Genomic DNA, 54,838 nt, shown 5'->3' with positions numbered 1-54,838 from the left:
ACAGGGTCATGAACTGGCTTACGTAGCGGACCACTTCGGCCACCGGGAAGATCTGCTGGGCGGTGGTCCCGTCCTGCTTCAGCTCGCCGTTGACCCAGAGCTTCAGGGACAGCGCCTGCGGGTCGGGGACCTCGTCCGTCGTCACCAGCCACGGGCCCAGCGGGTTGAACGTCTCGCAGTTCTTGCCCTTGTCCCAGGTGCCGCCGCGCTCGATCTGGAACTCGCGCTCCGAGACGTCGTGCGAGACGGCGTACCCGGCGACGTGCGCGAGCGCCTCCTCGTCGGACTCCAGGTAGCGCGCGGTGTGCCCGATGACGATCGCGAGCTCGACCTCCCAGTCGGTCTTGACCGACTTGCGCGGCACGAGGACGGTGTCGTCGGGCCCGACCACCGTGTCCGCGGCCTTGAAGAAGATGACGGGTTCGGCGGGCGGCGTGGCCCCGGTCTCGGCCGCGTGGTCGTGGTAGTTGAGCCCGATGCACACGACCTTGCCGATCCGGCCCACCGGCGGCCCGACCCGCAGCCCCTGCGCGTCGAGCACGGGCAGCTCGCCCGACTCAGCGGCGGCCCGGACCCGGCCGAGGGCGGCCGTGTCGGCGAGCAGCGCCCCGTCGATGTCCGTGACGATCCCGGACAGGTCGCGCAGAGCGCCTTCGGCGTCGAGCAGCGCCGGGCGCTCGGCCCCCGCCGTACCCACTCGCAGCAGCTTCATGGTCAATCTCCCTTGGTCGAGCGCGGCCGGTCTGCTGTGACCGCCCGCGTGGCCAGGCCGATGGGTTGCGGCCATCGGAGGTTTGGAAGATCCTCCAAGGTCACCGTCCATCCCGCAAGACCCTGTTCACGGACCGGACCATTACCCGGCAGTAGCCAGCGCCCCGGCGCCGTACGGCACGTCGCGGTAGAGGAAGGCCCGCTCGACCGCGCTCCAGGTCGTGCTGGTGACGACGTACAGCGCGGCGGCGAGCGGCACGAAGGCGACGGTGAACAGCGTCATGAACGACATGAACGGCATGACCTTGGTCATCGTGCTCATGGCGCCCATGCCGGGCATCTGCTGGGCGTCGCCGCCACCGATCGCGGGCGCCGCCATGGCCATCTGCGCCTTCGTACGCCGGAAGTTGAAGGTCGCGACGCCGGCCACGATCGCGAAGAGCGCGAGATAGACGAGCCCCTGCGCCCCGAAGACCCCGCCGTCACCGAGCGCGTCGGCCCACCGCCCGCCGAGGGGTGCCTCGAAGAGCTTGTGCTTGAGCAGCGCGTTGGCTTCGCCGCCGATGCTGGAGCTGGAGAACAGGTGGTAGAGCAGGAAGAACGCCGGAAGCTGGAACAGGCTGGGCAGGCACCCGGAGAGCGGCGAGACCTTCTCCGCCGCGTGCAGCTCAAGCACCGCCTTCTGCAGCTTCTCGGGGTTCTTGGCGTGCTTCTTGCGCAGCTCGGCGATCTGCGGCGAGAGCTTGGCGCGCGCCTTCTGGCCGCGGGCCGAGGCTCGCGACAAGGGGTGGACGAGGAGTCGTACGCACGCGGTGAAGAGCACGATGGCGGCGGCCGTCGCGGAGGCGTGGAAGAGAGGTTCGAGCAGGTCGGCGAGGGAGCCGACCAGGTCAGCGAACAGGGATACGAAGCCGGACAGAAAACCGGACATGGAGGAGCCCTCCGGGGGTCTCGTCGTGCCGAGGAAAAGGGGCAGATGCTCTTTTCGGCGTGACGGCCCACGAAGGGAGGAGTCGGGTTCCCGTGCTCCCTACGCGGCCGTCATGACGAGACGGCCCGGTGCTCGGGGCCGCCTGCGCCCGGAGGCGTCGGGATCGCGCTGCGGCAGGAACGCCGTGCGCTTCTCGCGGTCGCGGATGGCGGTACGCACCCGGGTGCGGGGCACGGGGAGAGCGCAACGCGCGGCGATGAGCGAGCAGACGGCGAGCGCGGAGCCCGCGGCGGCGGTCGCGGCGAGCGCGACGGCGGCGGTGAGGCTGCTCGCGTCGAGGAGAACGACCTCGACGAGGAGGAAGAGGAGAAGACCGGTGGGGCGAAGGGCGGCTTTCCCCTTACGGATCGCGTCCTGCATCGCTACCTGGCCCTCCTCTCCTGCTGCTGGCTCCAGCTGCTCCTGCCGCCGCTGTATCGCGTACTGCCGTTATACAGGATGGGTCCGGACGACCGTAGGGGTCGCCCTACCGGGGCCGCATGGACTGCAGCTTCCCCCACACGACGAGCCGGTACTTGGAGGTGTACTCGGGGGTGCAGGTGGTGAGGGTGATGTAGTAGCCGGGAGCGCTGTACCCGCGCCCGGCCCTGACTTGGCTGCGGGGCACGGGGGCGATGACCTGGCTGTCGTGGGCGGAGGTCTGGGCCAGGGTCTTGCCGACGACGTACGTATACGTGGCCTCTTCCGTCTCGACGATGAGCTCGTCCCCGCCCCGCAGCCGATCGATGCGGCGGAAGGGCTCGCCGTGGGTGTTGCGATGCCCGGCGAGAGCGAAGTTCCCGGCCCGACCGGGCTGGGCGGTACGCGGATAATGCCCGACGTATCCCTTATTGAGTACGCCGTTCTTGCTCACCCCCTCGGCGACGGGCACGCGGATTCCGATGCGGGGTATACGGAGGACGGCGTAGGCCTGGTCCCAGCGTGGGGTGGGGGCGTGGGCGGTCTGCCGGCGGCGGTCGGAGAGCTGCGAGGAGGGTTTGTCACCCCCTGAGGCGGCGGGCGACTCGCGGCCGGAGCCAGGGTCAGAGCCGGACTCGGACTCGGCAGCGGCGCCCGGGGGGCTGGAAGTACGGGTCGCGGAAGGGCTCCCCCACTCCCGCTCAAGGGCCTGGACCTGACGCTCGGCGCCTTCGCGGGCCTGGCGGTTGGTCCACCAGAGCTGATGGGCGACGAGAAGCAACAACACAAGCCCGCAGGTGACGGCGGCTTCGGCGCCACCCCACACCGCACGCACGAGGGGACTCTTCCGCGTCCTTCGCCCAGTCCTTCGCCCAGTCCTGCCCCCAGCACTTCGCCCCTGCACGACAACAGGAACCCGTTCCCGCACGGCTACCACCCCTCTCCCGGCAGCCCGCACGATAAAGCCGACCCGGCGAAGTAACCATGGCAAGGCGCCAACGCAGTACCCACGGCGTCTCCGCACCCACCGCGTCTCCGCGTATCCGTGCCTCCGCATATCCGCATATCGCCTATCGGCACGACAACCCTGCTGTAACGCCCCCTGTCGGCAGTACGGTGTCCCGTATGCGCCCCGACACGCCTGCCGACCACATCGCCGAAGCCGAGCGCCTGGAGCGGACCGCCGGCTTGTATCCCGAGGACACCGAGCACCTGCTGCTCCAGGCCGCGGCCCACCTGGAGCTGGCGGGCGAACGCGACCGCGCGACCACGCTCTACGACCGCCTGCTCACGCCGGACGCCCCTCACCCGGCGTCGGCCCCGACCCTCATCCGAGCCTTGAAGGCGTCGAACCTCTGGGAGTACGGCCACGAGGCGGAAGCAAGGGCGATCATCGACGGAGTCCGGGCGGCGGCGCCCCGCGACCCGGCCCCCTGGGTGATCGTGGCGGAGTCGCTGGAGGCCCACGACGAGCTGGCGCAGGCGCAGGAAACCTTCACAGAGGCACTGGACCTCCTGCTCCCGCCCGGCGGCTCCGGTGGCGCTCCGTCGTACGAGCAACGCCCACTGCTGTTCGGCCGCCACAGGGTGCGGCGCCTGCTGGGCGCGGAGCACGACGCGTGGGACGCGCTGGCGGACGAGGTCTCGTCATCCCCCGTCCCCCTGGACGAACTGCACGACCCCAAACGACTCTGGTCCCTGGGCTCGGACAACCCGGCGGAACTCCGCGCGGAGATCTCCCGAATCCAGGCGGAGCTGGGCTCGTACAGGGAGGCCCTGTCGCGCCCGTTCCCGGTGGCGGTCCTGCACTGGCCGACAACGGAACTGACGGAACTCCTGACGGCGTACCCGGCCCTGGAATCGGAATACCCGTCCCACGAGGCCCACTTGTCGACCATAGAGTCCTCCCTGAGGGAACTCTCAGCCTCCGGCACCCCCAACCTGGGCATCGTCACAGGCACGGTCCCGTCGTACGAGGCCTTCGCGGCCTCGGAGGGCACGCAGCCGACGGACGTGTCGCTGCTACCGCAGTACGCGACGACGCTGGCGGCGCGAGGGCGGGCTGTGGGGTGGCCGCCGGAGGCGGGGGCGGGGTGTTGGTGTGGGTCGGGGCGGAGCTATGGGGAGTGCCACGGGAGTGGAACTCCTTAACCATGCCGGGGCCTGCCAGGAGACAGCCCAGGTAGGCCCCAACGACGGGCTAGCTAATACTTGCTCCCGTTACGCCACCACTTGCGGTGATAGCGGACATAGTCGAGGTGCACCCGATGCTCCCTCTTCACAGTCAGTTTCGGGAGCACGCTCGCTCCTTCCCCTCCGCTGCGCACGACGATCGACCAGTCGTCCTCTATGAGGATGCTGCCGAGATCAAGACGAACATGGCAGTTAGGGCAGAGGCAGAGGATGTTTCGCTCGACATCTGGCCCTCCATGCGGATTACCAAGTGGCTTTATGTGAGCGCCTTCGCTGTAAGGCTTGCCATCCGGGCCCACCAGACGAACGTTGCATGCCTGACAACGACCGTCATAGAGATCCTTTATGCGCCGCGCCGCTGCCGCATCGCGCACCAGACGCTGCACCTGCGTGGTGCGGGTCTCTGGAATCTTCTCGACATCGTCGCCGTCAAGCTCCCCTTGCTCCAAAAGCTCGGCGATCCGCTTCTCCACCTGAGTTACCTGCTGCTGCGAATCAGGGAGCCGGTGCAGGTCGAACTGACAGATCAGGATGTCGGTGCCGTCAGGCGCAGGTGATTTGGACGTGGCCGTACGCACTACGGCGATCTCATACAAGCCGTCGTATCTGTAGTGATCGCGCAGGGAGTATCGCTCATCCCCCTTGTAGCCACGGACGATCCGAACGGGATGCTTGCGCTCGTGGCTCAGTTTGAGGGCCGCATTGTCGGCATATGACCACGACTGACTCCGTAGGAGCTTCTTCGTCAGCGTGTCGCGGTCCTTGTCAGGTGAAGCACCCGTGTAGCGCACCCAAGTCCAGTGGTCCTCGTCGTCTTCGTAACCACCATTCAGGACAATGGCGTCAGCAACCCTGCTGCCGTCCGGATCCCGCAGCGTGGAGATCCCTCGCTGTTGGTCACCGTGCAGTTTCGCTCGCAAGACGTCTGCACGGCGATGAAAAATCGCTCCAGGTGCGACACCGGCTATATGACCTATCCCTCGTTCACTTTCCACTCAGCCATCGTGGAACGCGAGCGGTCGTCTCCGATGCTGTCACGTCGAAAGTTGACCGATTCTTCACCATGAGGTGATCGATCTGACTGAACGTCACCGTTGGTCTCGCACAGCCGTGTTCGCCTCACCGCCCGCAGCCAGCTCACACCACGTAACCTTCGAGTCTGCCTCGGGCAGGACCCCCCACCGCTCGGCCACCTCATTGACGATGGCCATTCCTCGTCCGCCTTCCGCATCCCGCTCCGCGGCGACAAGAGCGGGCAAGGCCCGCGGATCCGGATCTCGGAGCTCGATGCGCACATGGCTTCCGCGCATCGAGAGGCCAAGAACCGTCGGCGTGCCGACTCCCACGTGGTCGATCACATTCGTGACGAGCTCGCTCACACACAGTTGCGCATTATCGACCACGTGAGGCAGCCCCCACTGGACGAGGTGCAGTCGAATGATGCGACGCAGAGCCGCCACCCCCTCAGGCTCCGCAACACACTTCAACTCCCATGCGGTGCGCGGCGCTTCACTGACCAGTCCGTCCATGGGCCTGCAGCTCCCTTCTGACCTTCGAGCGTCGCCTTATGCATCCGCTCCATCACTCAGAGTTGCAGTGGAAGTTCCAAAATGGAACTCTCAGAACGGATTTCGAGGCAGCTTCGAGGAGCACGGGGCTGGGCCGCACGCCCCCGGCGCACGCGACCTTGCCCAGGTCCCGCCACGCGGGCACGCTCGTTCCGATCAATACGGAGGGCCGAATCATGCCAGTTGGACCAACTACGCGCCGTCGCCAACTCGGCGCGGACCTTCGCCGTCTCCGCGAGCGCAAGGGGCTGACTCTCGAAGAGGCAGGCGCGCGGGTCGGCATCTCCAAGGCGACACTCAGCCGCTACGAGACCAAGGAAGGAACCGTCAAGTGGCCTGCGGTCGACGCCCTATGCCGTGAGTACGGCACAACCGATGATGAGCGCAAAGCTCTGGTCGAGCTCGCCAAAGGTGCCAAGATCCAAGGGTGGTGGCGGTCCCTGGCCGACCCTGTTCCCGAGTCCATGAACCTGATGCTCACCCTGGAGGACGAGGTGATCCGAGAGGATCACTACGCCTGCATGTACGTCCCCGGTCTACTCCAGACCCGCGCATACGCCGAAGCCGTACACCGTGCCTCCGAAATGCGCTGCGAGGAGCGGGAGGTGCAGCACATGGTGGACATCCGCATGAAACGGCAAGAACTCCTAACCCGTGATGAGCCACCTCATATTTGGGCCATCGTCGACGAGGCCGTTGTTCGTCGTTGTGTCGGCGGCAAGGACGTGATGCGGGAGCAGCTTCGACAATTGCTGGATATGGCGGGGTCTCCCCATGTGACCTTGCAGATACTGCCGTTCGCGGCAGGTGCCCACGCGGCAGCCGTAGGTAGCTTCGTCGTACTGCGCGGCCCGGCGCCGGAGTTGGACGTGGTGTACGTGGACATCCTGGGCGGCGGACTCTTCATGGAGAAGCAGCCGGAGCTTGATCGCTACACCGTAGCGTTCGATTATCTCCGCGCCCAAGCCCTGGATCTGGCAGCATCCACAGAGACCATCCGTCGAACACTGAGGGAACTCTGATGGGTCACGAGCAGCGGCTCGACTGGTTCAAGTCCTCCTACAGCGGGGGAAGCGGCACCGAGTGCGTCGAGGCAGCGTTCACTTCCGGCTCTACTCGGGTACGTGACTCCAAGAACCCCGAACTCCCCCACCTGGCCGTAAGCCCGTCCACGTGGTCCCGTTTCATCGAGGCGTTGCGGACGCAGGGCCTGCATTGACGAAGGGGGCCCGCTGCTGGCGGGCCCCCTTCGGGATGGTGCTCTGTGTTCAGTTCGCACCTGTGCACCCTTCGGGGGCAGCGGGCGGATTCAGCCCCAGCCACCCCCGAACGGCCCCGCGCCCGAGACGCCTGGCCGTGGAGGGGTGCCGTCAGTAGTTGGTGCTGGCGAACTAGTCGTCGCCGTTGTCGTCGTGGCCGTTGTCGTCGTGGCCGTTGTCGTCGTTGCCCTCGCAGTAACCGGTGGCCTTGGTGATCCCGTCGTGGCCACCGAGGTTCTCGTAGGTGAAGCCGCCCCGCAGGTCGTCGTCATGGCCGTTGTCGTAGCCGTTGTCGTGGCCGTTGTCGTCGCTCTCGAAGTGACCGGCGGCACCGGTGATTCCGTCGTGGCCACCGAGGTTCTCGTAGGCGAAGCCGCCCCGCAGGTCGTCGTCGTTGTCGGCGAGGGCGGTGCCGCTGGCGCCCAATACTGCAGCGGCGGTGAGGGCGGTGACAGCGAAGGCGGTACGAATACGCATGGGTTCCCTTTCAGGTACGTGGTCACGGGTGCGCATGGCGTGGCGCGGTCGTGATCATGGGGTGTGTCCAGTTCTCCCCGATACCCCGACTCCACAGACCTGCCCCGCCGCAATTCACCCGGACAGCCGCCGCCCGCCCTTGGGAGCCCGTGACTGCCGAGTGACCCGTCTACTCGACCCGCTCGTCCCAGTCGATCCGGTGCTCGAACTGCCACGCTCCCCACACGGCGCCCCCGCCCCCGCCCACCTTCGTCGCCACCGGCAGCACCGCGTCCCGCAGTACCCGGCTCAGCGGCCCCGCCGGCTTGGGCGTGGCCGTGCGGGCCGCTGCCGAGGTGGCCGTCGTCGTGGCCGTCGTGTGTTTCAGGATGCGGTCCACCCTGGGGCGGCGCAGGGACTCGTACGCCTTGAAGGCCTTGCCCGGGGGCAAGTCCCGCAGGCAGCGGGCCAGTTCCACCGCGCTCTCCGTGGCCAGCGACGCTCCCTGGCCCGATGTCGCCGGCGTTGCGTGGGCCGCGTCGCCGATCAGGATCATTCGGCCCCTGCTCCAGGCGGGGACGGGAGGCATCGTTTCCGTGGGGCCCGTGATCAGCAGGTCCGCCGGGCCCGTGTCCGCCAAGAGGTCCGGTGCCGCCGTCCGGTCGTCCGCGAACGCCTCGCCCAGGCGTTGCAGCCACTGCCCCTCGCCCACCGCCCGCGCCTCCGCCGTCGTCATCGGCTCGCGGTGCGGCAGGTTCGCGGACCAGGCCGCCGTCCCGTCGTCGAAGATCTGGTAGCCGAAGTACGCCCTCTTGCCGAAGCACATGTACATCACCCCCTGCGTCGAAGGGAGTTCCGTCTTCTGTACGTGAGCCGTGAACGTGAGCACTCCCGCGTAGTGCGGCTTCGGCGTGGACGGATCGATCAGCTTCCGCACGGTCGAATGCAAGCCGTCCGCGCCGATCAGGACGTCCGCCCTCGCCAGTGAACCGTCCGAGAAGCGCGCCGTCACTCCCGTGCCTGTGTCGGTCGCGTCCAGCAGGCGTTTGCCCCTGTGCGAGACGACTCCGCGACGCGCCGCTTCCTTCGCGATCGCCTCGTGCAGCTCCGCGCGCCAGACGAAGCGCGTGGTGGGGAGGTCGGCGGGCGGGGCGAGTTGGGCCAGGTCTCTTCCCGTCCAGCTGCGCAGGCTCAGCGCCGTCACCGGGGTGCCGATGGCGCTCACCGTCCGCGCCGCGTCGATCGCCTCCAGCGCCTGCTGGCCGTTCGGGGCGATCGTCATTCCCTCGCCGCGTCCCGAACCCCCGCGTCCAGAACCCCCGAGTCCAGAACCCCCGCTCCTCGGCGTGGAGTCGTACGCCTCGTACACCGTCGCCTCGATGCCCGCCTTGTGCAGGGCCATCGCCGCGACCGGGCCCGCTATGCCGCCCCCGATGACCAGGGCGGTTCGGATGCGGTCGGTGCGGTCTGTGCTATGGGTGCGATGGTCAGGAGTGGGTCGCGCGGTCATCTTTACTATCGGTCCCTCGTCGGTGCGCCTTCGATCGCGCCGCTCGGACGCAGCGCGCACCCTCACCAACCTACGCGGGGCAGACCCCCTCGCCGCAAGGCTTCCTGGCGGCGCGTTAGCCTCGGCCACGGACATGTCGAGGGACGTACGGACATGTCGATGGTCGTATTCGTATTCGTATTCGTATTCGGCTGGAAGCCGTGGAAGCGAGGCAGGTATGGCGAAGGTACCGGCAGCAGCAGTGGCCGCCAGTGGGCTCGTCGGCGGGTACGCCGTCGCTCGCTGGACCAAGAAGCGGCCCCTCGGTGGCCTCGTCCTCGCCGCCGCGGGTGCCGCCGCCGCTCAGCAGTGGCGTGCCGCAGCGGGCGGCAGGACCGCCGCCGCGCTCAGTGCCACGTACGTCGCCGCCTTCGCCGGGTCCCATCCGCTCGCCAAGAAGGTCGGGGCCTGGCCCGCGGTCTTCGGGGTCGCGGGGGGTGTGGGGCTCGCCTCGTGGATGCTCGCCGATCGCAAGCGGCAGACGGTCGGCTGACACCGCGGAGGCGGCCATTCGACCCCACCCAGGCCGCCCGGCCGTACTCAGTTCTCGCTGCCCCTGAACAAGCGCGCGAACCCCGCCACCGCGAGCACCCCGGCCCCCATGACCAGCACGAAGAACCCCCACGCCAGCGGCCACGGCGCCGCGTCCGGCGCCGGGTGGCTGTCGAAGGAGACGAACATCAGCACCGCCGGCGGGGCCGCCACAAGCAGCAGCGCCCACCCGAGGCGGTCCCGGAAGCCGAAGTAGCCCGCCAGGGACAGCATCGACACGGTCAGGGCAGTGACGCCGAGCGCCGTCACCGGTGACGTCTCGTTGATCGCGCCGGGTGTCTCGGGGCGGTTGCGCAGGTCCCAGGGCAGACAGACGAGGTACGCCGCTGCCGCGAGGGCCGCGCCCAGCGCGCGCGTCGTCCAGCGCCGCAGGGGCGGGCTGCCGGGCAGGGACGTCAACAGGTTCCGCGGGTTCATGGGGCCCAGGTCGTGGCGCGGGCCCACGCGCCGACCTGTGTCACGCGGACTCATGTGCATCAACTTCATCGACTTTGCCGTCATGGGTACGAGCCTGCCGACCTCCCCACGGGTGCGACAGAGTACGCGTACTCAGACCGGGCCCCGTGCGACTGAGGACCACCCCCCGGAGCGTCACCCGGCACGTCCTCGGAGGGTCATCCGGCACGCCCCCTGAACGTCATCCTGTACGCCCCCGGCGACACCCCCAACCCCGCCTGGAAGTGCTGCCTCAGCGACGCGCCCGTGCCGAAGCCCGCCTCCGCCGCGATGCGGTCGACCGTGTGGTCCGTCTCCTCCAGGAGCTCGCGCGCCCGGTCCACGCGGCGCTGGGTCAGCCACTGCATCGGCGTCAGGCCCGTCTCCTCGCGGAAGCGGCGGCTGAAGGTGCGCACGCTCATGGACTCCTGCTCGGCCAGCTCCGCCAGCGTCAGATGTTCGGCGAGGCGCGTCTGGGCCCACTCCCTCGCCCGGCCCGTCGACGTCAGCCGCGGCTCCGCCACCGGGCGGCGGATGTACTGGGCCTGGCCGCCCTCGCGGTGCGGGGGTACGACGGTGCGGCGGGCCACGTCCGCCGCCACCGCCGCGCCGTGGTCGCCCCGGATCATGTGCAGGCAGAGGTCGATGCCCGCCGCCTCGCCCGCGGAGCTGAGGACCGGGCCCTCGTCCACGTACAGCACCTCCGGGTCCACCTTCACCGTCGGGAACGTGCGGGCGAAGAGGTCCGCCGAAAGCCAGTGCGTCGTCGCCCTGCGGCCGTCCAGGAGGCCCGCTGCCGCGAGGACGAAGGCACCGGTGCAGATGGAGGCGGTACGGGCGCCGGTGGCGGACTCGAGCGTCTTCGCCAGGGCGGGTGGGAGTCCGCCCGGCCTCAGCGACTCGTCCTGCTCGTGCGACGCCGGGATGATCACCGTGTCCGCGGCGGCCACCGCTTCGGGGCCGTGCTCGGCGTGGACGGGGAAGTCGGCGTCCGTGCGGATCCTGCCGGGTGTCAGGGCGCAGGTCTTCAGTTCGTAGAGGCGTGCGCCCCGCGGCGAGCGTGCGTTGCCGAACAGCTGGTGGACCAGGCCGAGTTCCATGGGCAGTACGCCGTCCCTGATGAGGACCGCCACCCGGTGCGGGCCCTCCGGCTCGTCCTCAACTCCCTCTCCGCTCATGCCCGGATCCTCCCATCCGGCTCCAACTGCGCCTCCGCCATCGCCTACCCCTCCGCCTTCACCTCCGACAGCGGGCTCGCGATGTCCTCCAGGGACCGCCGCTCCGCCTTCACCGCGAGCACCGCCGCGACAAGCCCCGCCGCGCACATCAGGCCCGCGCCGATCTGGAAGGCGAGGACCGTGTCGCCGACGACGCCCGACTCGGTCAGCTTGGCGAAGATCAGCGGGCCGCTGATGCCGCCGGCCGCCGTACCGATGGCGTAGAAGAACGCGATCGCCATGGCCCTGGTCTCCATGGGGAAGATCTCGGACACCGTGAGGTAGGCGCTGCTCGCACCCGCCGACGCGAAGAACAGCACCACGCACCAGCACGCCGTGAGCGTCGCCGCGCTGAGCGAACCACGGTCGAAGAGCCAGGCGGTGCCGAAGAGCAGGACGCCCGAGACGATGTACGTCGACGAGATCATGATCCGGCGGCCCACCGTGTCGAAGAGCTTGCCGAGGAAGAGCGGGCCCAGGAAGTTGCCCGCGGCGATGACGGCGAAGTAGTACCCCGTGCTGCCCGACGGGACGTCGAAGAACTTGGTGAGGATCGCGCCGAAGCCGAAGGTGATCGCGTTGTAGAGGAACGCCTGGCCGATGAAGAGGGAGAGGCCCAGGACCGCGCGCCTGGGATAGTCGCGAAAGACGGTCTTGGCGATGAGGCCGAAGCCGATGCTCTTGCGCTGGTGGATGGTGATCTCGCGCTCGGGCGGCGGCAGGCGCTCGCCCTTCTCCTCCTCGATCTCCCGCTCCACCGACGTGACGAGGGCCTCCGCCTTCTCGCCGCGGCCGTGGATCAACTGCCAGCGCGGGCTCTCCGGCACATGGCGGCGCACGAGCAGGATCACCAGGCCGAGGACGACCCCGAGGGCGAAGGTGAGCCGCCAGCCGAGGTCCTTGGGAAAGATGCTGGTGTTCAGCATGACGACCGAGAGCAGCGAACCGCCGATCGCGCCCAGCCAGTAGCTGCCGTTGATGATCAGGTCCACGCGTCCGCGGTACTTGGACGGGATGAGTTCGTCGATGGCCGAGTTGATGGCCGCGTACTCACCGCCGATGCCGAAGCCGGTGAGGAACCGGAAGAGGAAGAACCACCAGGCGTCGAAGGAGAGCGCGGTGAGGGCGGTGGCGCCGAGGTACACCGCGAGGGTGACCATGAAGAGCTTTTTCCGGCCGTACTTGTCGGTGAGGCGCCCGAAGAAGAGGGCCCCCGCGCAGGCTCCCGCCACGTACAGGGCCGCCGCGGTGCCGGTCACCTGGGCGGAGCTGATGGCGAGGCCGCTGCCCTCCTCGGAGAGACGGCTCGCGATGTTGCCGACGGTGGTGACTTCCAGGCCGTCGAGGATCCAGACCGTGCCGAGGCCGATCACGATCATCCAGTGCCAGCGGGACCAGGGCAGCCGGTCCAGGCGGGCGGGCACGGCCGTGGTGACGGTGCCTTCGGGGTGCGGGCCCTGCCGGTCCGGCGGGGTTGGCGCTGCGGGCGTGGACGACGCGGTCATGGCGGGCGGCTCCTTCCGCTGCTCCCACGTCGCCGGGCTGCTGCTCCCGCGGCTCCCACGGATGCCCGCGGCCCCCGCAGCTCGGGCGACGGCCCTCTCTGCGTCGAAAGAGCTCCTCCAGAGTGCCCGGCAAAGGCTCCCTCACGCGCGCTGAGCCGCCGGAAGGCCCCCCGCCTCGGCCCGTCGCCCCTACGCCCCCAGCAGCCGCGACGCCGAATAGATCGCGAGCCCCGCCAGCGCCCCCACCACCGTGCCGTTGATCCGGATGAACTGCAGGTCGCGGCCGATGTGGGCCTCGATCTTCTTCGACGTGTGCTCGGCGTCCCAGCCCGCCACCGTGTCGGTGATGAGGGAGGTGATCTCGTCGCGGTACGTCGTCACCACGTACACCGCGGCGCCCTCGACCCAGCCGTCGACCTTCTGCTGCAGCCGCCCGTCCGTCGCCATCCGCGCGCCCAGCGAGAGCAGCGCGGCCCGCACCCGCAGGCGCAGCTCGCTGCGCTCGTCCTCGGCGGCGGCCACGATCATCTGGCGCACCGCCGACCAGGCGGAGGCGATCAGGTCCTGCACCTCGCCGCGGCCGAGCACCTCACGCTTGAGGCGCTCCACGCGCTCGCGGGTGTCCGAGTCGGACTGCAGGTCGGCGGCGAAGTCCGCGAGGAAGCGGTCGACGGCTCCGCGCGCGGGGTGCTCGGGCATGTCCCGCATCTCGGTGAGGAAGCGCAGCAGTTCCTTGTAGACCCGCTCGCCGACCTTCTTGTCGACGAAGCGCGGGGTCCAGCCGGGGGCGCCGCCCTGCACGGCGTCCATGACCGATGCGTCGTGCTCGACCAGCCAGTCGTGGGCGCGTACGCAGATCAGGTCGACGACCCGCTTGTGGCCGCCGTCCGCGACGATCTTCTCCAGCATCTTGCCGATGCCGGGGGCGATCTCCTGGGCGTCGGCGCGGCGTGTGATGGCCTCGCCGACGACCGCCTGGACGTCGGAGTCGCGCAGGACCGTCAGGGCGCCGCGCAGGGCCGTGGCCAGTTCGGCGGTCACCCGATCGGCGTGGTCGGGGTCCGCGAGCCAGGTGCCGAGGCGGCTGCCGATGCCCACCGCGCGCAGCCTGCCCCGTACGACGTCGGACGAGAGGAAGTTCTCGCCCACGAAGTCACCGAGGGAGGCCCCCAGTTGGTCCTTCTTGTTCGGAATGATCGCCGTGTGCGGGATGGGCAGGCCCAGCGGGTGGCGGAAGAGCGCCGTGACGGCGAACCAGTCGGCGAGCGCACCGACCATGCCGGCCTCGGCCGCCGCGGCGACATAGCCCGCCCAGGCGCCGGCACCGGAGTTCTGGGCCCACTTGGCGAGGACGTAGACGAGCGCGACGAAGACGAGGAGGCCCGTCGCGGTGATCTTCATCCGGCGGACGCCGCGCCGCTTCTCCTCGTCGGCGGGGCTGTACGTGAAGCCGCCCCCACCGGGAGCGGCGCCACCCCCGCCCACACCGGACCCCCCGCTCGTTCCGGAGCCCTTCAGGGCGCCGCTTGAAGGGCGGCGCTCACGGGAATGCTGCCCGGCAGCAACCCCTTCGGACGCATCCTCCGGAATTGAACGATTCGTACGTTCCACTCACTCCACCTGACCCGTTCGCGTGGTTCGCGGCGTCCTCGTACGTATTGTCCCCGCCGCTCTGCGTCCCTTCCTGACCGACTCCTGGAACGAACCACAAGTTCCCGGCGTCTCAATGGACGGAGGGGGGCAGTGTCGGCCGCCTCGCGGCCCATGACGCATCATGGGGTGATCACATCGGAGCCTCGATCAGGCTCCCCCTGCTCGAGGAGACACAGCCAGCATGACCAAGCGTCACGGTTATGCCCTGCTTGCCGCGGTCCTCGCGGTAATAGTGGTGATTTCCGCCGCCATATACCTCGGTGTATCCACCGACGACGGATCTCAGGACACCATCAGCGCCGGGCCCCGCGGCCCGCGCAACTCCGCGGCGCCCGCCTCGGCAGGCACCTGGGTCGGCTCCTGGGCCGCATCCCCCGCGGCAGCCGAACCAAACACGCACCGCAACGGCTTCGCGGGCCGCTCCATCCGCAATGTCGTGCACACCAGCGTCGGCGGCGACAGCGTCCGCATCACCCTGTCGAACCTGTACGGGCAGCAGCCGCTGAGCATCACCCACGCCTCCATCGCCGTCGCCGTGGGCTCGAACAACCCGGCGGCCGCACCGGGCACCCTGCGCCGCCTCGCCTTCAACGGCAACACCTCCGTGGTGATCCCCGCGGGCCAGCAGGTCATGAGCGACGCGGTCCGGCTGCGCGTGCCGCACGACGGTGACCTCCTGGTCTCCACGTACTCGCCGACCCCGTCGGGCCCCGTCACCTTCCACCCGCACGCCCGCCAGGTCAGCTACGTCGCCGAGGGCGACCGCACGGAGGACCCGAACGGCGCCGCGTACACCCAGCAGAGCACCTCCTGGCGCTACCTCACGGCCGTGGACGTCCTGAGCAACGAGGCGGACGGCACCGTCGTCGTCTTCGGCGACTCGCTCACCGACGGCATCTCCTCCACGGTGGGCGCCAACGCCCGCTGGACCGACATCCTCGCCGACCGCCTGCGCGACGAGTCGGGCGCCCCGCGCTACGGCGTCGTGAACGAGGGGATCAGCGGCAACCGCGTCCTGTCGGACGGCAACGGCACTCCCGCGGACAACCCGAGCGGACTCTCGCGCTTCGACCGCGACGTGCTCGACCGGACAGGCGTCAAGGCCGTCGTCGTCGCGCTCGGCGTGAACGACATCCTGCGCAACCCGCACCAGAACAACCCCGACCGCATCGTGGAGGGCCTGCGCGAGCTGACGCGCCAGGCGCACACGCGCGGGCTGCGGGTCGTCGGGGCGACCCTGATGCCGTTCGGCGGCCACCGGGGGTACGAGCCGAGCCTGGAGAACGTGCGCCAAGCGGTGAACGAAGAGATCCGCGACGGCAAGGTCTTCGACGAGTTCGTCGACTTCGACCGGGCGCTGCGCGATCCGTACGACCCCCGCAAGCTGCGCGGCGCGTACGACTCGGGCGACCATCTGCACCCGAGCGACCTGGGCTACCGCAAGATGGCCGAGACGTTCAACCTGGCGCACCTGCGGAGCTCCGCCGCTGCCGAGCTGTAGCCCCCACCGCCGTGGGCGGCGCTATTCGCCGCCCCCGGCGCCGTACTCCCCCGCCGCCGGATGCGAGGAGTCCGACCCGCGGTGGAGCTCCCCGTGGCGCCGCCGGCGATCCTTGTCCTTGACCTTGTCCCCGCGCTCCAACTGCGCCGCGCGCCGCTCCTCGCGCCTCGCAAGACGCTCGCGGCGCCGCTCCTCCTTCAGGCGCAGCTTCTCGACCCGGCGGATCTTGCGGTCCACGCCGACGCCGCCCATCAGGGCGAAGCCCTTGACGACCACGCGAGGCGAACCGGGAGTGCCCTCCCCGGTCGCCTTGTCGTCGAAGCCGCCCATGAAGCCGAAGCCCTTGACCAGGACGTTCATCTCGGGCGGCACGATGACCTGGATGCCGCCCATGATGGTCCAGCAGCGGATCTCCACGTCGCGCTCCGTGAACCGCGCCTCGCGCAGGTCGATCTCACCGCCGCCCCACATCGCGAACCCGTCGAACTGCCGGCCGACCACCCAGCCGCCCTTGCGACCGAACCCGCCCCAGAAGGCGAAGCCGAGCTTCGAGGTGGGTTCGCCGCTCACCATCCGCTCGGACCAGTCGATGGCGGCGGGGTCGTCGCTCACCGGGCCCTTCACCATGGACACCTTGGTGCCCGCCGCCGGCAGGTCCCGCGTGATCGGCTCCAGCTCGCCGTACGTACGCGCCTTGTACGTCGCGTCCAGGCGCTCCTCGAACTCCTCCATGTCGAGGCGGCCCTCGGCCACGGCGTCACGGAGTCGTTCGGCGACGCGCTCGCGGTCGGCGTCGGCGGCCCGCAGGTCCGGAAGATGAGGCTGCTCGTCGGTCATACGAAGCAGCCTACGAGGTCGCCTTCTCCGCGTACATCTTGGCGATGACGGCCTCGATGTCGGGTTCCCTGACCGAGAGGTCGACCATCGGATAGCGGGCCGCGACCCGGGCCACGAGCGGAGCCGCCGACTCCGCCGCGGGGAAGGCGAGCCACTGCCGCGGGCCCTCCACCTTCACCACCCGCGCCGACTCCACCTCGATGGGCGGCAGTTCACGCTCCAGGTCGACGACCAGGGTGCGCTCGCTCTCGCCCACCTCGTGCAGCCCGGCCAGCGCGCCGTCGTACATCAGACGCCCGTGGTCGATGACCATCACCCGCTTGCAGAGCTGCTCGATGTCGGTGAGGTCATGCGTGGTGAGCAGGACCGTCGTACCCGCCTGCTCGTTCAAGTCCCGCAGGAACCCTCGCACCTTGGCCTTGCTGATCACGTCGAGACCGATCGTCGGCTCGTCCAGATACAGCACCTCCGGATCGTGCAGGAGCGCCGCCGCGATGTCACCGCGCATCCGCTGGCCGAGCGAGAGCTGGCGCACGGGGACGTCCAACAGAGCGCCCAGCTCCAGGAGTTCCACGCACCGGTCGAGGTTCTCCTTGAAGCGGGCGTCCGGGATGCGGTACATGCGGTGCATCAGGCGGTACGAGTCGATCAGCGGCAGGTCCCACCACAGCGTGGTGCGCTGCCCGAAGACCACGCCGATGCGCCGTGTGAGGCGGGTGCGCTCGCGGGAGGGGTCGATTCCCGCGACCCGCAGCCGGCCGCCGCTGGGCGTCAGGATGCCCGTCAGCATCTTGATCGTCGTCGACTTGCCCGCGCCGTTCGGGCCGATGTAGCCGACCATCTCGCCGCGCGGCACGGTGAAGGTGATGCCGTCGACGGCGCGCACCTCGTGCTTCTCGCGCCGCATGAAGCCGGTCTTCTTGGTGACGTCGAAAACCTTCTCGACGCCGTCCAGCTCAATGAGGTCCGGTTCCACGGAAGTTCAGCTCCCTGTACTGCGATACGAACGAAGGCCCGTGCGCCAGGCGAGGCCCGCGAGTGCGAGAAGAAGGGCGGCCACCAGCGGCGGCGCGAACGCCACCCAGGTCGGCAGGTCCAGCGGATAGGGCCGCCCCAGGACGTACAGCGCGGGCAGCCAGTTCACGAAGGCCAGCGGCAGGATGAAGGTGACGCCGCGCACCAGGTCCTTGGCGAAGACGGTCGGCGGGAACTGGAGCAGCGTGGTGCCGCCGTACGTGAAGGCGTTCTGCACCTCGGCCGCGTCCCGCGCCGCGAACTGGAAGGCGGCGCCCGCCACGAACACGGCCGCGAAGATGCCCGCGCCGCAGAGCAGCATCAGCGGGATCATCAGCACCTTCAGCGGGGTCCAGCCGATGTCCAGGACCACGAGCGCGTACCCCAGGACGAGCGCGCCCTGCAGCAGCCGCCCGACGCGGTGCAGCCCGAAGCGGTCGGCGGCGACCTGCGCGATCACCGGGGCGGGCCGCACCAGGAGCGTGTCGAGCGTGCCGTCCCGCACCCGCCTGCCGAGCCGGTCCATGGAGCCGAGGGCGAGGTCGGCGAGCCCGAAGGAGGTGCACGTGGCGCCGTACAGGAGGGCGATCTCGGAGAGCGAGTAGCCGCCGAGCCGGTCGACCCGGGAGAACATCAGCAAGATCGCCACGAAGTCGAAGGCGGTCACGGCGAAGTTGCCGAACGCGGTCATCACGAAGGACAGCCGGTAGGCCATGAGGGAGCGGATCCACATGGCGGAGATCAGCCGGTAGGCCCGCAGCCCGTCCCGCACCTGCGCAAGACCTTCCCCCGCCTGCGTACGGTCCTCCCGCACCCGCGTAGGGCCCTCCCCCGCTCGCGTACGGTTCTCCCCCGCCCGGGTCGGATCAGCCACCCTGGACCACCACCCGCCGCGTGGCCACGGTCTGCAGCAGCCGCCCGGTCGTGAGCAGCGCCGCGGCCCAGCCGATCTGGAAGGCGTACGTCCGCAGCAGGTCCACGCCCGTGTGCTTGCCGAGGAACACGTCGGCGGGCACCTGGAGCAGCGCCGACCAGGGCAGCGCGCGGGCGAACTCGCCGAGCGCGCCCGGGAAGACGTTCAGCGGGAGCAGCATCCCGGAGAAGAAGGTGCCCGCGAGCATCGCCACCTGGCTGGTGCCCGCGCCGTCCATCAGCCAGAACGCGGAGAGCGCCACCAGGAAGCGGATCGCGAAGCTGACGAGGGCGCCGAGGACCACCGCGAGCAGGAACGCGAACCAGCGCAGCGGCTCGGCGGGCAGGGCCAGGTCGAAGATGAGGGCGCCCACCACCATCGGCACCACACCGCGCCCGAGCAGCTGGAACAGGGCACGGCCCAGGTCGGTCGCCAGCCACCAGAGCTGCAGGTCGGCCGGGCGGTACAGGTCGACGGCGATGTCCCCCGTGCGGATCCGCTCGATCAGCTCGCCCTCGAAGCCGCCGCCCATCAGCGCCATCACCGTGAGCAGCGCCTGCCCCAGCCATACGAAGGTCAGCGCCTGCGCCTGGTCGTATCCGCCGAGCCCCGGCCGCTCGTCCCAGAGCGCGATGTAGGTGTACGCGAGGATCAGCCCGAAGACGGTGTTGGTGAACACTCCCGCCAGGGTCGCCGTCCGATACGTCGCGTACCGCCTGAATCCTCCTCGGGCGACGGCCGCGTACAAGCGGAACCGTCCTGTACGCACACGCATCCCCTTTATCGAGAGCCTTGCCCGTTCCGGGCCAAAGGGACGGAGCCTAGTACTGACGGAGACACCCGTGCCAGGCAATTTACGGGCATGAAGCGTGCCTGGCGCGGAACGCAGGAAGCGACAGTGTGCAATGGGTCGTACGAGGCGTACGTGACGTGCGACGCGAACCGGGAGTTCCACGAGACATGAGCAGCGACGAGCCGCAGCAGCGGGGTGCCGGAGAACCCGAGGGCTGGGCGCCCCGCGACCCCGTGGACAGCCCCGCCGGCCCGGCCGCCCCACAGACCCCTGACCAGAGCGCCGAAGACACCGAAGGCGCCGACGGCGCGAAGGGCAAGAAGAAACGCCCCAAGCGCAAGGGCTGGCGGCGGATCTTCCCCACCTGGCGCATGGTCCTCGGCGGTTTCATCCTGCTGATCCTGCTCTGCGTCGGCGGCTTCGTCGCGGGCTACATGATCGTCGACATCCCGCCGGCCAACGCGGCGGCCACCGCCCAGAGCAACGTCTACCTCTATGCCGACGGCACCCAACTGGCCCGCGACGGCGAGGTCAACCGCGAGAACGTACCGCTGAGCCAGGTCCCCAAGGAAGTCCAGCACGCCGCGCTCGCCGCCGAGGACCGGGACTTCTACAGCGAGTCCGCGGTCGACCCGAAGGCGATGATCCGCGCCGCCTACAACACCGTCACCGGCAAGGGAAAGCAGTCCGGTTCGACGATCACCCAGCAGTTCGTGAAGAACTACTACCTGGGCCAGGAACAGACCGTCTCGCGCAAGGCCAAGGAATTCTTCATCTCCATCAAGCTGGACCGCGAGGTCAGCAAGGACGACATCCTCGCCGGGTACCTGAACACCAGCTACTTCGGGCGCAACGCGTACGGCGTGCAGGCCGCCGCCCAGGCGTACTTCGGCAAGGACGTCAAGAAGCTGAACACCGCGCAGGGCGCCTACCTGGCGACACTCCTCAACTCCCCCAACGCCTACGACGTGGCGACCCACCCGGAGAACAAGCAGCGCGCCGTGGGCCGCTGGAACTACGTCCTCGACGGCATGGTCAAGGAGGGCTGGCTCAGCGCCGCCGAACGGGCGAAGACCAAGTTCCCCGAGCCGAAGGAGGCCAAGGGCGCCTCTGGTCTCTCCGGCCAGCGCGGCTATCTCGTGCAGGCCGTCGAGGACTACCTGACGTCCAACGACATCGTCGACGAGGACACCCTGGCCAAGGGCGGCTACCGCATCACCACCACTCTCCAGAAGGACCGCCAGGACGCCTTCAAGGAGGCCGTCGACGACCAGGTGATGTCCAAGATCGACAAGAAGGCCCGCAAGGTCGACCGCAACGTACGTGCGGGCGGCGCCTCGATCGACCCGAAGACCGGCAAGGTCGTCGCCATGTACGGCGGCATCGACTACACCAAGCAGTACGTCAACAACGCCACACGCCGCGACTACCAAGTGGGCTCCACCTTCAAGCCGTTCGTCTTCACCTCGGCCGTGGAGAACGGCTCGGTCACCCAGGACGGCCTGCCCATCACCCCGAACACGATCTACGACGGCACCAACAAGCGCCCCGTACAAGGCTGGGACGGCGGAACCTACGCCCCCGAGAACGAGGACGACGTCGACTACGGCGACATCACCGTCCGCACCGCCACCGACAAGTCCGTCAACTCCGTGTACGCGCAGATGGCCGTCGACGTCGGCTCGGACAAGGTCAAGGAGACCGCGGTCGCCCTCGGTGTCCCCGAGAACACCCCCGACCTGACCGCGTCCCCCTCCATCGCGCTCGGCCCCTCCACGGCCTCCGTCCTGGACATGACCGAGGCGTACGCGACGCTCGCCAACCACGGCAAGCACCCCACGTACACCATGGTCGAAAAGGTCACCAAGGGCGGCCAAGAGGTCGAACTGCCCGAGCAGACCACCGCGCAGGCCGTCAGCCGCGAGGCCGCCGACACCACCACCTCGATCCTGCAGAGCGTCGTCGACGGCGGCACCGGCACGGCAGCCCAGGCCGCGGGCCGCCCCGCCGCGGGCAAGACCGGCACCGCCGAGGAGGACAAGGCCGCCTGGTTCGCGGGCTACACCCCCGAACTCGCCACCGTGGTCGCCGTGATGGGCCAGAACCCGGACACCGGCGCGCACACCCCGCTGTACGGGGCGCTCGGCGAGGCCCGCATCAACGGCGGCGGCTACCCCGCGCAGATCTGGGCCCAGTTCACCCAGAACGCCCTGGAAGGCGAGCCCGTGCAGGACTTCGACCTGGAACTTGAGGACGGCGCCGACGTGCCGCCCGCCCCCGACCCCTCGGACACCGAGGAGGACCCGGCCACCGGCGGGGCCACCACGGGCGGAGACGACGAGACGCAAGGCCAGGACCAGGGCCAGACCCAAGGCCAGGACCAAGGCCAGACCCAAGGCCAGGACCAAGGCCAGACGCAAGGCCAGGATCAGGGCCAGACCCAAGGTCAGGACCAAGGCCAGACCCAGGGCGGCCCCACGGACGGCGGCGCCACCGACGGCACGACGGCCGACGGGGGCGCCACCGCCGACGGAGGCGTCGCCCAGGGCGGCCAGACCGACGGCTCCACGGCCGACGGCGGAACGGGCGACGACGGCGGCGCGGACCTGGGCGGCCTGACCGATGGCATGACCCCCAGAAGGACCGGCGCCGGGAGCCCCTCGTACCACTAGGGTCCTTCTGACGAATCTCCCCGGCGTCAGTGCCCCGAGGTCGCCTTCAGACCCACGACGGCGACCAGCAGCAACACGACGAAGAAGATCCGGGCGGCCGTGGCGGGCTCACCGAGCACCATCATCCCGACCACCGCCGCACCGGCGGCACCGATACCGACCCACACGCCGTACGCCGTACCGATGGGCAGCGTCTTGGCGGCATGAGACAACAACATCATGCTCGCGACGATCCCCAGACCGGTGAACACACTCGGCCACAACCGGGTGAACCCCTCGGTGAACTTCATCCCGATCGACCAGCCCACCTCGAGCAGACCGGCGACGATCAACAAAACCCAGGCCACGACAGCACCTCCGACACGCGGGACGCGAGAACACGTCACTTGAATGGGGGTGCGTCGTCTTTGCGGAAACCCGGTACGGCGCGTCTCGTCGGGGTCCTTAAAAGGTAGCAAACAACACGCGTAAGGGCTGGTGACCATGGTCACCAGCCCTTACGGACGTTCTTAGCACGGCCCACAGATCCACAGACCTACAGGGCCACGGACCTACAAATACAGCCCCGTCGAATCCTCGGAACCCTCGAACCGGTCCGCGGCCACGGCATGCAGATCACGCTCGCGCATCAGCACATACGCCACGCCCCGCACCTCCACCTCGGCCCGGTCCTCCGGGTCGTACAGGACCCGGTCACCCGGCTCCACCGCACGCACGTTCTGCCCGACGGCCACGACCTCCGCCCAGGCGAGACGCCTGCCGACAGCGGCCGTCGCCGGGATCAGGATGCCGCCGCCCGACTTGCGCTCGCCCTCGGCGGTGTCCTGCCGCACGAGCACACGGTCGTGCAGCATCCGGATGGGCAGCTTGTCGTCGTGGGGGCTGTGTCCCCGGCTCTTGGCGCTCACGCCCCGAACTTACCTGCCGACGGCCCACCCCGACGATGCCGGGTCAGTCCTTGCGTCGCCGCGAACCCACCGCGAGCATCCCCACGAGACCCACGACCACCAGCGCCACCGGCACGATGCGCTCCAGACGCGGCGCACCGTCCTCGTGCACGAGCTGGGCCCGCACATCGGAGACGACGCGGTTGGCACCGACGTACGCCCGCCCGAGGGAGCTGTCCACCTTGGCGACGACCTTCGCCTTCGCGTCACCCGCGATCGTCTTCGGGTGGACCCGCACCCCGATCTCGTCGAGCGTCTCGGCGAGCGTCACGCGACGGCGCTTGATGTCCGCCTCGATCTGCGCCGGGGTCCTGATATCCGACGTGTCCGACACCGCGCTGCCTCCGTGGTCGTGTCCGGCTGTCATTTCCTTCTGCACGTGCTGCCGCCGACAGTCTGTCAGCTCCGGGCGCACCGCACCCCACGGCACCCCTATTACGCTCGACTCCGTCACCACACGTTTTACGAGCATCCTGCGAATACGAGCATCCTGTGCGAGGAGACCGAAGATGAGCGAGCGACTCACCCCCGGCGACACGGCCCCGGCCTTCACCCTGCCGGACGCCGACGGCAACGAGGTCTCCCTGGCCGACCACAAGGGCCGCAAGGTCATCGTCTACTTCTACCCCGCCGCCCTCACCCCCGGCTGCACCAAGCAGGCCTGCGACTTCACGGACAACCTCGACGCCCTCGCCACCGCCGGCTACGACGTCATCGGCGTGTCCCCCGACAAGCCGGAGAAGCTCGCCAAGTTCCGCGAGCAGGAGAACCTCAAGGTCACACTGGTCGGCGACCCCTCCAAGGAGACCCTGGAGGCATACGGCGCCTTCGGCGAGAAGAAGCTGTACGGCAAGACCGTGACCGGCGTCATCCGCTCCACGATCGTGGTCGACGAGACCGGCAAGGTCGAGCACGCCTTCTACAACGTCAAGGCGACCGGCCACGTAGCCAAGATCATCAAGGACCTGGGCATCTGACTGCCATCTGACCTGCCCCTTCCCCTCCCGAGACAACTGTGACGAACGCCCCCTTCACGGGGGCGTTCGTTTGCGTCGGGCATGTTCGAGCAAATGATCCCAGGAGGATTGTTCGCAGAACGGAAGGACTACCCATGGCGGCCCACGACGAGGCAGAGGCCGATACCGAGGCCGTCAAACGGCACCGCACCCTCTTCCGAGCCGCCAAACGGCGCGCGAACCCCCCGCTGCGCCGGACAGACATCACGGTCACGGACGATGCCGCGGTCAAGCGGGCGGTCAAAGCGGCCTCGCTCGGCAACGCCATGGAATGGTTCGACTTCGGCATCTACAGCTACCTCGCCGTCACCATCGGACACGTCTTCTTCCCTTCCGGAAACGACACCGTCCAGCTGATCTCCTCGTTCGCCACCTTCGCGGTCTCCTTCCTCGTACGCCCCATCGGCGGCATGGTCTTCGGCCCCATGGGCGACAAGATCGGCCGCAAGAAGGTCCTCGCACTGACGATGATCATGATGGCCATCGGCACCCTCGCCATCGGCCTGATCCCGTCCTACGCCACGATCGGCTTCTGGGCCCCGGTCCTGCTGATCTTCTTCCGCCTCGTCCAGGGCTTCTCCACGGGCGGCGAGTACGGCGGCGCGTCGACCTTCATCGCCGAGTACGCGCCCGACAAGCGCCGCGGCTACTTCGGCAGCTTCCTGGAGCTCGGCACACTCGCCGGCTACACGGGCGCGGCGGGCCTCGTCCTGATCCTCAACAGCGCGCTCGGCGCGGACACGATGGAGTCCTGGGGCTGGCGCGTCCCGTTCCTCGTCGCGGGCCCGCTCGGCCTCGTCGGCCTCTACCTGCGACTGAAGCTCGACGAGACGCCCGCGTTCCAGAAGATGGAGGACGCCACCTACCACTCGGCGTCCGAGGGCGCGTCCACCGTGGAGACCACGGCGAAGGGCGACCTGGCGAAGATCTTCACCAACTACTGGCCCACGTTGATCCTGTGCATCGCCCTGGTAGGCGCGTACAACGTCACCGACTACATGCTCCTGTCGTACATGCCGACGTACCTCTCCGACGAACTCGGCTACGACGACTCGCACGGCCTGCTGATCCTCATCGGCACGATGGTGATCCTGATGCTGATCATCAGCCAGGTGGGCAAGCTGTCCGACCGCTTCGGCCGAAAGCCGCTCCTGATGACGGGCATGATCAGCTTCTTCGTCATCTCGATCCCGGCGTTCCTCCTGATCAAGCAGGGCAGCCTGCTCGCGGTCTCCGGCGGCATGCTCCTGCTGGGCCTCTCCCTGGTCTGCCTGCTCGGCACGATGTCGGCCACGCTCCCGGCCCTGTTCCCCACGTCGGTCCGCTACGGCTCCCTGTCGGTCGGCTACAACCTCTCCGCGTCCCTCTTCGGCGGCACGGCCCCCCTGGTCATCACATCCCTGATCAGCATCACGGGGACGGACATGGTCCCGGCGTACTACTCGATGGCAGCGGCGCTGGTGGGCATCATCGCGGTGGCCTGCATGAAGGAAACGGCCCAGAAGCCGCTGTCGGGCTCGCCCCCGTCGGTGGAGACGAAGGAGGAGGCAGCGGAAATGGTGGAGGCGGCGGCACCGGTCCCCCGCTTCTGACCCCCCGCCCTCCCGTCACCCCGGAACGGCCCGCCCCCTCTCACAAGTGGGGCGGGCCGTTCCGCATTACGGACGTGACTGTCCGATTGTCGGTTCGTTAGGCCGTACGAGACTGCGATGCGCGGTCGGATGCGGAGGGGAACGATGCCGGTCAGTCCGTACACCAGAGAGCGGCTGGCGGAAGCTGCCAGTTCGTCGCGGACGCTGTCCGAGGCGTTGCGAAAACTGGGGGTGGATCCGAAGAGTTCGACGCGGCGGTACGTCCACGAGCGGATGAAGAGGCTGGGGGTGGATACGTCGCATTTCGAGCGGGAGACGGGTGCACGGTGGACGAGAGAAGTGCTTGAACCCGCGGTGGCCGCGTCGACCACCATGAACGATGTTCTACGGTATTTGGGCATCGAAGTCGTGGGCGGCCATCACACGAACATCAGCCGCCGCATCAAGGCGTACGGGATCGATACCTCACATTTCCGGAGACCTTCACGGGTCGGCCTCCCCCGACAGCGCCGCTCTCCGGAGCAGCTCCTCGTCAGACAAGAGCCGACAAACGCCCGACGCATGCAAAGTGACCGGCTCAAGCGCGCCATGAAGAAGCTGGGCATCGTCGAGCGATGCGCGATGTGCGGAACGGAACCGCTGTGGCGAGGGCATCCACTTCCGCTGGAGGTCGACCACATCGACGGCGACTGGCGCAACAACCGGATTGAGAATCTACGGCTTCTATGCCCCAACTGCCACTCCACCACGGATACTTACCGAGGCCGGGCCAAGGGGCGACAGTCGTCGTGAGCGAGCCGGTCCGCTACACGCGGGAGTTGCTGACGAAGGCTGCCGAGAGCTGTTCGAGCATCGACGAAGTCATCGCGTTCCTGGGTACGCGCCCTTACGGCAACCTCCGCCGTCATCTGTTCCGGCGGTTCGACCAGTTCGGAATCGACGTCTCCCACTTTCCACGATCACGGCGCCGCCCCGCGTGCCAGAGACCTTCCCCCGACGAACTGCGGCGGGTGGTCGCTCAGTCCTCGTCCATCGCACAAGCACTGCGCGCCCTGGGCAAGGCGCCGACCGGCGGCCCGTACGCGCATTTCCACCGGTGGCTGGAAGAGGACGGACTCGACACATCTCATTTCCTGGGCCAAGCCCACCAACGGGGCAAGCCGGGATTAACCCCCTTGAGGACGGCAGCGGATCTGCTCGTCAAACACGACGGTAAGCGCCGCACCAGGACCGTTCTCCTGCGCCGAGCCCTACGCGAGGTCGGCGTCTCCGAGCTCTGTGACGAGTGCGGGACACCGCCCGAGTGGCTCGGGAAGCCCATGACGCTGGAGGTCGACCACGTCAATGGGGACTGGAGCGATGACCGGCGCAGGAATCTGCGGTTGTTGTGCCCGAACTGTCATGCGGTGACCAACACGTGGTGCAGAGGTGGCCGCAGACGCTCGGCCTAGGCAAGAGACACCCGACCGGTAGCATGGTCGTGCACGCGGCCGTGTCGTAACTGGCAGCCGAGCGGCGCTTAGAACGCCGTGGGCGAAAGCCCGTGTGGGTTCGAATCCCATCGGCCGCACCGAAGGCGAAGGTCCGCCTCGCGCACCCCGCGAGGCGGACCTTCGGCGTTCACACGCCTCCTCAGCCCAACAACTCCCGAACCACCGGCACCAGCCCCCGGAACGCCTTCCCCCGGTGGCTGATCGCGTTCTTCTCCGCGGCCGAAAGCTCCGCGCACGTCCTCGTCTCCCCCTCCGGCTGGAGGATCGGGTCGTAGCCGAAGCCGCCCGAGCCTGAGGGGGTGTGGCGCAGTACGCCGCGCAGCTGGCCCTCCACCACCCGCTCGGTGCCGTCCGGCAGAGCAAGCGCCGCCGCGCAGGCGAAGTGGGCGCCCCGGTGGGCGTCCGCGTCGATGTCGCCGAGTTGGGCCAGGAGGAGGTTCAGGTTCGCGGTGTCGTCGCCGTGCTTGCCTGCCCAGCGGGCGGAGAAGATGCCGGGGGCGCCGCCGAGTACGTCGACGCAGAGGCCGGAGTCGTCGGCGACCGCGGGGAGGCCGGTGGCTTTGGCGAGGGCGTGGGCCTTGAGGAGGGCGTTCTCGGCGAAGGTGACGCCGGTTTCCCTGACGTCGGGGATCTCGGGGTAGGCGTCCGCGCCGACGAGGTCGTGGGTGAGACCTGCGTCGGCGAGGATCGCCTTGAGTTCCGTGATCTTGCCGGCGTTGCGGGTGGCGAGGATGAGGCGGGTCATGCCCACCAGTATCCGGCCTGCCCCGGACGTTACGGCGTGCAGACCTTCGTCAGTTCACCCGCCGCGTCCGTGATCGGGCTGAGGTCGGGCGTCGCGTCGCCGCCGTCGATGGACTTGCGGACGTTGTCGACGGCCTTGTCGAGGTCGTCGACGGCCTTGTTCACGTCGGTGTTGTCGGTCTTGTCGCCGATTTCGTCGATGTTCTTGTCGATGTCGTCGAGCGCCTTGTCGGCCTGGGTGGGGTCGTCGCCCGCCTTCTCGACGGCCTGCTGGAGGTCGGTGACGCTGTCGGCTATGGCGTCCGCGGTCTGGACGCAGTCGAGGGCCTTCTCGACGGCGCTGCAGCCGACAAGTCCTACGCCCGCCGGTACGGCGATCAGAACTGACGTGATGGCGATGGCGATACGGCGGTGGCGCGAGGCCATGGGTGGGTCCCTCCCGAGTGCTGTCACGGGCGCACGGCTTTGCCCGTGCGCCCGTATTCGTTAGAACGCTTGTGGAGGGCTCGATGGTTGCTTGCCGGGCCGTCCGGTTGGCGGCCTCGCCGCCGGTGCTACTTGGTTGCTTCGAGTGCCTCGCGCTGGAAGGCGGCCAGGTCCTCGCAGCCGCCGACGGCGAGGTCGAGGAGGGCGTTGAGTTCCTTGCGGTCGAAGGGCTCGGCTTCCGCGGTGCCCTGGACCTCGACGAAGCGGCCGTCGCCGGTGCAGACGACGTTCATGTCGGTGTCGGCCTTCACGTCTTCCTCGTAGCGGAGGTCGAGGAGCGGTACGCCGCCGACGATGCCGACGGAGACGGCGCTGACGGTGTCGGTGAGGGGCTTGCGGCCGGCTTTGATGAGTTTCTTGCCCTGGGCCCAGGCGACGGCGTCGGCCAGCGCCACGTAGGCGCCGGTGATGGCCGCCGTGCGGGTGCCGCCGTCGGCTTGGAGGACGTCGCAGTCGAGGACGATGGTGTTCTCGCCGAGCGCCTTGTAGTCGATGACGGCGCGGAGGCTGCGGCCGATGAGGCGGGAGATCTCGTGGGTGCGGCCGCCGATCTTGCCGCGTACGGATTCGCGGTCGCCGCGGGTGTTGGTGGAGCGCGGGAGCATCGAGTATTCGGCGGTGACCCAGCCTTCGCCGCTGCCCTTGCGCCAGCGGGGGACGCCTTCGGTGACGGAGGCGGTGCAGAAGACCTTGGTGTCGCCGAAGGAGATGAGGACGGAGCCCTCGGCGTGCTTGCTCCAGCCGCGTTCGATGGTGATCGGGCGGAGTTGCGTGGGGGTGCGGCCGTCGATTCGAGGCGTGGAGAGAGGCGTGGAGAGAGGCGTGGAGGACATGCGGCCGACCCTATCGGCACATGGTCGAGGGGCCGTATCGGCACATGGCTGGGACGCTCGGCCGTATCGGCACATGGCCGCGGCATCGGATCGGTACATGGCTGAGGGCCCTTGCCGGTGGTCGGCAGGGGCCCTCAGCGGGTGGGCTCAGTGGCTGTGGCTCACATCATGTCTTCGATGTCGGCGGCGATGGGGTCGGCGTCGGTGCCGATGACGACCTGGATCGCGGTGCCCATCTTGACGACGCCGTGGGCGCCGGCGGCCTTCAGCGCGGCGTCGTCGACGAGGCTCGGGTCGTGAACCTCGGTGCGGAGGCGGGTGATGCAGCCCTCGACCTCTTCGATGTTGTCGATGCCGCCGAGCCCGGCGACGATCTTCTCAGCCTTGCTGGCCATGGTTTCTCCCTGTTCTTAAAGGACGCGGCCTCACCACACCGTGGGCCCGCTTTGTCACGGTAACGCACGGTTGGAGCATCTTCGCGGGCGGCTACGGCACTCGTACCCAATGATGGCGATCAAGGTGCCATCCCTCGTGTCAAGCCTGTGGGGGCGGCACCGCGCTCGTTCCGCAACTGGTCTACACCAGTTTTCAACGCCCGCCAAACCTGGCTTGTTCCGGAGGGGACGCCGATGAGTACCGACGCAGCAGCGGTGCCGCAGAAGAAGTGGTGGAACGGCCTGTTCCAGGGTCTCCAGAAGATGGGCCGCAGCCTCCAGCTTCCCATCGCCGTCCTGCCCGCCGCGGGCATCCTCAACCGCCTCGGGCAACCGGACGTCTTCGGTGCGGACGGCCTCGGCTGGGACAACGTCGCCAAGGTCTTCGCGGCGGCGGGCGGTTCCCTCCTGGACTCCACCCTCGGGCTGCCCCTGCTGTTCTGTATCGGTGTCGCGATCGGCATGGCCAAGAAGTCGGACGGCTCCACGGCACTCGCCGCGGTCGCGGGTTTCCTCGTCTACTACGCGGTGCTGCGCGCCTTCCCCGACGACTGCCCGGCGGACACCACCTTCGGTGCCGCGGGCATGTGGAGCGGGGTCTGCATCGCGGAGGACGGAACGCCCGCGCAGGCCGCGTACCAGAACCCGGGGGTCTTCGGCGGCATCGTGATGGGTCTGCTGTCCGCGTGGTTCTGGCAGCGCTATCACCGCGTGAAGCTGGTCGACTGGCTCGGCTTCTTCAACGGCCGCCGTCTCGTGCCGATCATCATGGCCTTCGTCGGTCTGGTCTTCGCCGGGCTGTGCGTGTGGATCTGGCCGCCCATCGGTGACGCGCTGACCGACTTCTCCAAGTGGCTCGTGGATCTCGGGTGGCTGGGCTCCGGGATCTTCGGTGTGGCCAACCGCGCCCTGCTCACGATCGGCCTGCATCAGTTCCTGAACACGTTCGTCTGGTTCCAGTTCGGCGATTTCGAGAAGCCGGACGGCACGATGGTCCACGGTGACATCAACCGCTTCCTGGCGGGCGACCCGACGGCCGGTCAGTTCACCTCGGGCTTCTTCCCGATCATGATGTTCGCGCTGCCCGCCGCGGCGCTGGCGATCACCCACGCGGCCCGTCCGGAGCGGCGCAAGGTGGTCGGCGGCATGATGCTCTCGGTCGGCCTGACGTCGTTCGTCACGGGCATCACCGAGCCGATCGAGTACTCGTTCCTCTTCATCGCGCCCGCCCTGTACGCGATCCACGCGGTGCTCACCGGTGTCTCGATGGCGGTGACGTGGGGGCTGGGGGTCAAGGACGGCTTCAGCTTCTCGGCGGGTCTGATCGACTACGTCATCAACTGGAGTCTGGCGACCAAACCCTGGCTGATCATCCCGATCGGGCTCGTCTTCGCCGTCGTGTACTACGCCCTGTTCAGCTTCGTGATCCGCAAGTTCGACCTGCATACGCCGGGACGAGAGCCCGAGGAGGAAGCGGAAGCACAGGACGCGGAGCAGACGAAGGCGTAGCCGCTGGCAGGGCCGTCGCCCCGGCCTGCTGCCGCTCCGCACCGGAAGGTCCTGGGACGCTGACGTCCCGGGGCCTTTCAGTGTTTATTTCGCGTTATGGCGGACCCCACAAAACTCGTGGGTTCCTTACGTCACCTTCACCGTGCTACAACAGGTCTACACCACTAATGGTGTAGACCACGCGGCCGTCGGCCGCGGCCCCCGGAGACGCCGCCGTCCCCCTCTTCCATGTCCCCAGGCGGCGCCTTGCCCACTGGAGGAAGTTGTGTCCACGGCCAGTGCCGCCCCCGCGGCCGACAAGAAGAAGGGCTCCGGCGCGATGGCTGTCATGCAGCGCATCGGCCGCAGCCTCATGCTGCCGGTCGCCGTGCTGCCCGCAGGCGCCCTGCTCGTCCGACTCGGTAACCCCGACATGCTGGGCCGGGAATCCTTCCCGGCGTTCGTCACCAAGATCGCCTCCTTCATGGCCGCGGGTGGCAACGCCATCCTCGACAACATGGCGTTGCTGTTCGCCGTCGGTATCGCGATCGGCTTCGCCAAGAAGTCGGACGGCTCGACCGCTCTCGCCGCCGTCACCGGCTACCTGGTCTTCAAGAACGTCCTCGCGACGTTCACCGACCCGAACCTCGACAAGATCGCCAAGGTCGTCGACGGCAAGATAGTCATGACCGAGGCCCCGGTGGACGCCAAGGTCCTCGGCGGTGTCGTGATGGGCATCGTCGTCGCCCTGCTCTACCAGAAGTTCTACCGGACCAAGCTGCCCGACTGGGCCGGCTTCTTCGGCGGCCGCCGTCTGGTCCCGATCCTCGCGGCCTTCGCGGGCCTGATCCTCGGCATCGTCTTCGGTTACATCTGGCCGGTCCTCGGCACGGGCCTGCACAACTTCGGTGAGTGGCTGGTCGGTTCGGGCGCCGTGGGCGCGGGCATCTTCGGTGTCGCCAACCGCGCGCTGATCCCGGTCGGCATGCACCACCTGCTGAACTCCTTCCCGTGGTTCCAGGCCGGTTCGTACGAGGGCAAGAGCGGTGACATCAACCGCTTCCTCGCCGGTGACCCGACCGCCGGGCAGTTCATGACCGGCTTCTTCCCGATCATGATGTTCGCGCTCCCCGCGGCCTGCCTCGCGATCGTCCACTGCGCCCGCCCCGAGCGCCGCAAGGTCGTCGGCGGCATGATGTTCTCGCTCGCGCTCACCGCCTTCGTGACCGGTGTGACCGAGCCGATCGAGTTCACGTTCATGTTCATCGCCCCGGTCCTGTACGCGATCCACGCGGTGCTCACCGGTGTCTCCATGGCGCTGACCTGGGCGCTCGGCATGAAGGACGGCTTCGGCTTCTCGGCGGGAGCGGTCGACTTCTTCCTCAACCTCGGCATCGCGAGCAACCCATGGGGCCTGGCCCTGGTGGGCCTGTGCTTCGCGGCGGTCTACTACGTGGTCTTCCGCTTCGCGATCACCAAGTGGAACCTTCCGACGCCGGGCCGCGAGTCCGACGAGGAGCTCGCCGAGATCCTGAAGGCCGAGGCGAAGTAGCCTCCGGCCCCACTTCGGGACGTGAGCCCCGCACCGTCGCGACCGACGGTGCGGGGCTTTGTCGTGTGCCGCGGCTTGCGGTGAGGCATTCGGGTCCAGCGACGCCGCGGAGATCCGTCAGGAGGGCCCTAGATCTCGTAGACCCGTCCGGCCTCCGCGAGTTCGGCCGGACCGTCGTACACCGACCGGGCGTCCGCCAGGTTCGCCTGGGGGTCCGTCCACGGTGGGATGTGGGTGAGGAGCAGGCGCGCGGCGCCCGCGCGCCGGGCGGACTCGCCTGCCTCACGGCCGTTGAGGTGCAGGTCGGGGATGTTTTCCTTGCCGTGCGTGAAGGCCGCTTCGCACAGGAACAGGTCGGTGTCCGCGGCCAGTTCGTCGAGCGCGGCGCACACCCCCGTGTCTCCCGAGTACGTGAGGGACTTGCCGCCGTGTTCGACGCGGATGCCGTACGCCTCGACGGGGTGGCACACCTTCTCCGTACGGACCGAGAAGGGGCCGATGTCGAACGTGGCCGGCTTGACGGTGTGGAAGTCGAAGACCTCACTCATCGAGGACGCCGAGGGTGTGTCGGCGTACGCGGTGGTCAGGCGCTGTTCGGTGCCCTCGGGTCCGTAGACCGGGATGGGGGCGCAGCGGCCGCCGTCGTGCCGGTAGTAGCGCGCCACGAAGTAGGCGCACATGTCGATGCAGTGGTCGGCGTGGAGATGGCTGAGGAAGATCGCGTCCAGGTCGTACAGACCGACGTGGCGCTGCAGCTCGCCCAGGGCGCCATTGCCCATGTCGAGCAGCAGCCGGAAGCCGTCGGCCTCTACGAGGTAGCTCGAACAGGCCGAGTCCGCGGACGGAAACGACCCCGAGCAGCCGACGACGGTGAGCTTCATGGAGCGGAAACCTCCGGGGGCGAAACGGGGGTTGTGCGGGGGCCTTGCGGGGGCTCGCGAAGGGCTTGCGAGAGGCTCTTCGAGGAGTTCTGCGGTCCGTCGAGCGTAAGGCGCAAAAGGGCCGGTCGCTCCTCCGTCGAGGGCCGTTGTGGGAGAACTCACCTGCGCTGTCACCGGTTCGGGGGGCGCGCGGGGCGGGGAGTGCGCCGGTACCGTCTGCGGTATGGATACGTCGTGGTGGCTTGCCCTGGGCGCCGTGGTGGTACTCGCCGTGGTCGCCGCTGTGGTGGACGGCTGGGGTCGCGGGGGCCGCGGTCCGCGCGGGCGGACCACTCGGCCGCCGGGCCGTCCGCGCGGCCCGCGGCGCCGGCTGCCGGCGCCGGAACCGGCGGAGATCTGGTGGGCGCGGGTGCCGTACGAGGACGGTCCGGGCGGTAAGGACCGGCCGTGCCTGGTGCTGTCGGTGCGGGGGAAGAGCGCGGTCGTCGCGAAGATCACCAGCAAGTACCAGGACGAGCGGGCCGGGGTGATCCCGCTGCCGCCGGGATCAGTGGGGGACGCGCGGGGCCGCCCCAGTTTCCTGGAGACCGGTGAGCTGCGGGACGTGCCGGTGTGGGAGTTCCGCAGGCGGGCGGGGATCGTGGATCCGGCGTTGTGGGATCAGGTCAGGTACCTGGCGGGCTAGAGCGGCGGAACCCCACGACGGGCTGGACATGTCCTGTCCAGCCCGTCGTGGGGTTCCCCGTTTGAAGATGTACGTGGTGATGCCGGTGGTCGTCCGGTGGCGTCGGACGGCTAGGGCCCTCCTGACGGGCCCTACGCCCAGAGCTGGCCCTGCACCGTTTCGATGGCTTCCTCGGTCGTCGGCGCCGTGTAGACGCCGGTGGAGAGGTACTTCCAGCCACCGTCGGCCACCACGAACGCGATGTCGGCGGTCTCTCCGGCCGCCACCGCCTTCTTGCCGACGCCGATCGCCGCGTGCAGCGCGGCTCCGGTGGAGACTCCGGCGAAGATCCCTTCCTGCTGGAGGAGCTCGCGGGTCCGTGTCACCGCGTCGGCCGAGCCGACCGAGAAGCGGGTGGTCAGGACCGACGCGTCGTACAGCTCGGGGACGAAGCCCTCGTCCAGGTTCCGCAGCCCGTACACGAGGTCGTCGTAGCGGGGCTCCGCGGCGACGATCTTGATGTCCGGCTTCTGCTCGCGCAGGAAACGGCCTACGCCCATGAGCGTGCCCGTCGTGCCGAGGCCCGCCACGAAGTGGGTGATGGAGGGGAGGTCCGCGAGGATCTCGGGGCCGGTCGTCGCGTAGTGCGCGCCCGCGTTGTCCGGGTTCCCGTACTGGTAGAGCATGACCCAGTCCGGGTGCTCGGCCGACAGCTCCTTGGCGACGCGTACCGCCGTGTTGGAGCCTCCGGCCGCCGGGGACGAGATGATTTCCGCGCCCCACATGGTGAGGAGGTCGCGCCGCTCCTGCGAGGTGTTCTCCGGCATGACGCACACGATGCGGTAGCCCTTGAGCTTGGCCGCCATCGCGAGCGAGATGCCGGTGTTGCCGGACGTCGGCTCCAGGATCGTGCAGCCGGGTGTCAACCGCCCGTCCTTCTCCGCCTGTTCGACCATGTGCAGCGCCGGGCGGTCCTTGATGGAACCGGTCGGGTTACGGTCCTCCAGCTTCGCCCAGATCTGGACGTCGGCGGACGGGGACAGGCGCGGCAGGCGGACGAGGGGCGTGTTGCCCACGGCCGCCAGCGGGGAGTCGTAGCGAGGCATCCGCGATCAGACCATGCCGCCGGCGACGGCCGGGAGGATCGTGACGTTGTCGCCGTCCGTGAGCTTGGTGGAGATGCCGTCGAGGAAGCGGACGTCCTCGTCGTTCAGGTAGACGTTGACGAAGCGGCGGAGCTTGTCCCCGTTCGCCGGGTCGATGAGTCGCTCGGCGATGCCCGCGTGCCGCGAGTCGAGGTCGCTGAAGAGCTCGGCGAGGGTGTCGCCGCTGCCCTCGACGGCCTTGGCGCCGTCGGTGTAGGTGCGGAGGATGGTGGGGATGCGGACCTCGATGGCCATGGCTTGGGCTCCTGTCGGGAGAAGTCACGTGGGTGGGCGCGCGGCGGCCCGGTCGTGCTGGTGCGTAAGTGCGGGTGCCTGGGTGCGGGTGCGTAGGGCGTTACGCGGGGGTGCGCCGCGGCTCACGGCCGTACGGCGGCGGCTGTCAGCGCGAACAGATCGCGCTGGAGAGCCTGCACAAATCGACGTGCAGACGCGCAACGAGCAGCATGCCCGGCATCTTGTCGCTCACGTCGTGGGGAACCATGCGGTCATCGTATCGATTCCCGGTCCGGGTTCTGGAATGTGATCTCGCATCGTGGACGGATTGCGTCCATCACGTGGATGGCGGGAGATAGGTGACCGTCGGCGCCCCGGTCGCGGGGTGTACCGAGACCTCGGCCGTCACCCCGTACACCTCGGCCAGGAGCTCGCTGGTCAGGACCTCCTTCGGCGGCCCTGACGCGACGAGGCGGCCTGCGTCGAGGACGTACAGACGGTCGCAGTAGTAGGCCGCCAGATTGAGGTCGTGCAGGGCCAGGAGATTCGTCGTGCCGAGGTCGCGGACCAGGGTGAGGATCTCCAGTTGGTAGCGGATGTCCAGGTGGTTGGTCGGTTCGTCCAGTACGAGGACTCCGGGCTCCTGCACCAGCGCCCTCGCCACGAGGGCGCGCTGGCGTTCGCCGCCGGAGAGCCCGGCGAAGGCGCGGTGGGCGAGGCCGTGGGCGCCGACCCGTTCCAGGGCCGCGAGGACCAGCTTCTCGTCCTCGGCCGTGTCCGCCTCCCAGAAGCGCTTGTGCGGGGAGCGGCCCATGGCGACGATCTGCCGGACGGTGAGCTCGAAGCCGGTGTGCCCGTCCTGCGGGACGGTGGCGATGCGGCGGGCGCGGTCCTTGGCCGAGCGGGCGGCCAGGTCGTCGCCGTCCAGGAGCACACGGCCGCCGGTGGGCGAGAGGGTGCCGTAGACGCAGCGCAGGAGGGTGGTCTTGCCGCTGCCGTTGGGGCCGACGAGGCCGATGGTCTCGCCTTGGTCGGCGTGCAGGGTGACGGCGTCGACGAGGGTCTTGTCCCCCACGCGGTAGGAGAGGGACTCGGTGCGGAGTACTGCTACTGCTGCCGGGTGGCTCACGCGGTTGCCTCCGTACGGTTCTTTCGCAGCATCCAGAGGAAGAACGGGCCGCCCGTCAGCGCGGTCAGGACGCCGACCGGGATGTCCTGCGGCGCCGCCACCGTGCGTGCGGCGAGGTCGGCGGCCACCAGGAACACCGCGCCCATCAGGGCCACCACCGGCAGGAGCGCCCGGTGGGCGGCGCCGACGAGCATCCGGGCCGCGTGCGGCACCATCAGGCCGACGAAGCCGATGGCTCCGCTGTACGCGACGAGTACGCCGGTCAGGAGCGAGGCGAGGACGAAGACGGCGGCGCGGAAGCGGGCGGTGTCCAGGCCGAGGACGGTGGCGCCCTCCTCGCCGACCAGGAGCAGGTCCAGGGGGCGGGCCAGGGCGACGAGCAGCGCCGTGCCCGCGATCAGGGCGGCGCCGGGCAGGGCGAGCATGTCCCAGCGGGCGCTGCCGAGGCCGCCGAGGGTCCAGTACAGGACTTCCTTGAGGTGGTCCGCGCTGTCGGCCGTGATCAGGATGAGGCTGGTCAGGGCGGAGAGGATGTACGAGACGGCCACCCCGGCCAGGATCAGGCGGCCGGTGGCGAATCCGCCGCCGGATCTGGCCAGGGTGTAGACGACGAGCAGGGAGAGCAGGGCGCCCGCGAAGGCCGCGGCCGGGATGGTGACGGTCGTGGCCAGGCCCGCGCCCAGGCCGAAGACGCTGCCGAGGACGATGACGGCGACGGCTCCGGCGGAGGCGCCGGAGGAGACGCCCAGGAGGAAGGGGTCGGCCAGCGGGTTCCTCACCAGGGCCTGGAGGACGGTGCCGATGACGGCGAGCCCCGCGCCTACGGCCGCGCCGAGCAGGACCCGGGGCAGGCGGACGTCCAGCACGATCGTGCGGAACGGGGAGGGTTCCGCGCCGCCGGTAAGGATCTCCAGGACGTCGGGCGCCGGGATCCTGACGGAGCCCAGCGCGAGGCCTGCGACGATCGCCGCCGCGAGGGCTGCGCAGAGCGCCGCGATGACTGTCGCGTAGCCCAGTCGTCTGCGGGTCGGTGTGACCCTGGCGGGGCCTTCCCCAACCCCGCCCCTTCCCGGCTGTGACATGTGCGGCTCCGCCGCGGGCCGCTCTGGTGCGGGGGCCTTGGTTGCCGTCATCACCGGCTTCGCCGAGTTCGTCCTCAAACGCCGGACGGGCTGAACCCCCTGCCTCTTCACAGCTGGTCCGCCAGCTTCTCCACCGCCCCCGGTGCCCTCACCCCCGCCACCGTGTCCGACAGTGGCAGGACCGCGAACCGCTTGTTCTTGATGGCGGGGACGTCCGCGAGGACGGGGTCTTCGAGGAGGCGCTTCTTCTTCTGGGCCACCGTCGTGCCGCCGTAGTCGAGGATCACGATCACCTCGGGCTTGCGGTCGACCACCGACTCCCAGGAGGCGTCGCCGAAGGCCTTGTCGAGGTCGGCGAAGACGTTGCGGCCGCCCGCCCGCTCGATGATGTCGTTGCCGATGCCCCGGCCGCCCGCCGTGAACGCGGTCTTGTCGCCGCTGTCGTAGACGAAGACCGGGACCGGCTTCTCGGACTTCAGTTCCCCTGCCGTGGCCGCCAGTTGGCGCTTCGCCTCGCCCACCCACTTGTCGGCCCGCGGTCGCACTCCGAACGTGCTGCCGACCTCGCGGACCTCCTTGTAGACGTCGTCCATCGTCACGGCCCGCTTCGCGCAGCCTTCGACGTTGAGGCGGCTGTCGATGCCGGACTTCGCCAGAGCCGCGCGGCTGCGGCCCTCGCCCGCCTGGAAGGCGCTCGCGTAGCCGCCGTAGACGAAGTCGGGGTCGGCGGCCAGGAGTTTCTCGTACGAGGGGTACTCCTTGGCCAGGACCGGGGTGTCCGCGTACGCCTTCGCGTACTTCGGCAGGACCTTGTCGTCGAGGTAAGCCGTCCCGGCGATGCGGTCCTTCAGGCCCAGCTCCAGCATCACTTCCGTCACGTGCTGGTTCATCGTCACGGCGCGCTTCGGGGGCGCTTCGTACGTCGTCTTCACGCCGCAGTTCGTGACCGTGTACGGAAAGCCGGGCGCCTGGGCCGCCGACTGCGACTCCGGTCCTTCGGAGGACGAACACGCGGCGAGCGGGGCGAGCAGGGCCGCGGCGATGAGCACGCGTACGGGTCGGGACATGACTGGACTGCCTCCTCCAGGGGATTTCCGCGTCCCCTGCGTCGTGGGAGAAGAAGGCGGCAGGTCAGTTCCTGACTGCCCCGCCCGCGAAGGGTGGGGTCACAGTGGCGGGACCGTGCCGGATTCGCACCGGCTTCCTGGGTCCTGCCGCCTCAAAGGTGAAGCTCAGTATGCCTGGACGACCTTCACCTCTTCCTCGGTGACCTCGCCGTCCACGATCCGGAAGGAGCGGAACTGGAACTCGCCGGCGCCGTCGGTGTCCGCGGTGGAGACCAGGACGTAGTGGGCGCCGGGCTCGTTGGCGTACGTGATGTCGGTGCGCGAGGGGTAGGCCTCGGTCGCCGTGTGCGAGTGGTAGACGATCACCGGCTCCTCGTCGCGGTCGTCCATCTCGCGGTAGAGCTTGAGGAGGTCGCCCGAGTCGAACTCGTAGAACGTGGGCGAGCGGGCCGCGTTCAGCATCGGGATGAAGCGCTCGGGGCGGCCCGTGCCCTCCGGGCCCGCGACCACACCGCAGGCCTCGTCGGGGTGGTCCTGGCGCGCGTGCGCGACGATCTGGTCGTGGAGGGCCTGGGTCAGGGTCAGCATGGCAGCCAGGATAAGCAGAAGGGCCGGTCCGTACCGAAGAGTGGTACGGACCGGCCCACATGCTGGGATCAGGCGGTGATCAGGGCTTGGTCAGGGGTGACCACGGCTTGATCAGGACTTGATGGCGTCCTGCGGCTCGGAGCTGCCGCCACCCGTCGACTGCGTGCCGCGCTTCTGCATGACCAGGTAGCCGATGCCCAGGATCAGGGCCCACACCGGAGCCGCGTACAGCGAGATCCGCGCGTCCTTGTCGATGCCCATCATCACGATGACCATCGCGATGAAGGCCAGCGCGAACCAGCTCGTGTACGGAGCGCCGGGCGCCCGGAAGGTGGACTGCGGCAGCTCGCCGCGGTCGGCCTTGCGGCGGTACTTGATCTGGCAGACCAGGATCATGATCCAGGCCCACATGCCGGAGATGGTCGCGAAGGAGACGACGTAGTTGAACGCCTCGCCGGGCCACTGGTAGTTGATCCAGACGCCGACCAGCATCAGCGTGGCGGAGAAGGTGGTGCCGACCAGCGGCAGGCCGTTCTTCGTCAGCTTGGTGAAGAACTTCGGGCCCTGGCCGTTGAGCGCGAGGTCGCGCAGCATGCGGCCGGTGGAGTACATGCCGGAGTTGCAGGAGGAGAGCGCGGCCGTCAGGACGACGAAGTTGACGATCGCGGCGCCGATGCCCAGGCCCATCTCCTCGAAGGCCGCCACGAACGGCGAGACGCCCGGCTCGAACGAGGTCCACGGCACGACCGAGAGGATCATGATGAGCGCGCCGACGTAGAAGACGGCGATGCGCCACGGCACGGTGTTGATGGCCTTGGGCAGGACGGTCTTCGGGTCCTTGGACTCGCCCGCGGTGACGCCGACGAGCTCGACGGCGAGGAAGGCGAACATCACGATCTGCAGCGTCATCAGCGTGGAGCCGATGCCGTTCGGGAAGAAGCCGCCCTGGTCCCACAGGTGGGAGACGGACGCGGTGTCACCGGCGTCCGAGAAGCCGATGGTGAGGATGCCGGCGCAGATCAGGATCATGCCGATGATCGCGGTGACCTTGACCATCGAGAACCAGAACTCGAGCTCGCCGAAGAGCTTCACCGAGATCAGGTTGGCGCCGTACAGGATGACCGTGAAGATCAGCGCGTACGCCCATTGCGGGATGGCGTCGTGTGTCCAGTACTGCATGTACTGGGCCGCCGCCGTGACTTCCGTGATGCCGGTGACGACCCAGAAGAGCCAGTACGTCCAGCCGGTCACGTAGCCGAAGAACGGGCCGATGAATTCACGCGCGTACTCCGAGAAGGAGCCCGAGACGGCGCGGTACATGAGCAGCTCGCCCAGGGCGCGCATGATGAAGAAGATGACGAGGCCGGCGATGGCGTACGCCAGGATGAGGCTCGGGCCCGCCTTATGGATGGCTTTGCCCGCGCCGAGGAACAGGCCGGTGCCGATGGCACCGCCGATCGCGATCATCTGGATCTGCCGGGCCCCGAGCCCGCGCTGATAACCCTCGCCTGACGTGCCGGACGAACCGCCCGCTCCGTCGGCCTCATTGCCGTCGTGATGCTCTTCGACCTGCACTGAGGTCATGGTGACGCCTTTCTCCACGCCGATCCGTGCCCGCAGTCTGCGTATGGCCACGGATCAGGTCCTGATCCCCCCGGATATGGATGGAGTGCTACCGGCGGTCTGCCGGCCCGAGCGCCACCGGTGACATGGGTGGCGTCACCGAGTGGTCGTGAAGATTTATCACGGCCGCAATAGTGATCGGCTCAGCCGCGTGTGGCCCACACCACGAAGAGAAGCGGACAAAATTCCCTCGCCGCATCAAATTCGGGCATTGGAGTGACCTGATCGTTATCCGGATTTGAGCGTCCGATGAGCGAACGGGAGGTAACCGCTGCCCTATGCAACGACTTTGCGTGTGCGACCGTGTGACTTCTAACCGATCAGCGTGCCGACCAGCGTCTCCTGCAGGCCGCCGAGCCAGAGGTAGGCCATCACCATCGGCTTGCGCGGGTCGGAGTCCGGGAGCTGGTAGAGCAGGTCCGTGTCCTCCTCGTCGGTCACCTCGAGGCGGGCGCCGATCGCCAGGCGCAGGTCGTTGAGCGCGCCGAGCCAGTGCCGCGACTCGTCGGCGGAGAGCTTCAGGACGGCGCCGCCCTCGCCCTTGGACGTCATGGCGTCCAGGGAGCGGATCACCACCAGGGCGTCGTCGCGCTTCTTGGCCCGCAGGTCGTTCTCGGTGAACCGCCTGAACTCCGAGGAGTACGCGCGCAGTTCGTCTTCGTCGGCCTTCTCGCTGCCGGGACCGCCGTACGCGTCGGGCAACAGCCGCTGGAGGACCGGATCGGTGGGCGGCTCGCTCGGGCCCTCCGCGAACAGCTCCGCGAGGGGGTCGTCGGAAGCGTCCTCGGCCGGGCCCGGACCGATCAGCTCCAGGAGCTGCACGGCGAGGGAGCGGATGATCGAGATCTCGACCTCGTCGAGCGCGACGGCAGCGCCGCCCCCGGGAATGGCTTCGAATTGTCCTGGCATCAGATGCGTCGCTACTTCCGGTCCTGCTGGAGGGTGGCCCACAGACCGTATCCGTGCATGGCCTGTACGTCGCGCTCCATCTCCTCGCGGGAGCCGGTGGAGACGACGGCGCGGCCCTTGTGATGCACGTCCATCATCAGCTTCGTGGCCTTCTCCTTCGAGTACCCGAAGTAGGACTGGAACACGTAGGTCACGTAACTCATCAAATTGACCGGGTCGTTGTGGACGAGCGTGATCCAGGGGACGTCGGGCTCCGGGACGGCGAACGTCTCTTCGTCCGATTCCGGGCGGGTGATCTCTGCGGGAACAGTGCAGCGGGCGGAGCCCATCCTTGGAGGGGCGGCGGCGGGAGACGGGCGGGACGTACTCACGCCACCCATGCTGCCACCCGCGAGGGCGTCGCGCACAAATGGACCCAGGAAATCGTCAGAGTGACGAGATGCGGGTAGCATCCTTCCCATGAACACAGCGGACCTTGGGCTGCCGGTGGATGTTCCGTCGACAGCGCTCTTCACGGATCACTACGAGCTCACGATGTTGCAGGCGGCGCTGAAGGCCGGCACCGCCGACCGGCGCTCCGTCTTCGAGGTCTTCTCGCGCAGACTTCCCGAGGGGCGCCGCTACGGAGTGGTGGCCGGAACGGGCCGGGTCCTGGACGCCGTGGAGAACTTCCGCTTCGACGCGGGCGTCATCGGCTTCCTGCGCGAGCGCCGTGTCGTCGACGAGGAGACCCTCCAGTGGCTCTCCTCGTACCGCTTCAGCGGCGACATCTGGGGCTATCCGGAGGGCGAGGTCTACTTCCCGGGATCGCCGATACTGCGCGTCGAGGGCTCTTTCGCCGAGTGCGTGCTCCTGGAGACGGTGATCCTCTCCATCCTCAACCACGACTCGGCGATCGCGGCCGCCGCCTCCCGGATGGCCTCGGCCGCCGGTCAGCGCCCGCTGATCGAGATGGGCGCACGGCGTACGCACGAGCTGGCGGCCGTCGCCGCCTCACGCGCCGCGTACGTCGGCGGTTTCACCACCACCTCCGACCTGGCGGCCGGCTTCCGCTACGACATCCCCACCGTCGGCACATCGGCCCACTCCTTCACCCTCCTGCACGACAACGAACGCGACGCGTTCCAGGCCCAGGTGGACTCCCTGGGCCCCGGCACCACGCTTCTCGTCGACACGTACGACGTGACCGAGGCCGTGCGCACCGCCGTCGAGGTCGCCGGGCCCGAGCTCGGCGCCGTGCGCATCGACTCGGGCGACCTGCTCCTGGTCGCGCACCGGGTGCGTCAGCAGCTGGACGAGCTCGGAGCCACGAAGACGAAGATCATCGTGACCTCCGACCTGGACGAGTACGCCATCGCCTCGCTCGCGGCGGCGCCCGTGGACGCGTACGGCGTGGGCACGCAGCTCGTCACCGGGTCCGGGCACCCGACCTGTTCGATGGTCTACAAGCTGGTGGCCCGCGCCCACTCGGCGGACCCCAAGGCCCAGCTCGAGCCGGTGGCCAAGAAGTCGCTGGGCGCCAAATCGTCGGTGGGCGGTCGCAAGTGGGCCGCTCGGCGGCCCGACGAGCACGGCGTCGCCGAGGCCGAGGTGATCGGCACGGGAGCGGTGCCGGTGGAGCTCGCCGACCATCAGCTCCTCGTCGAGCTGATAAAGGGCGGCGAGGTGGTGGCGCGCGAACCACTGGACACCGTGCGCGAGCGGCACGCGGCGGCGCGGGGGCGGCTGCCCCTGTCGGCCACGCAGCTCTCGAAGGGCGAGGCCGTCATTCCGACGGAATACGTCTGATTGTGCGCCGGAGCGGAGGAGAGTGCGTTCGAACGCCCTCTCCCGCTTCGCGTTCGAAGTCTCTACGCTCGGTTCATCCGGCCGAGTCCCCTCTCTCACCCAACGCCTACGAGCCTTGCCGAGCCGAAGGACACCCGATGCGCCGCGCCCTGATCGTCGTCGATGTGCAGAACGACTTCTGCGAGGGCGGCAGCCTCGCGGTCGCGGGGGGAGCCGACGTGGCCGCCGCGATCACCGAGCTGATCGGCCAGGCGCCGGCGGGCTACCGGCACGTGGTGGCCACCCGTGACCACCACATCGAGCCGGGCGACCACTTCTCCGACCGGCCGGACTATGTGCGCTCCTGGCCGCCGCACTGCGTGGCGGGCACGGAGGGGGTCGGCTTCCACCCGAACTTCGCGCCGGTCGTGGCGTCCGGGGCCATCGACGCGGTCTTCGACAAGGGGGCCTACTCGGCCGCCTACAGCGGGTTCGAGGGGGCCGACGAGAACGGCGTCTCGCTGGCCGACTGGCTGCGGAGCCGGAAGATCGACGAGGTGGACGTGGTGGGCATCGCCACGGACCACTGTGTGCGCGCCACGGCGCTTGACGCGGTGCGCGAAGGTTTCAGCGCGGTGGTCCTCCTTGACCTGACCGCCGGTGTCTCCGGGGAGAGCACGGAACGGGCCCTGGAGGAGCTACGGACGGCGGGCGTAGAACTCACAGGCAAGCCGGTGGTGTAGCCGCGCCCCGTAAGGGGCGCGGGGAACTGCGCGATCAGCCCCCACCGGGCCCGCAGCGACAACTGCATGCCCCAGCGGAGCGATACCTCACACGCCCGAGGTGCTGGCCTCCGGCCGCCCGGGTCTCTGGCCCAGGAGCGCCTGCCGCTTCAGGGCCCGGATCGGATGCCAAAGCTCAGCCGCAGCGTCCGGCGCCGTACGCCATATCAGTCCGTCCGGGTGGTGCAGCACCGCCGTGATCTCGTCCGGCGTCGGCGGCTCCGCGTTGCCCCGCAGATAGACGGCTCGCATGCCGAGGTTCCGCAGGCGTGTCAGCGCCCTCGCGCGGTTCATCGCGTGGACGATCATGCGGACGTTGCCGACGCCCGCGTACGGACTCGGCAGGGTCAGGGCCACCACCACGCTGCCGTTCGGCAGCTTGCTGAAACCTCCTGCGGACATGGCTGGTCACACCCCCGTGAGACGTCGCACGGGGTCCTCGACCACAACGGCCGGGCCCCGTGTCAATAAGAGATCCACAGGACGCACCTAAACACGATCGGCCGCCGCCCGCTAGAGGGCAACGGCCGATCATGGCTTGACCTGCGAAAACACTAATTACTTCGTGGAGGGGCCCACCTGGACCGTGATCGTCGAGCCATCCTTGGGCTGCTTGACGATCTTGATCTGAGTGTTGGTGTCAGTGACCTTGACACTTCCCGTGGGGTTCTCCTTGAACCAGTAGGTGCCCTTGTGGTCGTCGAAGACCGGGACGCCCTTCTGGGACTTGATCTTCAGCGCGACGTCCGCGTTGTGGAGCGTGAACTTGTCCGTCGCGTACTTGCTGAACGGCGCGTCGAACGGCTGGATCTTGTTGCGCAGCAGGGTGCCGTCAGCCCACTTGAGCGGCTTGGCGTGTGCGTCCACCGGCAGGATCAGACCCTCGCCGGGGTGCGCGCTGGTGTTGTTGTCCTTCTGCGAGGTGTCCCACTGCCAGACCATCAGGCCGGTCTGGTACGGGTAGTGCTCGACCCAGTCGGGGCGGGACTTCGAGAAGCCGAAGTTGTACGGGCCGACCTTCAGGGTCTTGTCGTACGACACGTACTGCCGGTTCTCGGCGAGGTAGTACTGGTCGTACTTCTTGGTGAAGGACTCACCGATGCGCGAGAAGCCCTTCGCCGTCCAGCCGTTGTCGTCGCCCTCGGCGCCGTCCTCGAAGACCTTGGCGCCGTCCGCGGTGATCGCGAGGGCGTCGGCCGTGAAGCCCTTGCCGCCCGCGCCGCCGTCCGTCGAGTACCGGAAACGGACGTCGATCTTCTTGCCGGCGTACGCGTCGAGCGGGAACGCGAGCTTCTTGTACGCACCCGAGGCACCGGTCAACGCGGGCTTGTCACCGGCGTCGCGCGTGATGGCCTTGCCGTCCGCGGTGCCGTCCACCGGGGTCCAGTTGGCGCCGCCGTCCGTCGACACCTCGGTGTAGAGGTAGTCGTAGTCGGCCTCGATGTCCCACCAGCCGTCGAGCGTGAGCTCGGCCTTGGACTTGCCGGTCAGGTCGACCGAGCGCGTCAGGGTGTTCTTGAGGTCGTCGCCCTGGTCGCTCCACCACTGCTTGGAGCCCTCGGTGGGCTTGGTGACCGTGGTGGTGACGGCCTTCTTCGGCAGGTCGACGACGAGCGCCTGGCGGTGGCGCGTGTTGTACTCCGCGACGCCGAGCTTGTGCTCGGACACCGTCGCGGCCTTGGCCTTGGCGTAGTCGAGCCAGCCCAGCTGGAACTTGTCCCAGGCGGTCATGTCGCCGGGCAGGTCACCAATGGCGTCCTTGCCGGTGCCGAGCCAGGAACCGGCCGACATCAGCGACCAGAAGCCGACCGAGTTCTCGCCCTTGCCGGTGGTGTCGTACAGGTCGGGCAGGCCCAGGTCGTGGCCGTACTCGTGGGCGAAGACCCCGAGGCCGCCGTTCTCCGGCTGCATCGTGTAGTCGCCGACCCAGATGCCGGAGTCACCGATCTGGGTGCCGCCGGCCTTGTTGTTGCCGGGGCCGGTGCTGCCCGCGTCGTTGCCGTAGGCGTACCAGCGGTGCGCCCACAGGGCGTTGGTGCCCTCGGCGCCGCCGCCGGCCGACTCGTCCTCGCCCGCGTGGACGACCTGGAAGTGGTCGATGTACCCGTCGGGCTCGTTGAAGTCGCCGTCGCCGTCGAAGTCGTAGCGGTCCCAGAGGTCGTACTTGGCGAGGTCCGCCTTGATCTGGGCGTCCGTGCGGCCCTGGGCCTTCTGGTCCTTGGTCCAGGCGGTGACGCCGTCCTTCACCGCGTCCCAGACGTTGGCGCAGTTGGTGCTTCCGCAGTAGTTGGAGCCGTACCGCGCCTCGTTGTAGTCGACCTTGACCCAGTCGGAGACCTCTCCGTCGACCGAGTAGCGGCCGGACGAGGTCTTCTCGTAGTAGGTCTTCAGGGAGTGCTTGGTCTTGCCCTTGGCGTCCTTGCCCTCACCGAAGTAGAGGTCCTGGAAGTGCTTCCGGTTGTAGTCCTTCTGCCAGGCCGTGCTGTTGTCCTTCGCACGGTCCGGCTTCGCTATCTTGTTGTGCGCCGGCCCGGGTGCGCCACCGTACTTCTTGATCGGCGCCTCGGGGCCCTCCGGTCCGTCCGGGTCGAACATGGTGGTGTCGTCCACCTTGTCCCCGAACTCCACCAGGATCGTGAAGATCTTGTCGGTCTTCTCCCGGCCCAGCTCGACGTACTTCTTGTCGTCGAGCTTCACGACCTGCGAGCCGCCGCGCTTCTGCACCTTGGCGTCACCCTCGACGACCTGCTGGAGGGCCGCCTGGCGCTGCTGGGCCTGCTGCTTGCTGAAGGGCCCCTCCAGGTCGTGGTCGACCTGCGCCTTGGTCCGGCCCGGGTCCTGCCGGTCGATGGCGGGCGCGCCGTCAGGCCCGCCGTCCTTGGCCGACGCGGTGGCTGCCGAGAACGTGGCGGCTGCCGCGGCCATCGCCACGGCAGCCGCGGTGGCTCTGAACGTCCGTCTTCTGACTGTCACTTGATGCTGTCCTCCCCCGCGTCCGCGCGGAGGCGGGCCGAGGTCCCGATCGGAGGAGGTCCGCGCGCGATACGCGTCACAAGTGACGACATTGGACCGGAGATGCGAGAGAAAAGACAGACCTTGACTTGAACAGGCCAAGTACACTATGCAGCCCATGGGGTCCGCTATCCGGACGCATGCACGCACCCGTCCACATGGTCAACAGGCGCGTCTCACCGTCCACTTGATGGACGCCATGAACCCGTGCGCCCCCTGTGCTGCCGCACCGTGGGTTAGGTCACGCTTACCGCCCGTTCCCGTCGGGCATGCAGCGGAATAGAGTCAATCGACGGTGCGCTACAGCGCGAGGCGGCACATCTCAAGTCGCCCTGGCCGGGCGCCCTTTGATTCGTATACAGCTTGATTGATACACAGCTTCACATTGGGCACGACCACCCCCGCATCCGCTGTCCCGAGGACGGATTACGCCATGCCTCGTCCCATGCCGCTGCCTCGTCCGACCCCTGCTCAAGTCACCTACGGCACGCTGACGGTCGTCTTCTCGACGCTCGCCATGCTGCTGCTGTCCCGGACCAGCTCGGGGGTGGGGATCGCGGTGATAGCAGTCGCCGCGCTCGGCCTCGGCCTACTGGTGGCGATGACGGTCCCCCAACCGAAACCCGCGGCGTCACCGGCCGCACGCGTCGCTCCCGCCACCCGGGCCACCGAGGAGCGTGTCCCGGTCCAGCGAGCCTCCGCTCCCGTACTCGCCGAGTCCGTACGCGAGCCGGCGGGCCCGTGAGGTTCACGAGCCCGCCGTAACCGCCGCTGTCGCCGCCGCGGCAGCTGTCTTCCCGGTCAGCCGGTGCCGGCCGGTCTCCCCGGTCAGCCGGTGCTGACCACCACCGTCTTGGCCGCCTTGTCGTGCAGGCCCTGCTTGTAGGGCCTGTCGAAGAAGCTCCAGCCGCCGCAGATCGCCGTCCAGACGCAGGCGCAGCAGAACGCGAACGGCAGCCAGAGGACGGCCGCGCGGACGAGCGCGGTCTGCAGGGTGGGGGTCGCCCCGTCGTTGAGGTTCGCGACCCGCAGCCCCAGCCACTTCTTCCCCAGGGTCTGGCCCGTCCTGGAGATCATGAAGCTGTCGTACGCGGTGAAGAGCACGGCGGCCAGCAGCGACTGCCCGAAGCTCTTGCCGTACTCGACCTGGTCCGGGTCGACGTCGAGCTCGCTCGTGCCGAAGCCCCACGAGAGCAGCCAGACGACCACGCCGACGAGGATCATGTCCAGGATGCGGGCGAGCACCCGCTTGCCGCTGTCCGCCAGGGGCGGCATACCGGCGAGGGGGTCGTTCCCCCCGCCGTACGGTCCTCCGCCGCCACCGTAAGGATCGCCGCCACCGCCGTACGGTCCTCCGCCACCGCCATAGGGATCGCCACCTCCGCCGTACGGCGGAGGTGGCGGCGGCGTGCCGTAAGGGGAGCCGGAGCCGCCGTCCTGCGGGGGCTGCTTCCTGAAGGGGTCGTTGTCGTCGGGGGGCGGCGGGTATTGCGGCGGTTCGGTGCTCATGGGCCGAGTCGACCGCGAGGGGCCGGGGTTCGCATCCGGCGAGCGGCTGTCCGGGTTAACCAGGAGACTGCGCCCCTGCGGACGAGATGACCTGACCTCGGCCGCCGGAGGAACCCGGCGAAGCCGGTGACCGACGGCGACGGCGCTCAAGGCCCCCGTGCCAGGACTAGCCCGCCACAAACGTTCCCGCAGCCTTGTCGTGCCAGCACTGGCGCCACGGCCGGTCGAACAGGCCCCACACCACGCCGACGACCCCGATCACCAGAACCCCCGGCACCGCGTAGACGAGCCACCGCTTCAGCGCAGGACCGAACGAAGGCGTCTCGTGCTCCTCCATGTCCCGCACCTGAAGCCCGAGGACCTTCTTGCCGAGCGTGCGTCCCCACCTGGCCGTGGGCAGCACCTCATAGAGGACACCGAAGAGGAGCAGCACAGCCAGGACCATCCCGAGGTACCCCGCCGTGGTGCCGTCGAGCAGCCACACGGTGACCTTCTCGCCGGACATCTTCGCCGCGTCGATCTTGCTGTCGACGTGATCGGCGGCCTTCGTGCCGAGCGGCAGCGCCGCCGCGCCGGTCACCGCCACCAGGACGACCGTGTCGATGAGCCGCGCGGCGAACCGCTTGCCGAGCCCCGCGGGCCGCCCCGCCGCCTGGTTCTGCGCCATCGCCAGGAACGGATCGTTGGCCACCGGCTTCCACGGCACGACGGGCTGCTGCTGTGCGTCCCCCTCGGCGAGCTGGTGCACCTGCTGCGCCCACGAGGGCGAACCGCCGCCAGGCCCCGAGGTCACGGGGGAGGCCGCGCCACCCGGCGCGCCGCCCTGCTGCGGGACGGTGGGCTGAACGGGCGCGGGCGCGGGCGCCGGAGCGGGCGCCGCCGCCTGCGGGGGTACGGCGCTCTGCGCGGGCGCCGGAGTCTGGGCCGCCACACCGGACGGCTTCGGGCGCAGCGCCCGGATCGCCATGGTGCCTTCGGTGCCGGGAGAGGCCGCGGTGGGCCGCACGGGGCCCGTGGGGCGCCGGAACGTCACGGCGCCCTCCGCCGAGGGCTGCTCCTGCTTGGGCGGTGCGCTTGACTCGCCGGGCGCGTCCGACGGCTTCGGCGCACCCGGCTTGATCGCGCGGATCTGCACGGTGCCGGGCCCGTTCGCCTCCGGAGAAGGGGACGGCGAGGGCAACGGAGAAGCGGAGGGGGCGGGCGACGTCGTGGCGGGAGGCGCTTTTGCCGGGGTCGAAGCGCTCGGCACCCGCGGATCACGGGGGTCCCGCGGGCTCCCGGCCCCCGAAGCACTCCGCTGGTCGGGCTCGCCCCACGAAATCCTCCGGTCCTGCTCCCCGCCGAGCCCCGTCTGCCGGGCCGCGTCCGCCTGCCACGCGGAGGCGGGTTCGGGCCTCGCCCCGTGCTGCGAGGCATCGGCGTCGACCGCGCCGCCCGCCGCCTCGGGCGCCAAGACGGGCTCCTCGTCGAAGAAGTGCGGCCCGGTCTCCTCCGCGGGCGCGGGCGCCGCTCCGGCCGCCGTTCCCGGAGGTGCGGGGAGCGGTTCGCCGTCGGTCGGGGCGGGACGGCTGGTTCCCGGCACCCAGGCCGAGCCGTTCCAGTACCGGACATATCCGGGAATGGACGGATCGGGGTAGTAGCCTTCGCGGGGCCTGTCGTCGCCTGGGGCCGGAGTTGGGGCGCTCATGTCCGTCGTCCCGTATCTGCTCGGGGGTCTTTTTGAGGCTCCACATCTATCAGACCCTCGCGTCCGCCTGTGCGGCTCCTGCTCTACAGACCACTTTCCGGGCACAGTTCAGCCCCGTATCCACCACGTATGGAAAAAGTTTCCGCAACCCGCGTAATGCTCCGCGTCCACCGCGCTCTCTCCTTGCACGGGCCCGCTCCAGGGTCCCGGACAAGGAAGGAACAGCACCGACATGCACACCGTGGTGGAACGCGAGCTTGAGCTCAAACTCGTCCTGTCGCCGGAACGCGCCATCGCCGTCCCGGCCCGCCTGACCTACCGCACCGACGATCCCTACGCCGTCCACATCGCCTTCCACATCGGCTCCGAGCACCCCGTGAACTGGACGTTCGCCCGCGAACTTCTGGTCGAGGGGGTGTTCAGGCCCTGTGGACACGGCGACGTGCGGGTCTGGCCGACCAAGGTCGAGGGGCGCAGCGTCGTCCTGATGGCGTTGAGTTCACCCGACGGAGACGCCCTCCTGGAGGCGCCGGCGCCCGCCGTGTCCGCCTGGCTCGAGCGCACGCTGCGGGTGGTCCCTCCGGGCTCTGAAGCTGAGCGGCTCGGCATCGACGACGGCCTGGCCGAGCTGCTCACGCCGACCACGGGCCGCGCCGACGAGCTGTGGCTGCGCGACCCCTGGCCCTCGGACGAGTCGAAGGACGGTGAGTGAGCTCCGCCGCCACGGGGGCGAGCGACAGCGACCGGGGGACGTGCGGACGCCAGGGTCAGAACAGCTTGCCGGGGTTGAGGAGGGAGAGCGGGTCGAACGCGGCCTTGATGGCGCGCTGCATCTCCAGGCCCACCGGGCCGATCTCGCGCGCCAGCCACTCCTTCTTGAGGACGCCCACGCCGTGCTCGCCGGTGATCGTGCCGCCGAGTTCCAGACCCAGGGCCATGATCTCGTCGAAGGACTCGCGGGCGCGGCGGCCCTCGTCCGCGTCGGCCGCGTCGAAGCAGACCGTGGGGTGGGTGTTGCCGTCGCCAGCGTGGGCGCAGACCCCGATCGTGAGGCTGTACTTGTCGGCGATGCGGTCGACGCCTTCGAGCATGTCGGCGAGCTTGGAGCGCGGTACGCACACGTCGTCGATCATCGTCGTGCCCTTGACGGCTTCGAGCGCGGTGAGCGACAACCGCCGCGCCTGGAGCAGCAGTTCGGACTCCGCGGCATCCTCGGCCGGGACCACCTGGGTGGCGCCCGCGGCCTCGCAGAGCGCGCCGACGGCGGCGAGGTCCGCCGCGGGGTCCGGGGTGTCGAAGGCCGCGAGGAGCAGCGCTTCGGTGGTCTCCGGGAGGCCCATGTGGGCCAGCGCGTTGACGGCCCTGATGGTCGTACGGTCCATCAGTTCAAGGAGTGACGGGACGTGGCCGCCCTCCATGATCTTGCATACGGCGTCACAGGCGTCCTTGGCCGACCCGAACTCGGCGGCCAGGACGAGCTGTTGGGGCGGCTGCGGCTTCAGGGCGAGGGTCGCCCGGACGACGATGCCGAGGCTGCCCTCGGAGCCGACGAACAGGCGCGTGAGGTCGTAGCCCGCGACGCCCTTGGCGGTGCGCCTGCCGGTACTCATGAGCCGTCCGTCGGCGAGGACGACGTCGAGGCCGAGCACGTACTCCGCCGTCACCCCGTACTTCACGCAGCACAGGCCGCCCGAGGCCGTGCCGATGTTCCCGCCGATGGTGCAGGTCTCCCAACTGGACGGGTCCGGCGGGTAGTAGAGCCCGTGTTCGTTCACGGCGCGGGAGAGAGCGGCGTTGACGACGCCCGGCTCCACGACCGCGATCCGGTCGACGGGGTTGATCTCCAGGATGCGGTCCATCTTGATCAGCGACAGCACGATGCAGCCCTCGCTGGCGTTCGCGCCGCCGGACAGGCCCGTACGGGCGCCCTGCGGGACCACCGGGATCCGTAGCTCCGTCGCCGTGCGCATGACGTGCTGGACCTGCTCGACGGTGCGCGGCAGGACCACGACGGCCGGGGTGCCCGCGTCGCAGAAGCTCGCCATGTCGTTCGCGTACGAGGATGTGATGTCGGGGTCCGTGAGGACGGCGTCGGCGGGGAGTCCCTCGCGACCGACACAGAGGCGTTCGATGAGTGTGCGGCTCATGATCACAGCCTCGCACCCACGGCCATCGGTGTGAACCCGTGTGCGACGCCCGTCCGTGTGCCGAGGTGTGCTCTTCCTATTGACGCACAGTGAGCGCCATGGAGATCGAGACCAGGTCCGAGTCCGTGCCCCAGAAGGAGCAGGGTCCTGCGCCCGCGCCCGCCATCTGGAGCGAGTCGCCGTGGGGCGCGCGCCGCTCCCCCGCCGTGCGGCGGATCCTTGTCGCCTCCGTCGTCGGGTGTGTCGTGCTGGGCGGCGTGGTGGCGCTGTGGCCCTCGGGCGAGAAGGCGGCGCCGCCCGCGCTCGGTCCTGCCGGGCGGGCGATGGCGGCGGCGGGGGCCGGGGCTCCGGCGGCGCTGCCCGACCTCGCCGTGCTGATCGGGGAGCGGGAGGCGCACCTGCGCAAGCATCCCGGGGACGACCATTCGTGGGCGGTGCTCGGGGCCGCCTACGTCGAGCGGGGCCTGCGGACCGCGGACTCCGCGTACTACCCCAAGGCGGAGGAAGCTCTGCGTACGTCTCTCAAGACCCGTCCGGAGGGGAACGCGCAGGCGCTGACGGGCATGGCGGCGCTCGCGAACGCGCGGCACGACTTCCGCGGGGCGAAGAAGTGGGCACAGAGCGCGGTCGAGCTGGCGCCGAAGCGGTGGTCGGCGTATCCGCCTCTGATCGACGCGTACAGCGGTCTGGGTGACGCCAAGGGTGTCGGCAAGGCCCTGGAGACGCTCCGCGAGCTCAACTCGGACCTCCCTTCCGTGATGGCGCGGTCCGGGCAGGTCTACCGCGACCGCGGCTGGCGCGAGGACGCGGCGGCGAAGCTGATGGACGCAGCGGCGCTCGCGGAGGGGCCCGCGGAGAAGGCGGTGTGCCTGTACCGGGTGGGCGAGCTGGCATGGGAACGGGGCGAGCCGGCGGAGTCCCTGCGCTACTACGAAGCGGCGCTGGCCGCGGACCCCGACCACCACCCTTCCCTCGCCGGAAAGGGCCGCGCGCTGGCCGCCCTGGGTCGTACGTCGGAGGCCCTGCGCTCCTACCAGAGGGCGCTGGTCAAGCAGCCCGCTCCGGAGTACGCCCTGGAGCTGGGCGAGTTGTACGAGTCGCTGCGGCTGGCCCCGGCCGCCCGGGCGCAGTACGACGTGCTGCGGGCCAGGGTGAAGCAGGAGGGGGTCAACGGCGTCAACGACGAACGGATCCTCGGCCTCTTCGAGGCGGACCACGGTGACGCGGACGCGGCGGTGAACCGGCTGCGTGCGGAGTTCAAGCGGCATGGGAGTCCGGAGGTGGCGGACGCGTTGGGCTGGGCGTTGCACAGGGCCGGTGATGACAAGGAGGCCTTGAAGTACGCGACGCGGGCGACGGACAAGGGCCCGCGGGTCGCGGTGTTCGCCTACCACCGGGGTCAGATCGAGCGGGCCTTGGAGCGGTACGGGGCGGCGCGTCGGCACATCGGTGAGGCGCTGCGGATCAACCCCTACTTCTCCCCACTCCTGGCGCCCGCGGCGCGGGACGCGCTGGACTCCCTGGGCGAGCCCCCGGAGGGCGGCCCCTCCCAGGTGCACGCCCCTGACGACGCTCCGAGAACACCTCTGCCTCCCTCCAACCCGTAGCCAACCCCCACGCCCCCTCGAGCCCTGACACCCAGGCCTGCGGGCGCAGCTCGCCACCCAGCCGTGACGCCCGAGCCTGCAGCCCCCACTCGGCCCTTGCCCCGAGCCTGCACGCGCAGCTCGCGATCAGCGCCGGGCGCTGGCGGGCCCCCGCGGGGGGCGTCCGCCCACGCGGCCACCGACCTGCGCCAGTTGGCCAGCT

Annotated in this window: 57 protein-coding genes, 1 tRNA gene and 2 riboswitches (1 of these 60 cut by a window edge); of the genes, 19 read left to right on the top strand and 39 right to left on the bottom strand. The window is 69.2% G+C overall.

What is annotated here, in order from left to right; all coding sequences use genetic code 11:
• From AB0I94_RS12045 to AB0I94_RS12030, 4 genes are all read right to left on the bottom strand, one after another.
• Nucleotides 1–712 carry the 5' portion of a fumarylacetoacetate hydrolase family protein gene (locus tag AB0I94_RS12045; RefSeq protein WP_363309385.1) on the bottom strand. 146 nt of this gene lie to the left of the window's left edge, so only the first 712 of its 858 coding nucleotides appear in the window; it begins with the start codon at nt 710–712; its stop codon lies beyond the left edge, outside the window.
• Nucleotides 713–853: 141 nt separating this feature from the next.
• Nucleotides 854–1,630 (bottom strand): YidC/Oxa1 family membrane protein insertase, encoded by a 777-nt coding sequence (locus AB0I94_RS12040; protein ID WP_363309588.1) that lies wholly within the window; start codon nt 1,628–1,630, stop codon nt 854–856.
• A gap of 111 nt (nt 1,631–1,741) precedes the next feature.
• Nucleotides 1,742–2,062 (bottom strand): DUF6412 domain-containing protein, encoded by a 321-nt coding sequence (locus AB0I94_RS12035; protein ID WP_363309384.1) that lies wholly within the window; start codon nt 2,060–2,062, stop codon nt 1,742–1,744.
• A gap of 106 nt (nt 2,063–2,168) precedes the next feature.
• Nucleotides 2,169–2,936, bottom strand: coding sequence for a class E sortase (locus tag AB0I94_RS12030; protein WP_363309383.1), 768 nt, complete (start codon nt 2,934–2,936; stop codon nt 2,169–2,171).
• A 290-nt stretch (nt 2,937–3,226) separates the two neighbouring features.
• Between AB0I94_RS12030 and AB0I94_RS12025 the strand changes: the two genes are divergently transcribed.
• Complete coding sequence (locus AB0I94_RS12025; protein ID WP_363309382.1) at nt 3,227–4,252, top strand: SEC-C metal-binding domain-containing protein; 1,026 nt, start codon at nt 3,227–3,229, stop codon at nt 4,250–4,252.
• Nucleotides 4,253–4,305: 53 nt separating this feature from the next.
• Here the strand turns inward: AB0I94_RS12025 and AB0I94_RS12020 are convergent, their stop codons facing one another.
• Nucleotides 4,306–5,289 carry a YDG/SRA domain-containing protein gene (locus AB0I94_RS12020; protein WP_363309381.1) on the bottom strand — a complete coding sequence of 328 codons (984 nt, stop codon included), beginning with the start codon at nt 5,287–5,289 and terminating at the stop codon, nt 4,306–4,308.
• A gap of 93 nt (nt 5,290–5,382) precedes the next feature.
• A complete protein-coding gene (locus AB0I94_RS12015; RefSeq protein ID WP_363309380.1) occupies nt 5,383–5,823 on the bottom strand; it encodes an ATP-binding protein in 441 nt (146 codons plus the stop codon).
• A gap of 215 nt (nt 5,824–6,038) precedes the next feature.
• Between AB0I94_RS12015 and AB0I94_RS12010 the strand changes: the two genes are divergently transcribed.
• Complete coding sequence (locus AB0I94_RS12010) at nt 6,039–6,884, top strand: helix-turn-helix transcriptional regulator (protein ID WP_363309379.1); 846 nt, start codon at nt 6,039–6,041, stop codon at nt 6,882–6,884.
• Nucleotides 6,884–7,081 (top strand): DUF397 domain-containing protein, encoded by a 198-nt coding sequence (locus AB0I94_RS12005; protein WP_363309378.1) that lies wholly within the window; start codon nt 6,884–6,886, stop codon nt 7,079–7,081. The genes AB0I94_RS12010 and AB0I94_RS12005 overlap by 1 nt, the downstream gene beginning before the upstream one ends.
• A gap of 172 nt (nt 7,082–7,253) precedes the next feature.
• On the opposite strand, the gene AB0I94_RS12000 is transcribed toward AB0I94_RS12005, so the two are convergent.
• Nucleotides 7,254–7,598, bottom strand: coding sequence for a hypothetical protein (locus AB0I94_RS12000; RefSeq protein WP_363309377.1), 345 nt, complete (start codon nt 7,596–7,598; stop codon nt 7,254–7,256).
• 169 nt (nt 7,599–7,767) lie between these two features.
• Nucleotides 7,768–9,087 carry an NAD(P)/FAD-dependent oxidoreductase gene (locus AB0I94_RS11995; protein WP_363309376.1) on the bottom strand — a complete coding sequence of 440 codons (1,320 nt, stop codon included), beginning with the start codon at nt 9,085–9,087 and terminating at the stop codon, nt 7,768–7,770.
• A gap of 217 nt (nt 9,088–9,304) precedes the next feature.
• Between AB0I94_RS11995 and AB0I94_RS11990 the strand changes: the two genes are divergently transcribed.
• A complete protein-coding gene (locus AB0I94_RS11990) occupies nt 9,305–9,619 on the top strand; it encodes a hypothetical protein (RefSeq protein ID WP_363309375.1) in 315 nt (104 codons plus the stop codon).
• Nucleotides 9,620–9,666: 47 nt separating this feature from the next.
• On the opposite strand, the gene AB0I94_RS11985 is transcribed toward AB0I94_RS11990, so the two are convergent.
• The 4 genes from AB0I94_RS11985 to AB0I94_RS11970 all read right to left on the bottom strand — a co-directional run bounded on the left by AB0I94_RS11985 (nt 9,667) and on the right by AB0I94_RS11970 (nt 14,236).
• Entirely contained in the window at nt 9,667–10,179 is a 513-nt protein-coding gene (locus AB0I94_RS11985) for a hypothetical protein (RefSeq protein WP_363309374.1), read from the bottom strand.
• A 113-nt stretch (nt 10,180–10,292) separates the two neighbouring features.
• The gene (locus AB0I94_RS11980) at nt 10,293–11,291 is read right to left on the bottom strand and encodes a helix-turn-helix domain-containing protein (protein WP_363309373.1); all 999 of its coding nucleotides are present in this window, start codon (nt 11,289–11,291) and stop codon (nt 10,293–10,295) included.
• 44 nt (nt 11,292–11,335) lie between these two features.
• Entirely contained in the window at nt 11,336–12,835 is a 1,500-nt protein-coding gene (locus tag AB0I94_RS11975; RefSeq protein WP_363309372.1) for an MFS transporter, read from the bottom strand.
• A gap of 189 nt (nt 12,836–13,024) precedes the next feature.
• Nucleotides 13,025–14,236 carry a DUF445 domain-containing protein gene (locus tag AB0I94_RS11970; RefSeq protein WP_363309587.1) on the bottom strand — a complete coding sequence of 404 codons (1,212 nt, stop codon included), beginning with the start codon at nt 14,234–14,236 and terminating at the stop codon, nt 13,025–13,027.
• 433 nt (nt 14,237–14,669) lie between these two features.
• Here AB0I94_RS11970 and AB0I94_RS11965 point away from each other — a divergent pair, with 433 nt between their 5' ends.
• A complete protein-coding gene (locus AB0I94_RS11965) occupies nt 14,670–15,989 on the top strand; it encodes an SGNH/GDSL hydrolase family protein (protein WP_363309371.1) in 1,320 nt (439 codons plus the stop codon).
• A gap of 21 nt (nt 15,990–16,010) precedes the next feature.
• On the opposite strand, the gene AB0I94_RS11960 is transcribed toward AB0I94_RS11965, so the two are convergent.
• Genes AB0I94_RS11960 through AB0I94_RS11945 form a run of 4 tightly spaced genes read right to left on the bottom strand, consistent with a single transcriptional unit; the run spans nt 16,011 to nt 19,528 of the window.
• Complete coding sequence (locus AB0I94_RS11960; protein ID WP_363309370.1) at nt 16,011–16,826, bottom strand: DUF1707 domain-containing protein; 816 nt, start codon at nt 16,824–16,826, stop codon at nt 16,011–16,013.
• A gap of 10 nt (nt 16,827–16,836) precedes the next feature.
• Nucleotides 16,837–17,802, bottom strand: coding sequence for an ABC transporter ATP-binding protein (locus AB0I94_RS11955; protein WP_363309369.1), 966 nt, complete (start codon nt 17,800–17,802; stop codon nt 16,837–16,839).
• A gap of 6 nt (nt 17,803–17,808) precedes the next feature.
• Nucleotides 17,809–18,654 carry an ABC transporter permease gene (locus AB0I94_RS11950; RefSeq protein WP_363309586.1) on the bottom strand — a complete coding sequence of 282 codons (846 nt, stop codon included), beginning with the start codon at nt 18,652–18,654 and terminating at the stop codon, nt 17,809–17,811.
• Between the two features lie 52 nt (nt 18,655–18,706).
• Complete coding sequence (locus AB0I94_RS11945; RefSeq protein ID WP_363309368.1) at nt 18,707–19,528, bottom strand: ABC-2 family transporter protein; 822 nt, start codon at nt 19,526–19,528, stop codon at nt 18,707–18,709.
• Nucleotides 19,529–19,713: 185 nt separating this feature from the next.
• On the opposite strand from AB0I94_RS11945, the gene AB0I94_RS11940 reads away from it, so the two are divergent.
• On the top strand, nt 19,714–22,218 hold the full coding sequence (locus AB0I94_RS11940) for a transglycosylase domain-containing protein (RefSeq protein WP_363309367.1): 2,505 nt from the start codon (nt 19,714–19,716) through the stop codon (nt 22,216–22,218).
• Between the two features lie 26 nt (nt 22,219–22,244).
• Here AB0I94_RS11940 and AB0I94_RS11935 read toward each other — a convergent pair whose 3' ends face one another.
• From AB0I94_RS11935 to AB0I94_RS11925, 3 genes are all read right to left on the bottom strand, one after another.
• Entirely contained in the window at nt 22,245–22,565 is a 321-nt protein-coding gene (locus AB0I94_RS11935; RefSeq protein WP_160505255.1) for an SMR family transporter, read from the bottom strand.
• Nucleotides 22,566–22,613: 48 nt separating this feature from the next.
• A riboswitch (guanidine-III (ykkC-III) riboswitch) is annotated at nt 22,614–22,675 on the bottom strand.
• Nucleotides 22,676–22,769: 94 nt separating this feature from the next.
• A complete protein-coding gene (locus AB0I94_RS11930) occupies nt 22,770–23,126 on the bottom strand; it encodes a co-chaperone GroES (protein WP_363309366.1) in 357 nt (118 codons plus the stop codon).
• 43 nt (nt 23,127–23,169) lie between these two features.
• The gene (locus AB0I94_RS11925) at nt 23,170–23,499 is read right to left on the bottom strand and encodes a DUF3618 domain-containing protein (protein ID WP_363309585.1); all 330 of its coding nucleotides are present in this window, start codon (nt 23,497–23,499) and stop codon (nt 23,170–23,172) included.
• A gap of 175 nt (nt 23,500–23,674) precedes the next feature.
• Here AB0I94_RS11925 and bcp point away from each other — a divergent pair, with 175 nt between their 5' ends.
• The 5 genes from bcp (at nt 23,675) to AB0I94_RS11900 (ending at nt 27,343) form a co-directional block, all read left to right on the top strand.
• On the top strand, nt 23,675–24,142 hold the full coding sequence (gene bcp, locus AB0I94_RS11920; RefSeq protein ID WP_363309365.1) for a thioredoxin-dependent thiol peroxidase: 468 nt from the start codon (nt 23,675–23,677) through the stop codon (nt 24,140–24,142).
• 134 nt (nt 24,143–24,276) lie between these two features.
• Complete coding sequence (proP, locus tag AB0I94_RS11915; protein ID WP_363309364.1) at nt 24,277–25,773, top strand: glycine betaine/L-proline transporter ProP; 1,497 nt, start codon at nt 24,277–24,279, stop codon at nt 25,771–25,773.
• A 144-nt stretch (nt 25,774–25,917) separates the two neighbouring features.
• Nucleotides 25,918–26,565: an HNH endonuclease signature motif containing protein gene (locus AB0I94_RS11910; RefSeq protein WP_363309363.1), complete on the top strand. Its 648-nt coding sequence runs from the start codon at nt 25,918–25,920 to the stop codon at nt 26,563–26,565.
• Nucleotides 26,562–27,224 carry an HNH endonuclease gene (locus tag AB0I94_RS11905; RefSeq protein ID WP_363309362.1) on the top strand — a complete coding sequence of 221 codons (663 nt, stop codon included), beginning with the start codon at nt 26,562–26,564 and terminating at the stop codon, nt 27,222–27,224. Before AB0I94_RS11910 ends, AB0I94_RS11905 begins: the two co-directional genes overlap by 4 nt.
• Before the next feature lie 35 nt (nt 27,225–27,259).
• Nucleotides 27,260–27,343: transfer RNA gene (locus AB0I94_RS11900), tRNA-Leu, on the top strand.
• Between the two features lie 62 nt (nt 27,344–27,405).
• On the opposite strand, the gene rdgB is transcribed toward AB0I94_RS11900, so the two are convergent.
• The 4 genes from rdgB to AB0I94_RS11880 all read right to left on the bottom strand — a co-directional run bounded on the left by rdgB (nt 27,406) and on the right by AB0I94_RS11880 (nt 29,724).
• Complete coding sequence (gene rdgB, locus AB0I94_RS11895; RefSeq protein ID WP_363309361.1) at nt 27,406–28,011, bottom strand: RdgB/HAM1 family non-canonical purine NTP pyrophosphatase; 606 nt, start codon at nt 28,009–28,011, stop codon at nt 27,406–27,408.
• Nucleotides 28,012–28,040: 29 nt separating this feature from the next.
• Nucleotides 28,041–28,436 (bottom strand): hypothetical protein, encoded by a 396-nt coding sequence (locus AB0I94_RS11890; RefSeq protein WP_363309360.1) that lies wholly within the window; start codon nt 28,434–28,436, stop codon nt 28,041–28,043.
• Nucleotides 28,437–28,564: 128 nt separating this feature from the next.
• Nucleotides 28,565–29,329 carry a ribonuclease PH gene (gene rph / locus AB0I94_RS11885; protein WP_363309359.1) on the bottom strand — a complete coding sequence of 255 codons (765 nt, stop codon included), beginning with the start codon at nt 29,327–29,329 and terminating at the stop codon, nt 28,565–28,567.
• 161 nt (nt 29,330–29,490) lie between these two features.
• Nucleotides 29,491–29,724: a PTS glucose/sucrose transporter subunit IIB gene (locus AB0I94_RS11880; RefSeq protein WP_363309358.1), complete on the bottom strand. Its 234-nt coding sequence runs from the start codon at nt 29,722–29,724 to the stop codon at nt 29,491–29,493.
• A 234-nt stretch (nt 29,725–29,958) separates the two neighbouring features.
• Between AB0I94_RS11880 and AB0I94_RS11875 the strand changes: the two genes are divergently transcribed.
• Entirely contained in the window at nt 29,959–31,272 is a 1,314-nt protein-coding gene (locus tag AB0I94_RS11875; RefSeq protein WP_363309357.1) for a PTS transporter subunit EIIC, read from the top strand.
• Between the two features lie 265 nt (nt 31,273–31,537).
• The gene (locus AB0I94_RS11870; protein ID WP_363309356.1) at nt 31,538–32,803 is read left to right on the top strand and encodes a PTS transporter subunit EIIC; all 1,266 of its coding nucleotides are present in this window, start codon (nt 31,538–31,540) and stop codon (nt 32,801–32,803) included.
• A gap of 128 nt (nt 32,804–32,931) precedes the next feature.
• Here AB0I94_RS11870 and AB0I94_RS11865 read toward each other — a convergent pair whose 3' ends face one another.
• On the bottom strand, nt 32,932–33,684 hold the full coding sequence (locus tag AB0I94_RS11865; protein WP_363309355.1) for an MBL fold metallo-hydrolase: 753 nt from the start codon (nt 33,682–33,684) through the stop codon (nt 32,932–32,934).
• A 223-nt stretch (nt 33,685–33,907) separates the two neighbouring features.
• Here AB0I94_RS11865 and AB0I94_RS11860 point away from each other — a divergent pair, with 223 nt between their 5' ends.
• A complete protein-coding gene (locus AB0I94_RS11860; protein WP_363309354.1) occupies nt 33,908–34,369 on the top strand; it encodes a type II toxin-antitoxin system PemK/MazF family toxin in 462 nt (153 codons plus the stop codon).
• Nucleotides 34,370–34,500: 131 nt separating this feature from the next.
• Here AB0I94_RS11860 and AB0I94_RS11855 read toward each other — a convergent pair whose 3' ends face one another.
• From AB0I94_RS11855 to clpS, 10 genes are all read right to left on the bottom strand, one after another.
• Nucleotides 34,501–35,454, bottom strand: a complete 954-nt coding sequence (locus AB0I94_RS11855) for a cysteine synthase (RefSeq protein ID WP_363309353.1) — start codon at nt 35,452–35,454, stop codon at nt 34,501–34,503.
• Nucleotides 35,455–35,460: 6 nt separating this feature from the next.
• On the bottom strand, nt 35,461–35,748 hold the full coding sequence (locus AB0I94_RS11850; RefSeq protein WP_363309352.1) for a MoaD/ThiS family protein: 288 nt from the start codon (nt 35,746–35,748) through the stop codon (nt 35,461–35,463).
• Nucleotides 35,749–35,893: 145 nt separating this feature from the next.
• Nucleotides 35,894–35,995, bottom strand: a complete 102-nt coding sequence (locus AB0I94_RS11845; RefSeq protein WP_336605789.1) for a putative leader peptide — start codon at nt 35,993–35,995, stop codon at nt 35,894–35,896.
• A gap of 69 nt (nt 35,996–36,064) precedes the next feature.
• Nucleotides 36,065–36,856, bottom strand: coding sequence for an ABC transporter ATP-binding protein (locus AB0I94_RS11840; protein WP_363309351.1), 792 nt, complete (start codon nt 36,854–36,856; stop codon nt 36,065–36,067).
• Complete coding sequence (locus AB0I94_RS11835) at nt 36,853–37,938, bottom strand: iron ABC transporter permease (RefSeq protein WP_363309350.1); 1,086 nt, start codon at nt 37,936–37,938, stop codon at nt 36,853–36,855. The genes AB0I94_RS11840 and AB0I94_RS11835 overlap by 4 nt, the downstream gene beginning before the upstream one ends.
• 107 nt (nt 37,939–38,045) lie before the next feature.
• Nucleotides 38,046–39,005: an ABC transporter substrate-binding protein gene (locus AB0I94_RS11830; protein WP_363309349.1), complete on the bottom strand. Its 960-nt coding sequence runs from the start codon at nt 39,003–39,005 to the stop codon at nt 38,046–38,048.
• A 44-nt stretch (nt 39,006–39,049) separates the two neighbouring features.
• Nucleotides 39,050–39,207: riboswitch (cobalamin riboswitch) on the bottom strand.
• Nucleotides 39,171–39,593, bottom strand: a complete 423-nt coding sequence (locus AB0I94_RS11825) for a M67 family metallopeptidase (RefSeq protein ID WP_363309348.1) — start codon at nt 39,591–39,593, stop codon at nt 39,171–39,173. Its footprint overlaps the riboswitch before it by 37 nt.
• A gap of 111 nt (nt 39,594–39,704) precedes the next feature.
• The gene (locus tag AB0I94_RS11820; RefSeq protein ID WP_363309346.1) at nt 39,705–41,177 is read right to left on the bottom strand and encodes an amino acid permease; all 1,473 of its coding nucleotides are present in this window, start codon (nt 41,175–41,177) and stop codon (nt 39,705–39,707) included.
• Between the two features lie 351 nt (nt 41,178–41,528).
• On the bottom strand, nt 41,529–42,125 hold the full coding sequence (locus AB0I94_RS11815) for a DUF2017 domain-containing protein (RefSeq protein WP_363309345.1): 597 nt from the start codon (nt 42,123–42,125) through the stop codon (nt 41,529–41,531).
• Nucleotides 42,126–42,136: 11 nt separating this feature from the next.
• On the bottom strand, nt 42,137–42,454 hold the full coding sequence (gene clpS, locus AB0I94_RS11810; RefSeq protein WP_363309584.1) for an ATP-dependent Clp protease adapter ClpS: 318 nt from the start codon (nt 42,452–42,454) through the stop codon (nt 42,137–42,139).
• A gap of 130 nt (nt 42,455–42,584) precedes the next feature.
• On the opposite strand from clpS, the gene AB0I94_RS11805 reads away from it, so the two are divergent.
• On the top strand, nt 42,585–43,913 hold the full coding sequence (locus AB0I94_RS11805; RefSeq protein WP_363309344.1) for a nicotinate phosphoribosyltransferase: 1,329 nt from the start codon (nt 42,585–42,587) through the stop codon (nt 43,911–43,913).
• Between the two features lie 137 nt (nt 43,914–44,050).
• Nucleotides 44,051–44,635 (top strand): isochorismatase family protein, encoded by a 585-nt coding sequence (locus tag AB0I94_RS11800; protein ID WP_363309343.1) that lies wholly within the window; start codon nt 44,051–44,053, stop codon nt 44,633–44,635.
• An 87-nt stretch (nt 44,636–44,722) separates the two neighbouring features.
• Here the strand turns inward: AB0I94_RS11800 and AB0I94_RS11795 are convergent, their stop codons facing one another.
• Together AB0I94_RS11795 and AB0I94_RS11790 are read right to left on the bottom strand one after the other, a co-directional pair.
• Nucleotides 44,723–45,076, bottom strand: a complete 354-nt coding sequence (locus tag AB0I94_RS11795; RefSeq protein WP_363309342.1) for a hypothetical protein — start codon at nt 45,074–45,076, stop codon at nt 44,723–44,725.
• Between the two features lie 156 nt (nt 45,077–45,232).
• Nucleotides 45,233–47,647, bottom strand: a complete 2,415-nt coding sequence (locus tag AB0I94_RS11790; protein ID WP_363309341.1) for an immune inhibitor A domain-containing protein — start codon at nt 47,645–47,647, stop codon at nt 45,233–45,235.
• A 490-nt stretch (nt 47,648–48,137) separates the two neighbouring features.
• On the opposite strand from AB0I94_RS11790, the gene AB0I94_RS11785 reads away from it, so the two are divergent.
• Nucleotides 48,138–48,431, top strand: coding sequence for a hypothetical protein (locus AB0I94_RS11785; protein WP_363309583.1), 294 nt, complete (start codon nt 48,138–48,140; stop codon nt 48,429–48,431).
• 83 nt (nt 48,432–48,514) lie between these two features.
• Here AB0I94_RS11785 and AB0I94_RS11780 read toward each other — a convergent pair whose 3' ends face one another.
• Both AB0I94_RS11780 and AB0I94_RS11775 read right to left on the bottom strand, forming a co-directional pair.
• Nucleotides 48,515–49,195, bottom strand: coding sequence for an RDD family protein (locus AB0I94_RS11780; RefSeq protein ID WP_363309340.1), 681 nt, complete (start codon nt 49,193–49,195; stop codon nt 48,515–48,517).
• 166 nt (nt 49,196–49,361) lie between these two features.
• On the bottom strand, nt 49,362–50,882 hold the full coding sequence (locus tag AB0I94_RS11775; RefSeq protein WP_363309339.1) for an RDD family protein: 1,521 nt from the start codon (nt 50,880–50,882) through the stop codon (nt 49,362–49,364).
• Nucleotides 50,883–51,114: 232 nt separating this feature from the next.
• Between AB0I94_RS11775 and AB0I94_RS11770 the strand changes: the two genes are divergently transcribed.
• On the top strand, nt 51,115–51,594 hold the full coding sequence (locus AB0I94_RS11770) for an SsgA family sporulation/cell division regulator (RefSeq protein ID WP_363309338.1): 480 nt from the start codon (nt 51,115–51,117) through the stop codon (nt 51,592–51,594).
• Nucleotides 51,595–51,649: 55 nt separating this feature from the next.
• Here AB0I94_RS11770 and AB0I94_RS11765 read toward each other — a convergent pair whose 3' ends face one another.
• The gene (locus AB0I94_RS11765) at nt 51,650–53,029 is read right to left on the bottom strand and encodes an FAD-linked oxidase C-terminal domain-containing protein (protein WP_363309337.1); all 1,380 of its coding nucleotides are present in this window, start codon (nt 53,027–53,029) and stop codon (nt 51,650–51,652) included.
• A 98-nt stretch (nt 53,030–53,127) separates the two neighbouring features.
• Between AB0I94_RS11765 and AB0I94_RS11760 the strand changes: the two genes are divergently transcribed.
• Complete coding sequence (locus AB0I94_RS11760) at nt 53,128–54,636, top strand: tetratricopeptide repeat protein (RefSeq protein WP_363309336.1); 1,509 nt, start codon at nt 53,128–53,130, stop codon at nt 54,634–54,636.
• Nucleotides 54,637–54,838: the final 202 nt, after the last annotated feature.

Origin of the sequence: Streptomyces sp. NPDC050147 (assembly GCF_040660195.1) — a bacterium.
GTDB lineage: Bacteria > Actinomycetota > Actinomycetes > Streptomycetales > Streptomycetaceae > Streptomyces.
This window is presented reverse-complemented; position numbering and strand designations above follow the sequence as displayed.

Coding starts and splice junctions, on each gene's coding strand:
- AB0I94_RS12035 (WP_363309384.1), bottom strand. CDS start 2,062: ATGCAGGACGCGATCCGTAAGGGGAAAGCCGCCCTTCGCCCCACCGGT.
- AB0I94_RS12025 (WP_363309382.1), top strand. CDS start 3,227: ATGCGCCCCGACACGCCTGCCGACCACATCGCCGAAGCCGAGCGCCTG.
- AB0I94_RS12015 (WP_363309380.1), bottom strand. CDS start 5,823: ATGGACGGACTGGTCAGTGAAGCGCCGCGCACCGCATGGGAGTTGAAG.
- AB0I94_RS12010 (WP_363309379.1), top strand. CDS start 6,039: ATGCCAGTTGGACCAACTACGCGCCGTCGCCAACTCGGCGCGGACCTT.
- AB0I94_RS12005 (WP_363309378.1), top strand. CDS start 6,884: ATGGGTCACGAGCAGCGGCTCGACTGGTTCAAGTCCTCCTACAGCGGG.
- AB0I94_RS12000 (WP_363309377.1), bottom strand. CDS start 7,598: ATGCGTATTCGTACCGCCTTCGCTGTCACCGCCCTCACCGCCGCTGCA.
- AB0I94_RS11995 (WP_363309376.1), bottom strand. CDS start 9,087: ATGACCGCGCGACCCACTCCTGACCATCGCACCCATAGCACAGACCGC.
- AB0I94_RS11990 (WP_363309375.1), top strand. CDS start 9,305: ATGGCGAAGGTACCGGCAGCAGCAGTGGCCGCCAGTGGGCTCGTCGGC.
- AB0I94_RS11985 (WP_363309374.1), bottom strand. CDS start 10,179: ATGACGGCAAAGTCGATGAAGTTGATGCACATGAGTCCGCGTGACACA.
- AB0I94_RS11980 (WP_363309373.1), bottom strand. CDS start 11,291: ATGAGCGGAGAGGGAGTTGAGGACGAGCCGGAGGGCCCGCACCGGGTG.
- AB0I94_RS11975 (WP_363309372.1), bottom strand. CDS start 12,835: ATGACCGCGTCGTCCACGCCCGCAGCGCCAACCCCGCCGGACCGGCAG.
- AB0I94_RS11970 (WP_363309587.1), bottom strand. CDS start 14,236: ATGAAGATCACCGCGACGGGCCTCCTCGTCTTCGTCGCGCTCGTCTAC.
- AB0I94_RS11965 (WP_363309371.1), top strand. CDS start 14,670: ATGACCAAGCGTCACGGTTATGCCCTGCTTGCCGCGGTCCTCGCGGTA.
- AB0I94_RS11960 (WP_363309370.1), bottom strand. CDS start 16,826: ATGACCGACGAGCAGCCTCATCTTCCGGACCTGCGGGCCGCCGACGCC.
- AB0I94_RS11945 (WP_363309368.1), bottom strand. CDS start 19,528: ATGCGTGTGCGTACAGGACGGTTCCGCTTGTACGCGGCCGTCGCCCGA.
- AB0I94_RS11940 (WP_363309367.1), top strand. CDS start 19,714: ATGAGCAGCGACGAGCCGCAGCAGCGGGGTGCCGGAGAACCCGAGGGC.
- bcp (WP_363309365.1), top strand. CDS start 23,675: ATGAGCGAGCGACTCACCCCCGGCGACACGGCCCCGGCCTTCACCCTG.
- proP (WP_363309364.1), top strand. CDS start 24,277: ATGGCGGCCCACGACGAGGCAGAGGCCGATACCGAGGCCGTCAAACGG.
- AB0I94_RS11910 (WP_363309363.1), top strand. CDS start 25,918: ATGCCGGTCAGTCCGTACACCAGAGAGCGGCTGGCGGAAGCTGCCAGT.
- rdgB (WP_363309361.1), bottom strand. CDS start 28,011: ATGACCCGCCTCATCCTCGCCACCCGCAACGCCGGCAAGATCACGGAA.
- AB0I94_RS11890 (WP_363309360.1), bottom strand. CDS start 28,436: ATGGCCTCGCGCCACCGCCGTATCGCCATCGCCATCACGTCAGTTCTG.
- rph (WP_363309359.1), bottom strand. CDS start 29,329: ATGTCCTCCACGCCTCTCTCCACGCCTCTCTCCACGCCTCGAATCGAC.
- AB0I94_RS11880 (WP_363309358.1), bottom strand. CDS start 29,724: ATGGCCAGCAAGGCTGAGAAGATCGTCGCCGGGCTCGGCGGCATCGAC.
- AB0I94_RS11875 (WP_363309357.1), top strand. CDS start 29,959: ATGAGTACCGACGCAGCAGCGGTGCCGCAGAAGAAGTGGTGGAACGGC.
- AB0I94_RS11865 (WP_363309355.1), bottom strand. CDS start 33,684: ATGAAGCTCACCGTCGTCGGCTGCTCGGGGTCGTTTCCGTCCGCGGAC.
- AB0I94_RS11860 (WP_363309354.1), top strand. CDS start 33,908: ATGGATACGTCGTGGTGGCTTGCCCTGGGCGCCGTGGTGGTACTCGCC.
- AB0I94_RS11855 (WP_363309353.1), bottom strand. CDS start 35,454: ATGCCTCGCTACGACTCCCCGCTGGCGGCCGTGGGCAACACGCCCCTC.
- AB0I94_RS11850 (WP_363309352.1), bottom strand. CDS start 35,748: ATGGCCATCGAGGTCCGCATCCCCACCATCCTCCGCACCTACACCGAC.
- AB0I94_RS11845 (WP_336605789.1), bottom strand. CDS start 35,995: ATGGTTCCCCACGACGTGAGCGACAAGATGCCGGGCATGCTGCTCGTT.
- AB0I94_RS11835 (WP_363309350.1), bottom strand. CDS start 37,938: ATGTCACAGCCGGGAAGGGGCGGGGTTGGGGAAGGCCCCGCCAGGGTC.
- AB0I94_RS11830 (WP_363309349.1), bottom strand. CDS start 39,005: ATGTCCCGACCCGTACGCGTGCTCATCGCCGCGGCCCTGCTCGCCCCG.
- AB0I94_RS11825 (WP_363309348.1), bottom strand. CDS start 39,593: ATGCTGACCCTGACCCAGGCCCTCCACGACCAGATCGTCGCGCACGCG.
- AB0I94_RS11820 (WP_363309346.1), bottom strand. CDS start 41,177: ATGACCTCAGTGCAGGTCGAAGAGCATCACGACGGCAATGAGGCCGAC.
- AB0I94_RS11815 (WP_363309345.1), bottom strand. CDS start 42,125: ATGCCAGGACAATTCGAAGCCATTCCCGGGGGCGGCGCTGCCGTCGCG.
- clpS (WP_363309584.1), bottom strand. CDS start 42,454: ATGGGCTCCGCCCGCTGCACTGTTCCCGCAGAGATCACCCGCCCGGAA.
- AB0I94_RS11805 (WP_363309344.1), top strand. CDS start 42,585: ATGAACACAGCGGACCTTGGGCTGCCGGTGGATGTTCCGTCGACAGCG.
- AB0I94_RS11800 (WP_363309343.1), top strand. CDS start 44,051: ATGCGCCGCGCCCTGATCGTCGTCGATGTGCAGAACGACTTCTGCGAG.
- AB0I94_RS11795 (WP_363309342.1), bottom strand. CDS start 45,076: ATGTCCGCAGGAGGTTTCAGCAAGCTGCCGAACGGCAGCGTGGTGGTG.
- AB0I94_RS11780 (WP_363309340.1), bottom strand. CDS start 49,195: ATGAGCACCGAACCGCCGCAATACCCGCCGCCCCCCGACGACAACGAC.
- AB0I94_RS11775 (WP_363309339.1), bottom strand. CDS start 50,882: ATGAGCGCCCCAACTCCGGCCCCAGGCGACGACAGGCCCCGCGAAGGC.
- AB0I94_RS11770 (WP_363309338.1), top strand. CDS start 51,115: ATGCACACCGTGGTGGAACGCGAGCTTGAGCTCAAACTCGTCCTGTCG.
- AB0I94_RS11765 (WP_363309337.1), bottom strand. CDS start 53,029: ATGAGCCGCACACTCATCGAACGCCTCTGTGTCGGTCGCGAGGGACTC.
- AB0I94_RS11760 (WP_363309336.1), top strand. CDS start 53,128: ATGGAGATCGAGACCAGGTCCGAGTCCGTGCCCCAGAAGGAGCAGGGT.